At 55.3% G+C, this 50,594-nt stretch carries 46 protein-coding genes; 36 read left to right on the plus strand and 10 right to left on the minus strand.

What is annotated here, in order from left to right; genetic code table 11:
• Window positions 1-157: 157 nt before the first annotated feature.
• The 29 genes from serC to rffA all read left to right on the plus strand — a co-directional run bounded on the left by serC (window position 158) and on the right by rffA (window position 33,175).
• Complete coding sequence (gene serC / locus J7E36_RS24100) at window positions 158-1,243, plus strand: 3-phosphoserine/phosphohydroxythreonine transaminase (RefSeq protein WP_215008665.1); 1,086 nt, start codon at window positions 158-160, stop codon at window positions 1,241-1,243.
• Window positions 1,243-2,337, plus strand: coding sequence for a prephenate dehydratase (gene pheA / locus J7E36_RS24105; RefSeq protein ID WP_215008667.1), 1,095 nt, complete (start codon window positions 1,243-1,245; stop codon window positions 2,335-2,337). Before serC ends, pheA begins: the two co-directional genes overlap by 1 nt.
• Window positions 2,338-2,350: 13 nt before the next feature.
• Window positions 2,351-3,463, plus strand: a complete 1,113-nt coding sequence (hisC, locus tag J7E36_RS24110; RefSeq protein WP_215008669.1) for a histidinol-phosphate transaminase — start codon at window positions 2,351-2,353, stop codon at window positions 3,461-3,463.
• Between the two features lie 28 nt (window positions 3,464-3,491).
• Entirely contained in the window at window positions 3,492-5,699 is a 2,208-nt protein-coding gene (locus tag J7E36_RS24115) for a bifunctional prephenate dehydrogenase/3-phosphoshikimate 1-carboxyvinyltransferase (RefSeq protein ID WP_231286386.1), read from the plus strand.
• Window positions 5,696-6,385 (plus strand): (d)CMP kinase, encoded by a 690-nt coding sequence (cmk, locus tag J7E36_RS24120; RefSeq protein ID WP_215008673.1) that lies wholly within the window; start codon window positions 5,696-5,698, stop codon window positions 6,383-6,385. Before J7E36_RS24115 ends, cmk begins: the two co-directional genes overlap by 4 nt.
• 121 nt (window positions 6,386-6,506) lie before the next feature.
• Window positions 6,507-8,198, plus strand: coding sequence for a 30S ribosomal protein S1 (rpsA, locus tag J7E36_RS24125; protein ID WP_215008676.1), 1,692 nt, complete (start codon window positions 6,507-6,509; stop codon window positions 8,196-8,198).
• Window positions 8,199-8,468: 270 nt separating this feature from the next.
• Window positions 8,469-8,747, plus strand: coding sequence for a hypothetical protein (locus J7E36_RS24130; RefSeq protein WP_215008678.1), 279 nt, complete (start codon window positions 8,469-8,471; stop codon window positions 8,745-8,747).
• 143 nt (window positions 8,748-8,890) lie between these two features.
• Window positions 8,891-9,190, plus strand: a complete 300-nt coding sequence (ihfB, locus tag J7E36_RS24135) for an integration host factor subunit beta (protein ID WP_215008680.1) — start codon at window positions 8,891-8,893, stop codon at window positions 9,188-9,190.
• A gap of 26 nt (window positions 9,191-9,216) precedes the next feature.
• Entirely contained in the window at window positions 9,217-9,441 is a 225-nt protein-coding gene (locus tag J7E36_RS24140) for a lipopolysaccharide assembly protein LapA domain-containing protein (RefSeq protein ID WP_215008682.1), read from the plus strand.
• A gap of 185 nt (window positions 9,442-9,626) precedes the next feature.
• Window positions 9,627-10,670: an LPS O-antigen chain length determinant protein WzzB gene (locus J7E36_RS24145; RefSeq protein ID WP_215008684.1), complete on the plus strand. Its 1,044-nt coding sequence runs from the start codon at window positions 9,627-9,629 to the stop codon at window positions 10,668-10,670.
• 326 nt (window positions 10,671-10,996) lie between these two features.
• Window positions 10,997-12,310 carry a UDP-N-acetyl-D-glucosamine 6-dehydrogenase gene (gene wbpA / locus J7E36_RS24150; protein WP_215008686.1) on the plus strand — a complete coding sequence of 438 codons (1,314 nt, stop codon included), beginning with the start codon at window positions 10,997-10,999 and terminating at the stop codon, window positions 12,308-12,310.
• A gap of 43 nt (window positions 12,311-12,353) precedes the next feature.
• Entirely contained in the window at window positions 12,354-13,298 is a 945-nt protein-coding gene (gene wbpB / locus J7E36_RS24155) for a UDP-N-acetyl-2-amino-2-deoxy-D-glucuronate oxidase (protein ID WP_215008688.1), read from the plus strand.
• Between the two features lie 107 nt (window positions 13,299-13,405).
• Entirely contained in the window at window positions 13,406-13,993 is a 588-nt protein-coding gene (gene wbpD, locus J7E36_RS24160) for a UDP-2-acetamido-3-amino-2,3-dideoxy-D-glucuronate N-acetyltransferase (protein WP_215008690.1), read from the plus strand.
• The gene (locus J7E36_RS24165; RefSeq protein WP_215008692.1) at window positions 13,990-15,084 is read left to right on the plus strand and encodes a DegT/DnrJ/EryC1/StrS family aminotransferase; all 1,095 of its coding nucleotides are present in this window, start codon (window positions 13,990-13,992) and stop codon (window positions 15,082-15,084) included. Before wbpD ends, J7E36_RS24165 begins: the two co-directional genes overlap by 4 nt.
• A 45-nt stretch (window positions 15,085-15,129) precedes the next feature.
• Window positions 15,130-16,497 carry an oligosaccharide flippase family protein gene (locus tag J7E36_RS24170; RefSeq protein WP_215008694.1) on the plus strand — a complete coding sequence of 456 codons (1,368 nt, stop codon included), beginning with the start codon at window positions 15,130-15,132 and terminating at the stop codon, window positions 16,495-16,497.
• An 8-nt stretch (window positions 16,498-16,505) separates the two neighbouring features.
• Complete coding sequence (locus J7E36_RS24175; protein ID WP_215008696.1) at window positions 16,506-17,747, plus strand: hypothetical protein; 1,242 nt, start codon at window positions 16,506-16,508, stop codon at window positions 17,745-17,747.
• Window positions 17,744-18,634: a glycosyltransferase family 2 protein gene (locus tag J7E36_RS24180; protein WP_215008698.1), complete on the plus strand. Its 891-nt coding sequence runs from the start codon at window positions 17,744-17,746 to the stop codon at window positions 18,632-18,634. Before J7E36_RS24175 ends, J7E36_RS24180 begins: the two co-directional genes overlap by 4 nt.
• 7 nt (window positions 18,635-18,641) lie before the next feature.
• Window positions 18,642-19,790, plus strand: a complete 1,149-nt coding sequence (locus tag J7E36_RS24185) for an N-acetyl sugar amidotransferase (protein ID WP_215008746.1) — start codon at window positions 18,642-18,644, stop codon at window positions 19,788-19,790.
• On the plus strand, window positions 19,787-20,401 hold the full coding sequence (gene hisH, locus J7E36_RS24190) for an imidazole glycerol phosphate synthase subunit HisH (RefSeq protein WP_215008700.1): 615 nt from the start codon (window positions 19,787-19,789) through the stop codon (window positions 20,399-20,401). Before J7E36_RS24185 ends, hisH begins: the two co-directional genes overlap by 4 nt.
• A 1-nt stretch (window position 20,402) precedes the next feature.
• The gene (locus J7E36_RS24195) at window positions 20,403-21,185 is read left to right on the plus strand and encodes an AglZ/HisF2 family acetamidino modification protein (RefSeq protein ID WP_215008702.1); all 783 of its coding nucleotides are present in this window, start codon (window positions 20,403-20,405) and stop codon (window positions 21,183-21,185) included.
• A 31-nt stretch (window positions 21,186-21,216) separates the two neighbouring features.
• Window positions 21,217-22,251 (plus strand): polysaccharide biosynthesis protein, encoded by a 1,035-nt coding sequence (locus J7E36_RS24200; protein ID WP_215008704.1) that lies wholly within the window; start codon window positions 21,217-21,219, stop codon window positions 22,249-22,251.
• Between the two features lie 5 nt (window positions 22,252-22,256).
• Window positions 22,257-23,375 carry a UDP-2-acetamido-2,6-beta-L-arabino-hexul-4-ose reductase gene (gene wbjC / locus J7E36_RS24205; RefSeq protein WP_215008706.1) on the plus strand — a complete coding sequence of 373 codons (1,119 nt, stop codon included), beginning with the start codon at window positions 22,257-22,259 and terminating at the stop codon, window positions 23,373-23,375.
• Window positions 23,376-23,397: 22 nt separating this feature from the next.
• The gene (gene wecB, locus J7E36_RS24210; RefSeq protein WP_215008748.1) at window positions 23,398-24,528 is read left to right on the plus strand and encodes a non-hydrolyzing UDP-N-acetylglucosamine 2-epimerase; all 1,131 of its coding nucleotides are present in this window, start codon (window positions 23,398-23,400) and stop codon (window positions 24,526-24,528) included.
• 14 nt (window positions 24,529-24,542) lie between these two features.
• Window positions 24,543-25,796: a glycosyltransferase family 4 protein gene (locus J7E36_RS24215; protein WP_215008708.1), complete on the plus strand. Its 1,254-nt coding sequence runs from the start codon at window positions 24,543-24,545 to the stop codon at window positions 25,794-25,796.
• Window positions 25,796-26,761 carry a UDP-glucose 4-epimerase family protein gene (locus J7E36_RS24220; RefSeq protein ID WP_215008710.1) on the plus strand — a complete coding sequence of 322 codons (966 nt, stop codon included), beginning with the start codon at window positions 25,796-25,798 and terminating at the stop codon, window positions 26,759-26,761. The genes J7E36_RS24215 and J7E36_RS24220 overlap by 1 nt, the downstream gene beginning before the upstream one ends.
• A complete protein-coding gene (locus tag J7E36_RS24225; protein ID WP_215008712.1) occupies window positions 26,758-27,774 on the plus strand; it encodes an MraY family glycosyltransferase in 1,017 nt (338 codons plus the stop codon). Before J7E36_RS24220 ends, J7E36_RS24225 begins: the two co-directional genes overlap by 4 nt.
• Before the next feature lie 95 nt (window positions 27,775-27,869).
• Entirely contained in the window at window positions 27,870-29,879 is a 2,010-nt protein-coding gene (locus J7E36_RS24230; protein WP_215008714.1) for a polysaccharide biosynthesis protein, read from the plus strand.
• Between the two features lie 176 nt (window positions 29,880-30,055).
• Complete coding sequence (locus tag J7E36_RS24235; protein ID WP_231286384.1) at window positions 30,056-31,840, plus strand: hypothetical protein; 1,785 nt, start codon at window positions 30,056-30,058, stop codon at window positions 31,838-31,840.
• A gap of 195 nt (window positions 31,841-32,035) precedes the next feature.
• On the plus strand, window positions 32,036-33,175 hold the full coding sequence (gene rffA / locus J7E36_RS24240) for a dTDP-4-amino-4,6-dideoxygalactose transaminase (RefSeq protein WP_215008716.1): 1,140 nt from the start codon (window positions 32,036-32,038) through the stop codon (window positions 33,173-33,175).
• Window positions 33,176-33,291: 116 nt separating this feature from the next.
• On the opposite strand, the gene J7E36_RS24245 is transcribed toward rffA, so the two are convergent.
• Window positions 33,292-35,283 (minus strand): acyltransferase family protein, encoded by a 1,992-nt coding sequence (locus tag J7E36_RS24245; protein WP_215008718.1) that lies wholly within the window; start codon window positions 35,281-35,283, stop codon window positions 33,292-33,294.
• A 497-nt stretch (window positions 35,284-35,780) separates the two neighbouring features.
• Here J7E36_RS24245 and J7E36_RS24250 point away from each other — a divergent pair, with 497 nt between their 5' ends.
• Both J7E36_RS24250 and J7E36_RS24255 read left to right on the plus strand, forming a co-directional pair.
• A complete protein-coding gene (locus J7E36_RS24250; protein WP_215008752.1) occupies window positions 35,781-37,778 on the plus strand; it encodes a polysaccharide biosynthesis protein in 1,998 nt (665 codons plus the stop codon).
• A 114-nt stretch (window positions 37,779-37,892) separates the two neighbouring features.
• Window positions 37,893-38,222, plus strand: coding sequence for a ComEA family DNA-binding protein (locus J7E36_RS24255; protein ID WP_215008720.1), 330 nt, complete (start codon window positions 37,893-37,895; stop codon window positions 38,220-38,222).
• Window positions 38,223-38,283: 61 nt separating this feature from the next.
• Here J7E36_RS24255 and J7E36_RS24260 read toward each other — a convergent pair whose 3' ends face one another.
• From J7E36_RS24260 to J7E36_RS24285, 6 genes are read right to left on the minus strand one after another with little or no spacing between them, the layout of a single operon-like run.
• Window positions 38,284-38,658 carry an EamA family transporter gene (locus tag J7E36_RS24260; RefSeq protein ID WP_215008722.1) on the minus strand — a complete coding sequence of 125 codons (375 nt, stop codon included), beginning with the start codon at window positions 38,656-38,658 and terminating at the stop codon, window positions 38,284-38,286.
• Window positions 38,658-39,551, minus strand: coding sequence for a hypothetical protein (locus tag J7E36_RS24265; RefSeq protein WP_231286385.1), 894 nt, complete (start codon window positions 39,549-39,551; stop codon window positions 38,658-38,660). Before J7E36_RS24265 ends, J7E36_RS24260 begins: the two co-directional genes overlap by 1 nt.
• A 26-nt stretch (window positions 39,552-39,577) precedes the next feature.
• Complete coding sequence (locus J7E36_RS24270; protein ID WP_215008726.1) at window positions 39,578-40,243, minus strand: acetyltransferase; 666 nt, start codon at window positions 40,241-40,243, stop codon at window positions 39,578-39,580.
• On the minus strand, window positions 40,243-40,875 hold the full coding sequence (locus tag J7E36_RS24275; RefSeq protein WP_215008728.1) for a class I SAM-dependent methyltransferase: 633 nt from the start codon (window positions 40,873-40,875) through the stop codon (window positions 40,243-40,245). The genes J7E36_RS24270 and J7E36_RS24275 overlap by 1 nt, the downstream gene beginning before the upstream one ends.
• Window positions 40,856-41,785: a glycosyltransferase family 2 protein gene (locus tag J7E36_RS24280; protein WP_215008730.1), complete on the minus strand. Its 930-nt coding sequence runs from the start codon at window positions 41,783-41,785 to the stop codon at window positions 40,856-40,858. Before J7E36_RS24280 ends, J7E36_RS24275 begins: the two co-directional genes overlap by 20 nt.
• Window positions 41,782-42,477, minus strand: coding sequence for a WbqC family protein (locus J7E36_RS24285; protein WP_215008732.1), 696 nt, complete (start codon window positions 42,475-42,477; stop codon window positions 41,782-41,784). The genes J7E36_RS24280 and J7E36_RS24285 overlap by 4 nt, the downstream gene beginning before the upstream one ends.
• 391 nt (window positions 42,478-42,868) lie before the next feature.
• On the opposite strand from J7E36_RS24285, the gene J7E36_RS24290 reads away from it, so the two are divergent.
• Complete coding sequence (locus J7E36_RS24290) at window positions 42,869-43,720, plus strand: urea carboxylase-associated family protein (protein WP_215008734.1); 852 nt, start codon at window positions 42,869-42,871, stop codon at window positions 43,718-43,720.
• Between the two features lie 58 nt (window positions 43,721-43,778).
• Here the strand turns inward: J7E36_RS24290 and J7E36_RS24295 are convergent, their stop codons facing one another.
• Window positions 43,779-43,946 (minus strand): DUF2897 family protein, encoded by a 168-nt coding sequence (locus J7E36_RS24295; RefSeq protein WP_003183831.1) that lies wholly within the window; start codon window positions 43,944-43,946, stop codon window positions 43,779-43,781.
• A gap of 117 nt (window positions 43,947-44,063) precedes the next feature.
• Window positions 44,064-45,428 (minus strand): ethanolamine permease, encoded by a 1,365-nt coding sequence (eat, locus tag J7E36_RS24300; RefSeq protein WP_215008736.1) that lies wholly within the window; start codon window positions 45,426-45,428, stop codon window positions 44,064-44,066.
• Window positions 45,429-45,836: 408 nt separating this feature from the next.
• Between eat and kdpF the strand changes: the two genes are divergently transcribed.
• Genes kdpF through kdpC form a run of 4 tightly spaced genes read left to right on the plus strand, consistent with a single transcriptional unit; the run spans window position 45,837 to window position 50,291 of the window.
• Complete coding sequence (gene kdpF, locus J7E36_RS24305) at window positions 45,837-45,926, plus strand: K(+)-transporting ATPase subunit F (protein ID WP_033033323.1); 90 nt, start codon at window positions 45,837-45,839, stop codon at window positions 45,924-45,926.
• An 8-nt stretch (window positions 45,927-45,934) separates the two neighbouring features.
• Window positions 45,935-47,629: a potassium-transporting ATPase subunit KdpA gene (kdpA, locus tag J7E36_RS24310; protein WP_215008738.1), complete on the plus strand. Its 1,695-nt coding sequence runs from the start codon at window positions 45,935-45,937 to the stop codon at window positions 47,627-47,629.
• A gap of 10 nt (window positions 47,630-47,639) precedes the next feature.
• Complete coding sequence (gene kdpB / locus J7E36_RS24315; protein WP_215008740.1) at window positions 47,640-49,694, plus strand: potassium-transporting ATPase subunit KdpB; 2,055 nt, start codon at window positions 47,640-47,642, stop codon at window positions 49,692-49,694.
• Between the two features lie 51 nt (window positions 49,695-49,745).
• A complete protein-coding gene (kdpC, locus tag J7E36_RS24320) occupies window positions 49,746-50,291 on the plus strand; it encodes a potassium-transporting ATPase subunit KdpC (protein WP_215008742.1) in 546 nt (181 codons plus the stop codon).
• Between the two features lie 111 nt (window positions 50,292-50,402).
• On the opposite strand, the gene J7E36_RS24325 is transcribed toward kdpC, so the two are convergent.
• The coding region (locus J7E36_RS24325) for an RsmE family RNA methyltransferase (protein ID WP_215008744.1) at window positions 50,403-50,594 on the minus strand (192 nt) is incomplete at its 5' end.

Here is a 50,594-nt window from a genome sequence, read left to right on the forward strand (position 1 = left end):
TCAGGATCGTTCCCTCGCTCTGCGTGGGAATGCCGCTCGGGACGCTCCGCGTCCCATGACGCAGAGCGTCATTGGATGCATTCCCACGCAGAGCGTGGGAACGATCATGTGTCGAACACAAGATTTATGTGACCACCAGATCAGAGCGAGATTGGATGTGAGCAAGAGAGCCTATAACTTCTGTGCCGGCCCGGCGGCGCTTCCTGAAGCGGTCCTGAAGCGCGCCCAGGGTGAACTCCTCGACTGGCATGGCAAGGGCCTGTCCGTCATGGAAATGAGCCATCGCAGCGATGAGTTCGTGTCCATTGCCACCAAGGCCGAGCAGGACCTGCGTGATCTGCTGAACATCCCGTCCCACTACAAGGTGCTGTTCCTGCAGGGGGGCGCCAGCCAGCAATTCGCCCAGATCCCGCTGAACCTGCTGCCGGAAAACGGCAAGGCCGACTACATCGACACGGGTATCTGGTCGCAGAAAGCCATTGAAGAGGCTTCGCGCTATGGTCACGTCAACGTTGCCGCCACCGCCAAGCCCTACGACTATTTCGCCATTCCCGGCCAGAACGAGTGGAACCTGTCCAAGGACGCGGCCTACGTTCATTACGCGCCGAACGAAACCATCGGCGGCCTGGAATTCAACTGGATCCCGGAAACCGGCGACGTGCCCTTGGTTGCAGACATGTCCTCGGACATCCTCTCGCGTCCGGTGGACATCTCCCGTTTCGGCATGATCTACGCCGGCGCCCAGAAGAACATCGGCCCTAGCGGCATCCTGGTCAGCATCATCCGTGAAGACCTGCTGGGTCGCGCCCGTTCCCTGTGCCCGACCATGCTCAACTACAAGCTCGCGGCGGACAACGGCTCGATGTACAACACGCCACCGACCCTGGCCTGGTACCTGTCCGGCCTGGTGTTCGAGTGGCTGAAAGAGCAGGGCGGTGTCGAAGCCATCGGCAAGCTCAATGAAGTGAAGCAGCGCACGCTGTATGACTTCATCGATGCCAGCGGCTTGTACAGCAACCCGATCAACAAGACCGATCGCTCGTGGATGAACGTGCCTTTCCGCCTGGCCGACGACCGTCTCGACAAGCCATTCCTGGCGGGCGCCGATGAGCGCGGGCTGCTGAACCTCAAGGGGCACCGTTCGGTCGGTGGCATGCGCGCCTCCATCTACAACGCCGTCGACATCAATGCGGTCAACGCGCTGATTGCCTACATGGCAGAGTTCGAGAAGGAACAAGGCTGATGTCTGAGCAAGAACTCAAGGCGCTGCGCCTGCGCATCGATGCCCTGGACGAAAAAGTCCTGGAGCTGATCAGTGAGCGCGCGCGCTGCGCCCAGGAAGTCGCCCGGGTGAAGATGGCTTCCCTGGCCGAGGGTGAAGTGCCGGTGTTCTACCGTCCCGAGCGTGAGGCGCAAGTGCTCAAGCGAGTCATGGAGCGCAACAAAGGGCCGCTGAGCAACGAAGAAATGGCGCGCTTGTTCCGCGAAGTCATGTCGTCGTGCCTGGCACTGGAACAGCCGCTGAAAGTGGCGTACCTGGGTCCGGAAGGCACCTTCACTCAAGCCGCCGCGATGAAGCATTTCGGCCACGCGGTGATCAGCAAGCCCATGGCAGCCATCGACGAAGTCTTCCGCGAAGTGGCGGCCGGCGCGGTGAATTTTGGCGTGGTGCCGGTGGAGAACTCCACCGAAGGCGCGGTCAACCACACGCTGGACAGCTTCCTCGAACACGACATGGTGATCTGTGGCGAAGTCGAGCTGCGCATCCACCACCACCTGCTGGTGGGCGAGAACACCAAGACCGACAGCATCAGCCGGATCTATTCCCACGCCCAGTCCCTGGCCCAGTGCCGCAAGTGGCTGGACGCTCATTACCCGAACGTCGAGCGCGTGGCGGTATCGAGCAACGCCGAAGCGGCCAAGCGGGTCAAGGGTGAGTGGAACTCGGCGGCGATTGCTGGGGATATGGCGGCCGGCCTCTATGGGCTGACACGCCTGGCCGAAAAGATCGAGGATCGTCCGGACAACTCCACGCGATTCCTGATGATCGGCAGCCAGGAAGTACCGCCGACCGGTGACGACAAGACCTCGATCATCGTTTCCATGAGCAACAAGCCAGGCGCGCTCCATGAGCTGCTGGTGCCGTTCCATGACAACGGTATCGACCTGACCCGGATCGAGACCCGTCCGTCGCGCAGCGGTAAATGGACCTACGTGTTCTTCATCGATTTCGTCGGCCACCACCGCGATCCGCTGGTAAAAGGTGTGCTTGAGAAAATCAGTCAGGAAGCAGTGGCACTCAAGGTGCTGGGTTCCTACCCCAAGGCAGTTCTTTAAGGGCGGATAGCAAATGAGTGGCAACTTCCTCGCACTGGCACAGCCAGGCGTGCAACAACTCTCGCCTTACGTTCCCGGCAAGCCTGTGGACGAACTGGCCCGCGAGCTGGATCTGGACCCGGCCAGCATCGTCAAGCTGGCGAGCAACGAAAACCCGCTGGGAGCGAGCCCAAAGGCGCTGGCGGCGATCCGCGACGCGTCGGCCGAGCTGACCCGTTACCCTGATGGCAATGGCTTTGCACTGAAAAGCCTGCTGGCCGAGCGCTGTGGTGTCGAGCTGAACCAGGTCACCCTGGGCAACGGCTCCAACGACATTCTTGAGCTGGTGGCGCGCGCCTACCTGGCGCCGGGCCTCAACGCCGTGTTCAGCGAACATGCGTTTGCGGTCTACCCGATCGCGACCCAGGCCGTCGGTGCTGACGCCCATGTGGTACCGGCCAAGGATTGGGGGCACGATCTGCCGGCCATGCTGGCCGCCATCGACGCCAACACCCGGGTGGTCTTCATCGCCAACCCGAACAACCCGACCGGCACCTGGTTCGACGCCCAGGCCCTGGACGACTTCCTGCAGGACGTGCCCGAGCATGTGCTGGTGGTGCTGGACGAGGCCTACATCGAATACGCCGAAGGCAGTGACCTGCCCGATGGCCTGGACTTCCTGGCGGCCTACCCGAACCTGCTGGTCTCGCGCACCTTCTCCAAGGCCTATGGCCTGGCGTCGCTGCGGGTTGGCTACGGCCTGTCCACCGCTGTGGTGGCCGATGTCCTGAACCGCGTGCGCCAGCCGTTCAACGTCAACAGCTTCGCCTTGGCCGCTGCCTGCGCCGCGTTGCAGGACGAGGACTACCTGGCGCAGAGCCGTCGTCTCAACGAGGCCGGCATGCAGCAGTTGGAAGCCGGTTTTCGTGAACTGGGCCTGGGCTGGATTCCATCGAAAGGCAACTTCATCTGTGTCGATCTGGGTCGCGTCGCCGCGCCGGTGTTCCAGGGCATGTTGCGTGAAGGCGTGATCGTGCGTCCGGTGGCCAATTACGGCATGCCGAACCATTTGCGCATCACCATTGGCCTGCCTGCGGAGAACAGCCGTTTCCTTGAGGCGTTGGGCAAGGTTCTGGCTCGTGGTTGATGTCACTTCACTGCAACCTGCTGCCCCTATGATCGGTCGCCTGGTGGTGGTCGGCCTGGGGCTGATTGGCGGTTCGTTTGCCAAGGGCCTGCGGGAAAGCGGCCTGTGTCGCGAGGTGGTCGGCGTCGATCTGGACCCGCAGTCGCGCAAGCTCGCGGTTGAGCTGGGCGTGGTCGATCGTTGCGAAGATGACCTGGCGATCGCCTGTCAGGGCGCCGACGTGATTCAGTTGGCGGTGCCGATCCTGGCGATGGAAAAACTGCTGGCACGCTTGGCGACCATGGACTTGGGGCACACCATCCTCACGGATGTCGGCAGTGCCAAGGGCAATGTCGTGCGCGCGGCCACCCTGGCGTTCGGCGGGCTGCCGGCGCGCTTCGTGCCAGGCCATCCGATTGCCGGTTCCGAACAGAGCGGTGTAGAAGCGTCCAATGCCGAGTTGTTTCGCCGCCACAAAGTGATCCTGACGCCGCTGGAGCAGACCGACCCGGCCGCGCTGGCGGTGGTGGATCGCCTCTGGCGCGAACTCGGCGCCGACGTCGAGCACATGCAGGTCGAGCGTCATGATGAAGTATTGGCCGCTACCAGCCACTTGCCGCACCTGTTGGCGTTCGGTCTGGTGGATTCATTGGCCAAACGCAATGAAAATCTTGAGATCTTCCGTTACGCTGCCGGCGGTTTCCGCGATTTCACGAGAATCGCCGGTAGTGACCCGGTCATGTGGCACGACATCTTCCTCGCCAACCGCGAAGCTGTCCTGCGCACACTCGATACATTTCGCAGCGACCTCGACGCCTTGCGCGACGCGGTCGATGCAGGGGACGGGCACCAATTGCTGGGCGTTTTCACACGCGCCCGGGTGGCCCGCGAGCATTTCAGTAAAATCCTGGCCCGTCGGGCCTATGTGGACGCTATGAACTCCAACGATCTGATTTTCCTGGCACAACCTGGTGGCTCCCTGAGTGGGCGTATTCGTGTACCGGGTGATAAATCGATTTCCCACCGTTCGATCATGCTCGGCTCCCTGGCCGAAGGCGTGACCGAGGTGGAAGGCTTCCTCGAGGGCGAAGACGCCCTGGCGACGCTGCAAGCGTTTCGCGACATGGGTGTGGTCATCGAAGGCCCCCATCATGGTCGCGTGACCATCCATGGCGTTGGCCTGCATGGCTTGAAGCCGGCTCCGGGGCCGATCTACCTGGGCAACTCCGGCACGTCGATGCGTCTGTTGTCCGGCCTGCTGGCCGCGCAAGACTTCGACAGCACCCTGACCGGTGACGCCTCGCTGTCCAAGCGCCCGATGAACCGTGTCGCCGACCCGCTGCGGGAGATGGGCGCGGTCATCGAGACGGCTGCCGAAGGTCGCCCGCCGATGACCATTCGCGGTGGCAACAAGCTCAAGGGCCTGACCTACACCATGCCGATGGCCAGCGCCCAGGTGAAGTCCTGCCTGCTGCTGGCCGGTCTTTATGCCGAAGGCAAGACCACCGTCACCGAGCCGGCGCCGACCCGCGACCATACCGAGCGTATGCTGCGTGGCTTCGGCTATCCGGTCACCGTCAACGGCGCCACGGCGTCGGTCGAGTCCGGCAGCAAATTGACTGCAACCCACATCGAAGTGCCGGGCGATATCTCGTCGTCGGCGTTCTTCCTGGTGGCGGCGTCCATTGCCGAGGGTTCCGACCTGGTGCTCGAACACGTCGGCATCAACCCGACCCGCACCGGTGTGATCGACATCCTGCGCCTGATGGGCGCTGACATCACCCTGGAAAACCAGCGTGAAGTGGGCGGCGAGCCGGTGGCAGACCTGCGCGTAAGAGCAGCTAAACTCAAGGGTATCGAGATTCCGGAAGCGCTGGTGCCGCTGGCGATCGACGAATTCCCGGTGCTGTTCGTGGCGGCAGCCTGTGCAGAAGGCCGCACGGTGTTGACCGGCGCCGAAGAGCTGCGGGTCAAGGAATCGGACCGGATCCAGGTCATGGCCGATGGCCTGTTGGCCCTGGGCGTGAAGTGCCAGCCGACGCCGGACGGCATCATCATCGACGGCGGCCAGATCGGCGGCGGCGAAGTCCATGGTCACGGCGATCACCGTATCGCCATGGCCTTCAGCGTTGCGTCGTTGCGCGCCAGCGCGCCGATTCGCATCCATGATTGTGCCAACGTCGCCACGTCGTTCCCGAATTTCCTGGCGCTGTGCGCACAGGTCGGCATTCGAGTCGCACAAGAGGCACAATCGTGATCATCAAGGCACCGGTCATCACCATCGATGGCCCAAGCGGCTCGGGCAAGGGCACCGTCGCCGGGATCCTGGCCAGGCAGTTGGGCTGGAACCTGCTCGATTCGGGTGCCTTGTATCGCCTGTTGGCGTTCGCCGCCGCCAACCATGGCGTCGACCTGACCAACGAAGAGCTGCTCAAGGCATTGGCCGCGCACCTGGATGTCCAGTTCATCGCGGCGACCGACGGCCAATTGCAGCGCATCATTCTGGAAGGCGACGAAGTCAGCGATGTGATCCGCACTGAAAGCGTTGGCGCCGGGGCTTCCCAGGTTGCCGCGCTGCCGGCGGTGCGCGAGGCATTGTTGCAACGCCAGCGCGCCTTCCAGGAGCCTCCGGGATTGGTGGCCGACGGCCGTGACATGGGCACCGTGGTCTTTCCCGATGCGCCGTTGAAGATTTTCCTCACCGCCAGCGCGGAGGAGCGGGCTCGTCGCCGATATTTGCAGTTGAAGGGCAAAGGCGAGGATGTTAGTCTGTCGAGTCTGCTAGATGAGATCCGTGCACGCGATGAGCGTGATACCCAGCGCGCAGTGGCCCCGCTCAAGCCGGCGGCCGATGCAATTCAGCTGGATTCCACGGAGTTGTCCATCGATCAGGTGTTGCAACGCATCATGAGCGAGATCGCACTACGCGATATCGCCGGGTGACCAGGAAGCTCCGCAGGGGACCAGGCATAGTCCTGCGGTGCTTCTTATTATATGAAACTAACCCACACCGTCTGGGGTGTGGAGCTGGGCGTATACTTCGCCCCAATCATCAGGAATTAAAATGAGCGAAAGCTTTGCGGAACTCTTTGAAGAAAGCCTAAAAACCCTGAACCTTCAGGCTGGCTCCATCATCACCGGTGTTATCGTTGATATCGATTACCAGGCTCGCTGGGTAACCGTTCACGCTGGTCTGAAGTCTGAAGCACTCATCCCGCTTGAGCAGTTCTACAACGACGCTGGCGAACTGAACATCAACGTCGGTGACGAAGTTCACGTTGCGCTGGACTCGGTTGAAGATGGCTTTGGTGAAACCAAGCTGTCCCGTGAGAAAGCCAAGCGTGCTGAATGCTGGATCGTTCTGGAAGCGGCTTTCGCAGCTGAGGAAGTGGTCAAGGGCGTTATCAACGGTAAGGTTAAAGGCGGCTTCACTGTCGACGTTAACGGCATCCGTGCGTTCCTGCCAGGTTCCCTGGTTGACGTCCGTCCAGTGCGCGACACCACGCACCTGGAAGGCAAAGAGCTGGAATTCAAGGTCATCAAGCTGGACCAGAAGCGCAACAACGTTGTCGTTTCCCGTCGCAGTGTCCTGGAAGCCGAGAACTCCGCCGAGCGCGAAGCTCTGCTGGAATCGCTGCAGGAAGGCCAACAGGTCAAGGGTATCGTCAAGAACCTCACCGATTACGGCGCATTCGTCGATCTGGGTGGCGTCGATGGCCTGCTGCACATCACCGACATGGCCTGGAAGCGTATCAAGCATCCTTCGGAAATCGTCAACGTTGGCGACGAGATCGATGTCAAGGTTCTGAAGTACGATCGCGAGCGCAATCGTGTTTCCCTGGGCCTCAAGCAACTGGGTGAAGATCCATGGGTTGCTATCAAAGCCCGTTACCCTGAAAGCACCCGCGTCACCGCGCGTGTTACCAACCTCACCGACTACGGCTGCTTCGCTGAGCTGGAAGAAGGCGTTGAAGGCTTGGTACACGTTTCCGAAATGGACTGGACCAACAAGAACATCCACCCTTCGAAAGTCGTACAAGTCGGCGACGAAGTGGAAGTCATGGTGCTGGACATCGACGAAGAGCGTCGTCGTATCTCCCTCGGCATCAAGCAGTGCAAGTCCAACCCGTGGGAAGACTTCTCTGGCCAGTTCAACAAGGGCGATAAAATCTCCGGCACCATCAAGTCGATCACCGATTTCGGTATCTTCATTGGTCTGGACGGCGGCATCGACGGCCTGGTTCACCTGTCCGACATCTCCTGGAACGAAGTGGGCGAAGAAGCCGTACGCCGCTTCAAGAAGGGCGACGAGCTGGACACCGTTATCCTGTCGGTTGACCCAGAGCGCGAGCGTATCTCCCTGGGTATCAAGCAACTGGAAAGCGATCCGTTCTCCGAGTACGTTCAAGAGAACGACAAAGGCGCAATCGTTAAGGGCATCGTGAAAGAAGTTGACGCCAAAGGCGCCATCATCACCCTGGCCGACGATATCGAAGCGACTCTGAAAGCCTCCGAAATCAGCCGTGACCGCGTTGAAGACGCGCGCAACGTTCTGAAAGAAGGCGAAGAAGTAGAAGCCAAGATCATCAGCGTTGACCGCAAGAGCCGCGTAATCCAGCTCTCCATCAAGTCGAAAGACGACGCTGAAGAGAAAGAAGCAATCCAGAGCCTGCGCGACAAGCCAGCTACTGACATTGCTGCTGGTCCTACCACTCTGGGCGACCTGCTGCGTGCACAGATGGAAAAACAGAACTGAGTTCTGTCTGACCATGAAAAAGGGCGACTTCGGTCGCCCTTTTTTGTGGGTGCGATTCAGGGGGGGGGCAGAATGGCTGGGATCGCCGTTGTGCGCTCAAGGTGAAACCTTTACTGTGCGCTAACTGTTTTTTCCTTTTAACGGATCAATCACTTGTTCAGGTCGGGCTGCTGATGCCCTGGTCTCCCCAGGCCAATGTGGGAGCGAGCCTGCTCGCGATAGCGCCAGGTCATACACCACCCAGTCGGTGCTGCATATTTAAGGAGGCGAATGAACGGACTCATCCTGGTATTCGCGGTATTAGTATTGGCGGGTTGCACCACAAATGCCAAGACCCACGCTGTGCGCGGCATCAGTGGCATCGAGGTCGATTGTTCCGGCCTGGGCTCGGGCTGGGAAAAATGCCACAAGCGCGCTACCAAAGAGTGCAAAGGCGCAGGCTACAAAGTCATCACCCGTTCCGATGACGCCAAGGATGGAGATATCTACCCCTTCGGCTTCAACCCGGCCGGCTACCTGACCCGCACGATGCTGGTGATCTGTCGCTGAGCGTTCAAGTGCAAGGTCTGCTAGCAAATGGGCAAACACGAAAGTGCGCAGATATGTCAATACTCGGGCTGTTCAAATCCCTCCGGTCATGCTAAAACCTTTTCAAGCGATTTTCCTAGCTGCTTGAAAAAGAAGGGAAAAATATGACGAAGTCGGAGTTGATCGAACGAATTGTCACCCATCAAGGGCTGCTCTCATCCAAGGATGTGGAGTTGGCCATCAAGACCATGCTTGAACAAATGTCCCAATGTCTGGCCACGGGGGACCGTATCGAGATTCGTGGCTTCGGCAGCTTTTCCCTCCATTACCGTGCGCCGCGGGTTGGGCGTAATCCGAAGACGGGCCAGTCCGTCAGCCTTGACGGTAAATTCGTCCCTCATTTCAAACCAGGCAAAGAGCTCAGAGATCGCGTGAATGAAGAGGAGGAAGGGGATGGGCTTTGATATAGTGTCTGAGCGGAGGTGCATGAATGCGGAACTTTAAGCGCTTGGCGCTTGTCGTAGCTGCGCTGCTCGTGGCCGTGGCTATTGTGCTGTTCGTGCTCGAAAATACTCAGCCGGCTGCGTTGATGTTCCTTGGCTGGTCCGCCCCACTGCTTCCTGTTTCGGTTTACGTGCTCCTGGCGCTCCTCGCTGGTATGATGCTCGGACCGTTGCTCGCCTGGTCCATGGGGGCGCGTCGACGGTTGAAATAAGGGGTGCGTGAACCCAGTAGTCTTGGTAAGGATCACTGTCTACAATTTTTCTGACTTTGGGTGCGTTTTGTCTGTATTTAATTTAACTCAGTTTAGGGTTGTGCTCGCCAGGGCCTTAGCCGTCTTGCCTTTTAATGCGTTCAGTTTGTCTGTACGTACCTCAAAAAAAGGGAGCGGGGCTTGGTATGCAAAATAAACACATTGATATGCAGGGGTCCGAAGAGATCGACCTGAGTGAGCTTGCCCGAGGGATATGGGTCCAAAAATGGCTGATTCTGGTAATTACGCTTCTGGTCACCATAGGAGCAACGGCCTATGCCTTCCTGAGTAAGCCCATTTACGAAGCCAAACTTTTTATCATACCTCCCACCCAGAATGGCATTGCTGAGCTCAATTACGGTCGTGGGAAAAGCACAGAGCTTGACGCCTACTCGATCAAAGAGGTCTACGATGTGTTCGCTAGAAACCTCCAGGGTGAGTCTCTCCGTCAAACCTTCTTTAACAAGGTATACCTTCCCTCGCTGGATGAGTCTCAGCGAGCTGGCCCCCTTGATCGCTTATATGAGCGTTTCTCTCGAGAGTTGTTAATTCGGGGACCTGGCAGGGATACTCCAGACCGTTTCTCGGTCACTGTTCAAAGCGGCGACCCTGTGCAGGCTACTGAGTGGGCGAAAACGTATGTTCAGCGCGCCAGCGAGGCAGCCGAATCAGAGCTGATCAAGAACGTTACAACCGAAGCTTCGGTGAGGGCTCGTAACCTGGAGCAACGCATTGTTAGCGTGCGAGAAACTGCTCAGCGGATACGCGAGGACCGGATTCAGCAACTGCGCGAAGCTTTGCAAATTGCGAAGGCGATCGGCCTCACAACGCCTGTCGTGAACTCGACAGCCGGGGTTGATATCACGGTGGATACGGGTGATAAGTTGGATTACCAACGTGGTAGCAAAGCGCTTGCGGCCGAAGTTGAAGCGCTGGAGTCCAGACCTTCCGATGACGCGTTCATAGGGGATTTACGGACACTTCAGATGCGATATAACTTTTATCGTCAGTTGAATGTCGATGCTGACAGTATTTCAGTTTATCGTCAGGATGGTGTTGTTGAGGTTCCGGAGAGCCCCATCAAACCCAGGAAGGCTTTGATCCTGATTTTGGGTCTCGTTGGCGGTCTCATGCTTGGCGGCTTTTTAGCTCTGATTCGGTTCCTAATCAATCGAAAAGAGCGGCGCTGAGATAATTGCTGAATTTTGGAGCTTGGTCGGATCATGCAAACGTCTCGATACAGGTGGTTCCAACTACGGATGGTGACTGATATTCGTGGCACCCCATTTTGCGGTGCCAGCCCAGCTGGCGCCGTTGAGGACAGTTTGCTCCCCTAAGTGATCGGCTGATGCTGCATTGGCCGAGTCAGCGGAGAAAACCGATGTAGCATATTTTTCGTATGCATGATTGATCAATGGCAAACAAACAGCTCAACCATGAATGACGATTTCAAAGAAATCATGAGCGTTTGTCGATGATCCGTAAATTAAAGGCTTCGTGACTAAGGGATTCAGTGATGTCAGGCGTTAAACAATCGAGCGTAACCAGGTTCAAAACTAGAGAAGCGGTCATTGGTATCGTGGGTCTTGGTTATGTCGGTTTACCATTGATGCTGCGCTATAACGCGATCGGCTTCAGGGTGTTAGGCATTGATATTGATGTGTTCAAAGTTGATCGTCTTAACCAAGGGTTAAGCTATATTGAGCATATACCTAGCGAGCGAATTGCTGCTGCCAAATCGCAAGGGTTTGAGGCGACCACTGATTTTGCCCGGGTCTCAGAGTGCGATGCGTTGATTCTATGTGTACCAACGCCACTCAATAAATATCGCGAGCCGGATATGAGCTTCGTGATTAATACAACAGATGCCATAAAGCCTTATTTGCGCCACGGGCAGATTGTGTCTCTGGAGAGTACGACCTACCCTGGCACTACCGAAGAGGAGCTTCTGCCTCGCATACAGGAAGGCGGCCTCAAGGTAGGTACGGACATTTTTCTGGTCTATTCCCCTGAGCGTGAAGATCCAGGTAATCCGAATTTTGAAACCCGGACCATTCCAAAAATTATCGGCGGTGATACTCCTGCGTGCCTTGAAGTTGGGATCGCGTTATACGAGCAGGCCATTGATCGTGTAGTTCCGGTGAGCTCAGCCAAAGCTGCGGAGATGACCAAGCTGTTGGAGAACATTCACCGAGCTGTGAATATCGGCTTGGTGAATGAGATGAAAATCGTGGCCGATCGTATGGGCATCGATATTTTCGAAGTGGTTGACGCTGCCGCGACCAAACCCTTCGGTTTTACAGCGTACTACCCTGGTCCTGGGCTAGGCGGTCACTGTATCCCCATCGATCCATTTTATTTGACCTGGAAAGCTCGCGAGTACGGCCTCCATACTCGATTTATCGAACTGTCCGGCGAAGTAAACCAAGCCATGCCCGAGTACGTGCTCAGCAAACTGATGGATGGGCTCAACAACGCCGGCAAGGCCCTTAAGGGGAGTAAGGTCCTAGTGCTGGGCATTGCCTATAAAAAGAATGTGGATGATATGCGCGAGTCGCCATCGGTTGAGATCATGGAGCTGGTCGAGTCAAAGGGCGGAATAGTTGCTTATAGCGATCCGCACGTCCCGGTATTTCCCAAGATGCGGGAGCATCATTTCGAGCTTGGTAGTGAGCCTCTGACAGGTAGCAATATTGCTTCATTCGATGCTGTGATCTTGGCAACTGATCATGATAAGTTCGATTACTCGTTGATCAAGCAGCACGCAAAGTTGATTGTCGATAGCCGTGGTAAGTATCGCGAACCTGCGTCTCATATTATTAAGGCTTAATGTCCAATTGCTTGTTTCGCGTCTTAGTGAATACAGAGGTTAAATGAAGAATTTTGCACTGATCGGCGCCGCCGGTTACATCGCCCCTCGGCATATGCGTGCTATCAAAGACACGGGTAACACGTTGGTCTCTGCCTATGATATCAATGACTCGGTAGGCGTTATTGATAGCATTTCCCCAGGCAGTGAATTTTTTACCCAGTTTGAGCGTTTTCAAGAGCACGCCTTTCAACTCAAGCGTGATGCACGTACAGCGCTTGATTATGTTGCCGTTTGTTCACCCAATTATTTGCACCATGCTCACATCGCTGCTGGGTTACGTTTGGGTTGCGATGTGATTTGTGAAAAGCCTTTGGTGCCGACACCGCAGATTCTTGATGAAATCGCCCTGATTGAAAAAGAGACCGGTAAGCGGGTCTACAATATTCTTCAGTTGCGTCACCACCAGGCGATTCTTGACCTTAAAGCGAAAGTTGCTGAGCAACAACGCTCTACGAAATATGATGTTGAACTGACCTACATCACGTCCCGTGGTAAATGGTACATGGAGAGCTGGAAGGGCGATCCACGCAAGTCCTTTGGCTTGGCGACCAATATCGGTGTGCACTTCTACGACATGTTGCATTTCATTTTTGGAAAGTTGCAGCGAAATGTTGTGCACTTTACGTCCGAGCATAAAGCCGCAGGTTACTTGGAATACGAAAAAGCCCGGGTGCGTTGGTTTCTCTCGATTGATGCAAATGACCTTCCCGAGACTGTCAAGGGCAAGAAGAGCACCTATCGCTCCATTACGGTCGACGGCGAGGAAATGGAGTTTTCCGAAGGCTTCACTGATCTTCATACCGTTAGCTATTCAGAAATTCTCGCGGGTCGCGGCTACGGGATCGAGGACGCGCGTCACTGCGTAGAGACAGTGAACACTATACGATCAAGTGCCATTACACCTGCGCAAAACGACGAAGGTCACCCTTTCCTGCGTGGCCTGTAGGTACTAAGTTTCGTGTCCAGATGGTCTGCGCTTGGCGAGCCCTCTGATTACTTTCAGATTAGCCCTGTCTCCCAAGGACAGGGCTAAGTAATTTACAGGAGCGAAGTGTGAACTATTCGGTTCATAGCAGCGCCATCGTCGACGAAGGCGCAGTCATTGGTGAAAATTCACGGGTATGGCACTTCGTGCACGTATGTGCGGGTGCTCGGATCGGAAAGGGCGTTTCGTTAGGCCAAAACGTTTTTGTGGGCAACAAGGTCGTTATTGGTGATTATTGCAAAATTCAGAACAATGTCTCGGTATATGACAACGTTACTCTGGAGGAGGGGGTCTTTTGCGGGCCGAGCATGGTGTTCACCAATGTATACAATCCCCGCTCCTTGATTGAACGTAAAGATCAGTATCGTAATACGGTCGTCCGCAAAGGCGCTACCTTGGGCGCTAACAGTACTATCGTATGTGGCGTAACGATTGGCCAGTTTGCATTTATAGGCGCTGGTGCGGTAATCAATAGAGATGTACCTGATTTTGCACTGGTGGTTGGGGTGCCGGCTCGCCAAATTGGCTGGATGAGTGAGTTCGGTGAGCAGTTGGAGTTACCATTGGAGGGGCACCTTTCCGTGGTATGCCAGCACAGCGGCGCAATATATAAACTGGATGGTAAGGTTCTCAGTAAAACGGAAGCTGCGCAATGATTGAATTTATAGATCTGAAAAAACAGCAGCTTCGCATCAAGGACCAACTTGATGCCGCGCTTCAGCGCGTATTAGCACATGGTCAATACATCCTAGGGCCGGAAGTTACAGAGCTTGAACAAAAGCTGGCTTCGTTTGTTGGCGCCAAACATTGCATCACGTGCGCAAATGGTACGGATGCCTTGCAAATTGCTTTGATGGCATTAGGTGTTGGTACCGGAGATGAGGTCATCACGCCTGGTTTCAGTTATATAGCCACCGCTGAAGCCGCTGCTGTGTTGGGGGCCAAGGTAGTCTACGTCGATGTTGATGCGAAGACCTACAACATGGATCCGGGTTTGTTGGAAACAAAAATTACGCCCCGGACCAAGGCGATCATACCGGTGTCCTTGTATGGGCAGTGCGCAGACTTTGACGCTATTAACGCCATCGCTTCGAAGTATGGAGTCCCGGTCATTGAGGATGCCGCGCAGAGTTTTGGTGCAACCTACAAGGGTAAGCGCTCTTGCAGCTTAAGCACCATTGCCTGCACAAGTTTTTTCCCCAGTAAACCGTTGGGTTGCTACGGCGACGGCGGTGCGATGTTCACGGATGATGATCAGCTTGCGGTAACGTTGCGCCAGATCGCACGCCATGGGCAGGATCGCAGATATCACCATATCCGCATTGGAATGAATAGTCGGCTTGATACGCTCCAAGCGGCAGTGCTTTTGCAAAAGCTCGAGATATTCGAAGAAGAAGTGAAACTCAGGCAGAGCGTCGCGCAACAATATTCTTCGCTTCTGAATGAGGCTGGTCTGTTGACCACGCCTTACATTTCCGATACTTCCACCAGCGTTTTTGCACAATACACGATTAAAGTACCCGAGCGTTCGCAGGTTCAGGACAAACTTAAAGCACAGGGTGTGCCGACCGTTGTTCATTATCCTATTCCGTTAAATAAACAGCCTGCTGTTGCGGATGCTACGGTTGTACTTGCGGTGGGCGATGAAGTCGCAGAGCAAGTATTGAGTTTACCTATGCATCCCTACCTTGAGAGAAGCGATATTGAGTTGATCGTCATGGCCGTGATGGACGCTGTCGGTCGATGAGGGGCTTTTCGAAAATCTTGCCGATTTATCGTTTAGAGAGAGCATATGCATCTCAATAAAATATTTGATAAATATCGGGCTAATGATTTTTTCAAATCCGTCACCGTCCTGGTAGGAGGAACGGCTGCTGCCCAGCTTCTGCTGGTGCTTATATTGCCATTGCTGACGCGGCTATATTCTCCTCAAGATTTCAACATGTTATCTGTGTATTTGGGACTCTTGAGTATCTTTTCGGTAGTGGCAACACTTAGATTTGAATTGGCTATTTCCTTGCCAGAGGACGATCTAGAAGCCATGCATTTGTTAGGGCTGGGGATTGGGTTCTCTTTTTTGACAGCGCTAGTGGTTGGCGTGGGGCTGCTTATAACCTCAGAGTCCCTGGCTGCCTGGCTCGGACAACCCAGTTTGGCTGGCTGTTTTTTTGTGCTTCCTGTCGGAGTTTTTTTAGCGGGCGCTTACAGTGCCTTGCAGTTTTGGATGGGGCGTAGAAAACGATTTTCGGTGATTGCTAAGACTAAGGTCCAACAAGCTGTATCAGCGAGTGCGGTGCAATTGTCGTATGGCGGTCTGTTTGTTGGGCCATTAGGTTTGATTCTTGGTCAAACCATCAATAATGGGGCAGGTGCTGTTGGGCTACTAGTTAGATGTGTACGCAATGATAGGGAGTTACTAAAGGCGCTCTGTTTCAAACAGCTCGGGAAGACTTTTGCAAAGTACAATAGATTTCCTAAGTATTCTACCTTGGAAGCATTGGCAAACAACGCGTCGATTCAAGTGCCGGTTATTATCATTGCTGGTTTGGCGATTGGCCCTGAAGCGGGCTTTCTTCTATTGGCTATGCAGATCATGCAGGCCCCTATCAGTTTGATAGGCAGCGCGGTGTCGCAGGTTTATATTTCCAATGCGCCAGAAAAAATGCGTGACGGGAGACTTGGTGAGTTTACTGCTAATACTCTCTCCGGGATTATTAAAGTAGGGATTCTGCCGCTCATTATCGGAGGGGTGGCCGCGCCTTATGTGTTTTCCATCGTTTTTGGCGAGGCTTGGGATCGCACTGGTGAAATCATCGTGTATATGATCCCGTGGATTGTTATGCAATTATTGGTTTCGCCAATTTCAATGGTTCTTCACACCACCAACAACCAACCTATAGCCCTGATGCTTCAGGTGTTTGGCTTAATTTTACGCGTGGGTGTTGTATGCGGTGTGGCGGTGACTGGGGCTGGTTGTCTGACCGAGACATATGCCTTGACCGGTTTTATCTTTTATTTCATCTATTTTTTGATTGTTTTGAGGGTCGCAGGTATTAACCTGTCTGACGTGATTAAACGTAATCCCTATGTGCTATTGGTTGCAATGATTATCTACCTTGCCCAATGCCTCATGATGGTAAGCCACTGGTTTCTCCGGTAGAGGTCTTAATGTTTTTCTATACGTTAACAAATACCAGATTTTCGTTGTACCTAGTGGCCTTTGCGCTGTCGCTGGTATATATGGTGATGCCTTTTTTTGTTAATTATATATTTTTGCCCAGTGAATATTTTCTCAAATTGTCGCTGATGACTTTTTTCTCAGTGCTCAGCATGTTTGTTGGCTATTATTTGCCCTTGGTCGATTTTCGCTTCAGGGCCAGTGCACAACGATTGGTTGTGAATGCCAATACTGTGCATTTTTTTGTGTGGGTAATATTTCTCGTCTTCCTTTTTGTGACATTGTATACGGCACCTGCTATTCCTCTTGTCTCAGCAATGTTGGGTGCCAGTAGCGAAGAGTTGAGTGCGCAACGTGGAGCATTCTTGAAAGGGCGTGAAGGCGCTGAGGTTGCTCTTATATATATAAGCACAATTTTCATGAGTGCATTTTTGCCATATAGCTTGGCGCGCATGTTTCTGGATGGGCACCGTTTGCGATATTTGTGTTTGCTGGTGTTTTTTGGCTATTCATTGAGTTTTTTGCAAAAGGCCTTGTTTTTAAACGCGCTATTGCCCCTGCTGTATGTTGCTTCTCAAAGAAAGAAGATAAGCCTTCCGGTAGCATTATTCGTCTTTTCCGGAGGGGCGTTGATACTATATGTTGTTACTTTGCTCGCGATGGGCGGGTCGGAATCCAACCCGTCGGTGGGGGCGGGTGGGGGAGTATTGAGCGCTGATTTCTACAGTGCCAAATACCTTCCAGACAGTGCCGTAGACCATTTGATCTGGCGAGCCGTCTCGGTACCTATGTTTACCGCTTCGGATACGCTATTAGTACTCGATCAGCAATTTAATAACGAGCCTTTGTATGGGGCAACGAGTGGTTTCTTCGCCTCGCTGTTTTCTTTAGATAGGGTTTTTTTGGAAAAGTTGGTTTTTGAACATGAGTGGGGCTGGAATGAGACAGCGAATTCAAACGCTGTTTATTTCACCGAGGGGTTCGCCAATCTCGGATGGTTTGGAGTCTGGCTCTATTCATTTTTTGTTGGGCAGACATTTCGATGGTTCAGGAAATCCGAAGACCACGCCTTCAAGTCCTTATGGTTGATCTTTTTCCTGGGTTTGTTTACAAGTGGCCTTATTGGGACGCTGCTGAGCAATGGCTATATTTTGATGTTTGCAGCTTGTTTGTTTTTAAAGGTTAAGTCACCTAGAGAGATAAGCAATAATAAATGGGCGGGGGGGGTATGAATAATCCAGATGTAAGTGTTGTAATTGCTGTCAAAAATGAAGCGATTTATGTCAGGTCTGCTGTAACAAGTGTGCTCGAGCAGGAAGGCCTGAACTTTGAAGTGATTGTTGTAGATGATGGTTCAAGTGACAGTACATGGAGCATTTTGACGGAGCTCCAGTTGGCTTTTCCGCAACTTCGCCTATTCAAAAATCCCAAGGCAGGTAAATGTTCGGCTTTTAACTACGGTGTGGCAAACGCCGGAGGCCTGTTTGTATGCGTTTATGCCGGTGATGATATTATGCCGGCAGGGAGTTTGGCGGCGCGTTTTTACAAGGTCAAAGAGTCCGCAGTGGACGAACCTGTCGTCGGACTTTGTAAGTTGATTACAATGTCGGAGAATAAAAAATTTGACGGTCATTTGATTCCGAAGCGTCCCGGTAAGGGGGGGCTGACCGGCGTTTCCTATATGATGAGCAGGCCGGTAGTCTCCAAAATATTTCCTGTGCCAGAAAGCTTGCCTAATGAAGACACCTGGATGGAGTTGGCGGTTACGTTTTTTGACTGGAAAATTGTTCACTCTGACATCGTAGGGTGTCGTTGGCGTGTTCATAGCGGAAATAGCATCAATATGCTTGGGGATTATGAGTCCTATAATAAGAAACTCATTCCTCGCATGGCTGCTATCCGTATGTTTTACGATATGTACGGGAGCGAACTTCTACCTAATGCTAAGGAGAAGTTGTATCAAAAGGTTCTTTGTGAGGAGTATCGGGTTAAAGGTGATATCCTCGGGATTATGACGGCCAAGACGGGGTTTGTAAATCGGTTGAGGGCGCTTTCTACATCCAACAGTTTTTTCTACAGTCTACGTAAACGATTGTATGGCCTTCTTTCTGGCTGGTGAGAACGATATGAAGCTTAGCTCGGCTAGTTACAAGATTTGTAAGACCTGTATCATGGACAGTTCTGATCCTAACATCTCTTTTGATGTGCATGGGGTGTGCGAGTATTGCAATAATTTTAGTGGCCGTATTAAGCCAAGTTGGGACACCGGTTCGGTCGGTACGGCAGAGCTAATGAAAATTGCGGAAAAAATAAAGAAAGATGGCAAAGGGCGTGACTTCGATTGCATTATTGGTCTGAGCGGTGGGCTTGACAGTTCCTATTTGGCCTATATCGCCAAGGAAAAAATGGGGCTCCGTCCCTTGCTCTTTCATGTCGATGCTGGTTGGAACACTGATCAGGCGGTTGGCAATATCGAGAAGCTGGTAGACGGATTGGGATTGGAGTTGTATACCGATGTTATCAATTGGGAGGAAATGAAAAGCCTGCAAGTGGCTTTTTTGAAGTCTCAAATTCCGGACCAAGACATTCCTCAGGATACCGCTTTTTTTTCCGGGCTTTATAAGTTTGCCAAGGCCAACAAAATAAAGTATGTACTGACGGGCGCCAATTATTCCACTGAGTGTTGTCGTGAACCTGAGGAGTGGGGCGCTTACCCAGGTATCGATAAAACATTGATCAACGATATTCATGGTCAGTTCGGTACAAGAGCTTTGAAAACGTTTCCTCTTGTAGATGTGTTGGCTTATAAGATTTATTATCGCTACGTCTTAGGCATGGAGGTTGTACGCCCTCTGAATCTAGTGCCCTATGTAAAAAGCGAGGCCGAAGAAACGCTGGAGCGTCTGTTTGGGTGGAAGCGTTTTCAGCACAAACACCACGAATCCAGGTTCACGCGTTTCTACGAAGATTATTGGATGCCACGCAAGTTTGGCTATGAGAAACGCCGTGCTCATTTCTCCAGCCTCATCATGACTGGACAGATGACTCGCGAGGCCGCTCTGGAGCGTATCGCCAGGCCCGAGCTGGATGAGAATTTTCTGACATCCGAGTTTGAGTATGTTGCGCACAAGTTAGACTTGACTGTTCCTGAACTTCAGCGCATTTTCGACGGCGAAAATAAAACCTTCCATGATTACAAAAACAAGCGCTTCCTGATTGGAATAGGTGCTCGGGTTCTCAGTGCAATCGGATTGGAAAGACGGCTTTTCAGATGATTACCATCATTGACTATGGTCTGGGGAATATCCAGGCTTTCGTGAACGTTTATCGACGTTTGCACATCCCGGTTGCCGTCGCTCAGACGGCTGCGCAGCTGGATGGCGCGACCAAGTTGATCCTCCCCGGGGTCGGCGCGTTCGACAATGCTGTCCAGAGGCTTGATGCCTCGGGCATGCGTCCCGCCCTCGAAGAATCGGTTCTGGGACACAAGGTCCCGGTGCTGGGCGTTTGTGTTGGCATGCAAATATTGGCGAACCGCAGTGACGAGGGCTCCATGCCTGGTCTTGGCTGGGTGCCCGGATGCGTTCGGTCTTTCAAGTCCGTACCAGGCCTGACTGACGTACCTCTGCCGCACATGGGCTGGAACGATGTCACCCCGGCTGCAGACTCCGTGTTGTTCAAGGGCTTTGAGAACGACGCGCGCTTTTATTTTCTGCATTCGTTCTTTTTTGAATGCGAAGATGCCCGGCACAGCGAGGCTACATCCTCCTACGGCTTGGAGTTCAGCTGTGCCGTGCGCGCTGAAAATGTGTACGGGGCCCAGTTTCACCCTGAAAAAAGCCACCATTTCGGCGTGGGATTACTGAAAAACTTCGCGGAACTATGAGATGTTGAGACCCAGGATCATTCCTTGCTTGCTGATACAAGACGGCGGGCTGGTGAAGACAGTGAAGTTCAAGGACCCCAAGTACGTTGGGGACCCGATCAATGCGGTGAAGATTTTCAACGAGAAAGAAGCGGACGAGTTGATCGTGATCGACATCGACGCCACCGTGAACGCGGTCGAACCTAATTATGCTCAGATTGCCAAACTGGCGGCTGAGTGCCGCATGCCGTTGTGCTATGGCGGGGGCATTCGTACTGTGCAGCAAGCCAAGGACATTATTTCGCTGGGCGTCGAAAAGGTCGCCATCAGCTCGGCAGCTTTTGAAACCCCTGAGTTGATCAGCCAGATCGCGGAAGAAATCGGCAGCCAGAGCGTTGTCGTGGTCCTGGACCATAAGGCGCGCCTGTTGAGTAAGCAGCAGGAGGTCTGGACGCACAACGGCACGCGAAACACCAAGCGCAGCGTTCTTGAGGCGGCTCAAGAGTTCGAAAAGCTCGGAGCCGGGGAGATCGTGCTCAATTCCATCGAAAACGACGGCAGGATGAAAGGCTACAATGTGGAGCTTGCCGTTAAGCTCCGTGAAGCCGTGCGCATCCCCATTACCATCCTGGGCGGCGGTGGTTCACTCGAAGACATGCGTAGCGTCGTGGCAGCTTGTGGCGTGGTGGGTGTGGCTGCAGGCAGCTTCTTTGTGTTCAAGGGCGCATATCGGGCTGTGCTGATCAGCTACCCGAGCGCTCAGCAGAAAGACGACATAATTTATTCAGCTCTACGAGCCCGGTAATTCTCCGGGTTCGCGGCAAAGGTCAGATCATATGTTCAACGGCAAGAAACTTCTTATTACTGGCGGTACTGGTTCTTTCGGTAACGCAGTGCTCAAACGTTTCCTGGATACCGACATCGCTGAGATACGCATTTTCAGCCGCGATGAAAAAAAACAGGACGACATGCGCAAGCGTTACGGTAACGCCAAACTGAAGTTTTACATCGGTGATGTGCGTGATTACCAAAGCGTGCTGAATGCAACCCGCGGTGTTGACTATATTTTTCATGCCGCAGCCCTCAAGCAGGTTCCGTCCTGCGAATTCCATCCCATGGAAGCGGTGAAAACCAACGTGATCGGCACCGATAACGTGCTCGAGGCTGCTATTCAGAACGGTGTCCGACGGGTGGTTTGCCTGAGCACCGACAAGGCTGTCTATCCCATCAATGCCATGGGTATTTCGAAGGCGATGATGGAAAAGGTCATGGTCGCCAAGTCGCGTAACGTCGACGAGAGCAAGACGGTTATCTGCGGCACACGCTATGGAAATGTCATGGCTTCCCGAGGCTCAGTCATTCCCTTGTTCGTCGAGCAGATCCGTGAAGGGAAGTCGCTATCGATCACCGATCCGAATATGACCCGGTTCATGATGACCCTGTCCGATGCAGTGGACTTGGTGCTCTATGCCTTCGAACATGGCAACAACGGCGATCTTTTTGTCCAGAAAGCGCCTGCGGCTACCGTGGAAACCCTGGCGCTAGCGCTGACGGCCATGCTCGGACTGCCCGATCACCCCATTCAGATCATTGGCACGCGCCACGGCGAAAAGCTATATGAAGCATTGCTCAGCCGTGAAGAAATGGCCTGTGCAGAAGACATGGGTGCCTATTTCCGAGTCCCGCCGGATTTGCGCGACTTGAACTACAGCAAGTTTGTCGAGCAAGGCGAGGAGAAGATCTCCCACACCGAGGACTACAACTCGCATAACACCGAACGCCTGGACGTCGAAGGCATGCAAAAGTTGTTGTTGAAGCTGGAATTCATGCGGGCGATCCAGCGTGGCGAGCATGCCACTCCAGAGGAGTGAGGCTCATGAAAGTTCTTATTACCGGCGTCAACGGCTTTGTCGGCAAGAACGTTGTGGCGCACCTGCATGAGCGCCAGGACATTCAGGTAGTCGGATTTGGTCGTGAACACGCCTCTTCTGATCTGTTGTCGATGCTTGAGGATGTGGACTTTGTGTTTCACCTGGCCGGCGTCAATCGACCGCAGCGTGTCGAAGAGTTCAGCGAAGGTAATAGTGGCCTGACCTCAGCGCTGTGCGCAGCCATCAAGGCTACCGGTCGATCGATCCCTGTGATCTACACCTCGTCCATACAGGCCGAGGTGGATAATCCTTATGGAACGAGCAAACGGGACGCTGAACACGCATTGATCGAGCTTTCGGAACAGCAAGGCTCACCGGTTTATCTCTATCGTCTGCCCAACGTTTTTGGAAAATGGGCGCGACCTGACTACAACTCGGCGGTAGCGACCTTCTGCCATAACATCGTCCGTGACTTGCCGATCACTATCAATAACCCGGCGGCTCCATTGCAGTTGGTGTATATCGACGATGTGGTCAAAAGCTTCATCGAAGTCATGGATGGCAATGTCGCGAAGGGCCCCTATCTGGATGTCCAGCCGGTCTACGACACTACGGTCGGGGCGCTGGCAGATCAATTGCAAGCGTTCAAGCGCAGCCGGGAAACCATGGTGATCGAGCGGGTCGGAACCGGATTGGTCCGTGCGCTGTATTCGACGTATCTAAGCTACTTTCCTCCTGAAGTATTCACCTACGAATTGCCCAAGCATGGTGATGCTCGGGGCGTATTCGTCGAAATGCTCAAGACCCCGGATGCGGGACAGTTCTCTTACTTCACTGCCCATCCAGGTATTACGCGGGGAGGGCATTACCATCACAGCAAGACCGAAAAATTCCTGGTTATCAAAGGGCATGCCTGCTTCCGTTTCCGGCATATCGTCAGCGGTGAGTTCTACGAGCTCTACACGGACGGCGACACACCACAAGTGGTCGAAACGGTACCGGGTTGGACCCATGACATCACCAACACCGGCGAAACCGAAATGATCGTAATGCTGTGGGCCAACGAGATCTTTGATCGTGAACGGCCAGACACCTACACCATGGCTGTTGGCACCCGGGCCTGAAGGATTAGCAATGAATACCGCACTGAAAAAGCTGAAAATCGTCACCGTCGTAGGAACGCGTCCGGAAATCATCCGCTTGTCCCGGGTCATGGCTGCGTTGGATAAGTACTGTGAGCACGTATTGGTGCACACCGGGCAGAACTACGACTACGAACTGAACGAGATCTTTTTCCAGGACTTGGGCATTCGCAAGCCTGATCACTTCTTGAACGCTGCCGGAAGTACCGGTGCCGAAACCATCGGAAACGTGATCATCGCGGTAGATCGGGTGCTGGCGACCATTCAGCCGGAGGCATTGCTGGTACTGGGCGATACCAACAGCTGCATGGCCGTGATTCCGGCCAAGCGCCGCAAGATCCCTACTTTCCACATGGAGGCTGGGAACCGCTGTTTTGACATGCGCGTCCCCGAAGAAATCAATCGACGCATCGTCGATCATACGGCAGACATCAACCTGACCTACAGCGCCATCGCCCGTGATTATTTGCTGGGTGAAGGGTTGCCTGCTGATCGCGTGATCAAGACGGGCAGCCCGATGTTCGAAGTGCTCAACTACTATCGTGACAGCATTGTGGCGTCGGACATCCTGGAACGGCTTGGCCTGGAAGCGGGCAAGTTCTTCGTAGTCAGCGCACACCGGGAAGAGAACGTCGACTCGGACAAGAACTTCCTCAAGATGGTCGAGGTGCTTAACACCGTAGCCCGCACATTCGGACAGCCCGTTATTGTCTCTACCCATCCGCGTACTCAAAAACGTGTGGATGCGATGGGCATCGTGTTCCATGAAAACGTCCGACTGCTCAAACCCTTGGGTTTTATGGACTACAACAAACTGCAACTCGAATCCCGTGCCGTCCTATCTGACAGCGGTACCATCAACGAAGAGTCGTCCATCCTCAATTTCCCGGCCTTGAACCTGCGCGAAGCCCATGAGCGGCCTGAAGGGATGGAGGAGGCGGCAGTGATGATGGTCGGCCTGGAAGTCGAGCGCGTCCTGCAGGGGGTGAATATCCTCCAGTCACAACTATCCGGTACCGAGCGCAATCTGCGTCTGGTGGCGGACTACAGCATGCCCAACGTTTCCGAAAAGGTTGCCCGGATCGTGCACAGCTATACCGACTACGTGAACCGTGTCGTCTGGAAGCGGTATTGAGTCGAGTTGTGAATATGCCTGAGAGCAAACTGAATATTTTGGTGGTCACGCAGTATTTCTGGCCGGAAAACATGCGGATCAACGATCTGGTGCGGGACTTCACCGAAAAAGGACATTCGGTCACGGTGCTCACCGGCGTGCCCAACTATCCGGAAGGAAAGGTATTCGAAACCTACAAGTGCGCGCCGCACGAATTCGCCAACTATCATGGTGCGAGCATTGTCAGGGTGCCCATGATTCCGCGTGGAAAGCGCAGCATCCAGTTGATCCTCAACTACCTGAGCTTTTTTACCAGCGCTTCGACCGTCGGTACCTACGCGTTGCGGGGGCGAGCTTTCGATGCCGTCTTCGTCTACGCCGTGTCCCCCATCATGGCGGCGATCCCTGCGCTAGTCATCGGTCGCCTGAAAAAAGCCCCGGTATTCATCTGGGTCCTGGATCTGTGGCCGGAAACCCTGAGGGCGGTCGGCGTATTGAAAAAGCCGGCGTTGTTGGCCCTAGTGGGGCGGATGGTATCGTGGATCTACAACCGCGCGGACTATCTGCTGCTGCAATCCAATGGCTTCCTTGAAAACGTAAAGAGCTACTGTACGCGGTCCATGGATCCGCAGCGCCTGGTCTATTTCCCCAGTTGGGCTGAAGACGATTTCTCGACGGCAGCAGACACCTCTACTGCGATACTTGCACGCGACGAATCGGTATTTACCGTGGTGTTTGCCGGGAATCTGGGCGAGGCCCAGGATTTCCCTGCCGTGCTGGATGCGGCTGAGCAGCTGCGTGGAAAGGTGGCCGTGCGTTGGGCCATCGTGGGTGATGGCCGGATGAGTGAGTGGCTGGGCCAGCAGGTCAGAGCACGCGGTCTGGACAACGTATTGCTGCTGGGGAGGCACCCATTGGAAGCCATGCCTGCACTGTTCGCCAACGCCGATGCGCTGCTGGTCTCATTGAAAACCAACGATGTATTTGAAAAAACCATTCCGGGCAAAGTCCAGGCCTACCTGGCTTCAGGCAGGCCCCTGCTGGGCATGATCAATGGTGAAGCCGCACGCGTCATCAATGAGTCGGGGGCGGGTTTCACGTGCGCATCCGGAGACGCAGAGGGGTTGGCACGCATCACTCAGGCGCTGGCCGACATGGCGCCGCTTCAACTCAAGGTGATGGGCGAGAGTGGTCGCAACTATTACCTCCAGCAGTACTCCAAACAGCGTTTGCTGGCACGCTTGGAAGACATCTTCAGAAACGCCACGCTACGGAAGGTAGACCGCTGATGCAGCACAGTATTCTTATGACCGGTGCGAGCGGGTTTGTCGGTGGTGCATTGCTCCAGCGTCTGCAAGCGGAACCCGGGAAGTCGGTGACTGCGGTGGTTCGTGGCGACAGGCATTTATTGACGCCGGCAAACACGGTACGGGTCGAGGCATTTTCTCCGCAGACTCAGTGGCAGCCGCACCTGAGAAATGTGGATACGGTCATTCATTGCGCCGCGCGCGTGCATGTGATGAATGATACGGAAGCGGATCCGCTGGCCGCTTTTCGGCGGGTCAACGTGGAGGGCACGCTCAACTTTGCTCGGCAGGCGGCTGAAGCCGGCGTGCATCGCTTCATTTTCATTAGCTCCATCAAGGTCAATGGGGAAGGCACTGCACCTGGCCATCCTTTTCGTGCGGACGATCTGCCTGCGCCGGCCGATCCGTATGGCGTGTCCAAGCAAGAGGCTGAGGAAGGCCTGCGCCAGCTTGCGCAAGCCACAGGCATGGAAGTGGTCATCATCCGGCCTGTCCTGGTATACGGTCCGGGCGTGAAAGCGAATTTCCTGAACATGATGCGCTGGCTGGACAAAGGTGTGCCGTTGCCATTCGGCGCCATTGATAACCGGCGCAGCCTGGTGAGTATCGATAACCTGATCGACCTCATCGTCACGTGCATCGACCATCCGGCAGCGGCGAATCAGACCTTCCTGGTCAGTGATGGGGAAGACCTGTCGACAACGGCGTTGCTCAACCGGATGTCCCACGCGCTGGGTAAACGGGCCCGATTGATTCCGGTCCCTGGCCGGTTGCTCGAGCGCGGTGCCAGCCTGTTGGGCAAAAAAGCACTGTCCCAGCGCTTGTGTGGTTCGTTGCAGGTCGATATCGGGAAAACCCAGACACTGTTGAGTTGGGTCCCACCCGTGAGTGTCGATGACGCCTTGGCCCGGACCGCACGGCATTTCAGGATGAATCAAGCGAAATGATGTACTTTTGGTTATTTCTCTCTGTTGCGATGGCTTCGCTGCTCATGACGGCGGGCCTTCGTCGTTATGCGCTGGCGCGTAGCATCATCGATATCCCGAACGCACGCAGCTCACATAGCGTCCCGACACCAAGGGGAGGGGGCGTGGCGATCGTGGTCGCGTTCCTGGTGACACTGCCGTTGTTGGGCCAACTGGGTCTGGTGTCGCTCGATTATTTGGTGGCATTGGGTGGTGCTGGCGCATTGGTCGCCATCGTGGGGTTCATGGATGATCACGGCCACATTGCCGCGCGATGGCGGTTGCTCGGGCATTTCAGTGCAGCTGTCTGGGCTTTGGCGTGGCTTGAAGGGCTGGCGCCCCTGAACCTGTTTGGCGTGAGCTTCGACCTCTCTTGGGTAGGGCATGCTCTGGCTGCTTTTTACTTGGTGTGGCTCCTCAACCTGTATAACTTCATGGACGGCATTGACGGTATCGCCAGTGTGGAGGCGGTGTTGGTCTGCGTCGGAGCAAGTGTGCTCTACATTTTTTCGGGTTTCACCGACCTTATCTGGCCGCCGTTGATACTGGCTGCTGCGGTGCTAGGTTTTCTGTTCTGGAATTTTCCACCGGCGAAGATTTTCATGGGGGATGCGGGCAGTGGCTTCCTGGGTATCGCGCTTGGGATCATGTCGCTTCAAGCGGCCTGGGCCTCTCCGGCCTTGTTTTGGGCCTGGCTGATCCTGCTGGGGGTATTTATCGTCGATGCGACGGTCACGCTGATTCGTCGATTCATGCGCGGTGACAAGGTCTACGAGGCACATCGCAGCCACGCTTATCAGTTTGCCTCGCGTCGCTATGGTCGCCATCGTCCGGTGACGCTGGCGGTGGCTGCAATCAACGTGCTGTGGTTGTTCCCGGTGGCGTGGTGCGTTGTGGTGTTGAAGCTTGATGGGGTGGCAGGTCTTCTACTGGCTTACGTACCGCTGGTGTTATTGGCCTTCAAGTTCAAGGCAGGTCAGTTGGAGAGCGTCTGAGTACTCGAGTAAAAGGCCAGATGGGTGGTAATGGAAGGCCGTAGCTGTACAGCCTTCATTAGAATGGGTAGAAACGACAGGTGTTGGAAACATTCATGGATAGACTTCGTGTCGCATTGCTGGGGCTGCCACGTCGGCAGAAACGCCTGCTTCAGGTCATGACCGATGTGCTGCTGGTTTGGCTCGCCTTGTGGTTGGCATTCGTGGTGCGCCTTGGCTTCGACGAAATGGTCAACCCGTTCATCAATCACCCATGGCTTCTGATCAGCGCTTCGTTGATTGCCATCCCCTTATTCGTTCGATTCGGTATGTATCGGGCGGTTATGCGCTACTTGGGTAATGATGCCTTGATCGCAATCATCAAGGCCGTCAGCTTGAGCGCATTGATATTGGCACTCGTCGTCTATTGGGGCGCTTCTTACATGGCGCCGGTGCCACGTTCAGTCATTTTCAATTACTGGTGGCTTAGCCTGGTGATGATCGGCGGTCTGAGGCTGCTCATGCGTCAGTACTTCATGGGCGATTGGTTCATTCCCGCCCAACATGTACCTTTTGTAAACCGTAATACCGGTCTTACCAAAGTGGCGATCTACGGAGCCGGTGCTGCCGGTAATCAGTTGGTGGCGGCCTTGCGTATTGGTCGAGACATGCAACCAGTAGCTTTCATCGATGACGATGCCAGTATCGCGAATCGTATGATTTCCGGCTTGCAAGTATTCAAGCCGAAACACATCCAGAAGATGATAGAACTTACCGGGGCTCAGGAGGTGCTGTTAGCCGTTCCTTCGGCGAGCCGTGCGCGTCGACGTGAAATTCTGGGATATCTCGAAGGCTACCCCCTGCACGTACGCAGTGTTCCGGGCTTCATGGATCTGGCCAGTGGTCGCGTGAAGGTCGACGACATCCAGGAAGTGGATATTGCCGACTTGCTGGGACGGGATGCGGTACCTGCACAACCTGCCCTGCTGTCGCGCTGCATTCAGGGTAAGGTAGTACTGGTCACGGGAGCGGGTGGGTCGATTGGTTCTGAACTCTGCCGCCAGATTCTCACCCTGCAGCCGTCAACGTTGCTGCTGTTCGATCACAGTGAGTTCAACCTTTACAGTATTCTGACCGAACTGGAGGAAACCGTCGCCCGACAATCGATCCCGGTAAATGTATTGCCGATCCTGGGGTCCGTGCGCAACGCCGATAAATTGTTCGACACCATGACCTCGTGGAAGGTCGAAACGGTGTATCACGCCGCAGCCTATAAGCACGTGCCCCTGGTCGAGCACAACATCGCCGAAGGCATGCTCAACAATGTCATCGGAACGTTGAACACCGCGCAAGCGGCGCTGAAGGCTCAGGTTGAGAATTTCGTGCTCATTTCCACGGACAAGGCCGTGCGCCCGACCAACATCATGGGCAGTACCAAGCGTTTGGCGGAAATGGTCTTGCAGGCCCTGAGCCAGGAGCTCGCCCCGGTGCTGTTCGGGGATAGCGGGAATGTCGCACGAGTCAACAAAACCCGTTTCGTCATGGTGCGTTTCGGTAACGTGCTGGGATCGTCCGGCTCGGTTATCCCGCGCTTCCGGCAGCAGATCAAATCCGGCGGGCCCGTCACCGTTACGCATCCCAATATCACCCGTTATTTCATGACCATTCCAGAGGCCGCTCAGTTGGTGATCCAGGCGGGTTCGATGGGGCGAGGGGGGGATGTATTCGTATTGGACATGGGCGAGCCGGTGAAGATCGCTGAGTTGGCGGAGAAGATGGTCCTCCTGTCAGGCTTGAACGTGCGCTCTGAGAAAAACGTGTACGGCGATATCGCGATCGAATTTACCGGGCTGCGGCCGGGTGAAAAGCTCTATGAGGAACTGCTGATCGGGGACAATGTGGTCGCAACCCCGCACCCGATGATCATGAGTGCCCATGAAGACCATCTGCCCTGGGAGCAACTCAAAGTTAAATTGGACGAACTGATGGTTGCCGTTGCCAAGGATGAATATCCACGGGTTCGCATGCTGTTACGCGAAGTCGTCAGCGGTTATACCCCGGAGGGAGAAATTGTCGATTGGATATTCCAACAGCAGCGTCTGGTCCCCAAGCAAAAGGATCGTTGAGCGCTCGTGGAGAAGGGCCACAACAACCAGCAAATGGGCGGTTGACGTGATGACTTCGCCGATGGCAGCGGGTAACGCCCTAACCTGCCAGGATTTTCGATTTAATAAGCGAGCAGAACCCTGTGCTTCCAAGTGAAAAATCTATACGTCCGGTTGTTGCGGTATCGCGTCAAGTAATGATAACGCTTTCGTTGATGGCAACACTCCTGACGCTTGGCTGGCTCCTCACATACAGCGCCTATGGTATCGAGTTTACCGATGAAGGCTTTTATCTGGTGTGGATTTCCAATCCATTTATCTATGATGTTTCGCTTACGCAATTCGGCTTTATTTATCATCCCCTTTATTTACTGCTAGGCGGTGATATCACCGCGCTTCGACAGGCGAACATATTGATTACGTTCGGCTTGGCTTGGGGCGTGGCATACAACCTTTTGGCTTCGCTAGCCTCCGAGGCCAGAGAAGACCGCGTTGTCCTGCATACGGCTGCTCTCGGTTTGGCCGGTTGTGCTCTTGTTTTCTTCGAAACGTGGTTGCCCACGCCTAGCTACAACAGTCTTGCGCTACAAGCGTTGCTGCTAACCAGTATCGGTCTGCTTTTAGCTGGAAAGGACATGACTCGTAAGAGCGTCTATGGCGGGGTGGCCATTGGTGTCGGCGGCTGGTTAGCGTTCATGGCCAAGCCAAGCACGGCACTCGCATTGGCTATTGGTGTTTTCATTTATCTGTTGTTGTCGCGCAAGCTGTCTATTCGTCCGCTTTTGCTCATTGCCGGGAGTGCCATTGTGCCGCTCTTGGCAAGTGCATTCTTGATTGATGGCTCGCTGCCGCACTTTATAGAACGGATTGAGCTGGGCATTGAATTTGGTGGGTATTTGGGGGGCGGCCACACGCTGATGCAGATCCTGCACATTGACGACTTCCTGCTCAGTGAAAAAGCCAAGTGGGCCATCCTTGTCGTATTTGCGGCCTCCTTTATCGCCACATTGGGGGCGTGGAGTGAAAAGAAGCTTGGCCTGCTCCTTTGCCTGGCGATATCGCTCGGGTGGATTGCGCTGGTCGTGTTGTTGGTATCAGGTCGGACTTCCAAGGTTGCCGAACTTGGTAATTTTCAGGGCTTGCTGATTTTCGGAGTGGTATTTGCCGGTGCACTGGCCGGGCTGACAGTGGGGGGTATCAAGGGCCTGAAACGCGTGAGCGCATCACACTGGGGGTTTGCGCTGCTGTTTTTGGTGATGCCTCACATCTACGCTTTTGGAACCAACAAGAATTACTGGGTGGGTGGCGCCTCGGCCGGTATTTTTTGGCTGTTTGCCGGATTCATCCTGTTAGGGCCGATGGCTCGTGGGCGTGGCAACTGGCTGTTTGCGTTGCCGTTGTTGCTTGCCGCTCAGGCCGTTACCGCGACCCTTCTGCAAACAGCGCTCGAGCAACCCTATCGTCAGCCCCAAGCCCTGCGACTCAACACGTCTTCCTTGGACGTTGGCCCCCAGAAATCGACCGTGATTCTCTCGCAAGGGTATGCGCACTATATCGACAGCGCTATCAAGACCGCACGCGCGGCAGGTTTTGAGCCGTCTACTCCGATGATCGATTTATCGGGTCAGTCCCCTGCAATACTTTACGCAATCGGGGCTCAGAATATTGGCCAGGCCTGGACTATTGGCGGCTACCCCGGCAGTCTCGATCTTGCCCGGGCAGCATTGAACCGTACTTCTTGTGAGAAAATCGCGAGCGCCTGGCTGCTGCTGGAGCCCGAAGGCCCGCGCAGTATTTCGCTTGAACTCATGTCCGGCCTGGGCTCTGTTTTCCCTGAAAGATATGAGCAAGTAGGCAGCTGGCAGACCGCAGAGGGAGCAGGCAGTTTCGCCGTCAGCCGTACACAGGTGATTTATAAACCGTTGGCATCGCACGAAACATTGCTTGCTTGCCGGGCGCTGCGTGAGAAAAGTAGGCAGTAGGTTTGCCCAAGAAAGCAATTATTCTGCCTGGCGGCCCTGATTCGCTTCGTCACCCTGTGACTTAGGTGGCGAATAAGCGGCGGCAGGTGGTTTCGATAACTGATAATTGAAGCCCTGATCAAGCACCTGTCGATACGTGAGACCGCAGGTACCTATGCGGCGCCCGCGAGTGGCTGAGGCTGCTGGAGAAAAACAATGATTCAGAAGATCCAGTTCAACCGACCGTTCATGACTGGCAAAGAGCTGGGATACATTTCCGAAGCCAAGTCCGGCAACATGCTGGCTGGCGATGGTCCTTTTACCAAGCGCTGCCATGAATGGTTGGAGAGCGAAAGTGGCTGCGCCAGGGCACTGCTGACGCATTCGTGCACCGCTGCGCTGGAAATGGCCGCGCTGCTGCTGAACATCGGGCCGGGTGACGAGATCATCATGCCTTCTTACACCTTTGTGTCGACTGCCAACGCTTTCGTACTGCGAGGTGGCGTTCCGGTGTTCATCGACATTCGGGAAGATACCTTGAATCTCGACGAGCGCCTTATCGAGGCGGCGATCACCGCACGCACACGCGCTATTGTCCCGGTTCACTACGCAGGGGTGGCCTGCGAGATGGACACTATCATGGACATTGCCAAGCGGCACAACCTGAAGGTCGTGGAGGACGCCGCACAAGGGGTAATGGCCACTTACAAAGGGCGAGCGTTGGGCAGCATCGGTGATTTGGGTGCCTACAGCTTCCACGAGACCAAGAACGTGATTTCTGGTGAAGGGGGCGCCCTCCTGGTAAATGAGTCTTCACTGGCGTTGCGTGCCGAAATCATCCGAGAAAAAGGCACCGACCGTAGTCGTTTCTTTCGAGGGGAGGTGGATAAGTACACTTGGCAGGAGGTGGGTTCTTCATTCTTGCCAGGAGAACTGATTGCGGCTTTCCTATGGGCACAGCTCGAAGAGGCGGAGCGTATTACCAAGGAGCGCCTGGCGATCTGGCAGCACTATCACGGGCTTCTTGAGCCCCTTGAAGCCAACGGTTTATTACGCCGGCCCATCGTGCCTGATAGCTGCCAACACAATGCACATATGTACTACGTTCTGCTCGCGCCAGGAATCGATCGACAGAAAGTGCTCGGCGAACTCAAGCGACACGAAATCTTCTCAGTGTTTCATTACGTACCTCTTCACTCGTCACCTGGCGGGAAGCGATATGGGCGAACGGAGGGTACGCTTGAAGTCACCGACAGGCAGGCTGATCGATTGCTACGTTTGCCACTGTGGGTTGGCCTGAGTGCTGAGCAGCAACAGCGTATTGTCAATGTGTTAAGTGATGCTATCGCTGACTAGGGGATAGAAACCCCGCAAGATTTTTGGTTACCCATGGTAGCCGTCAGCGTTAGTGCCCTCGACCATATGCCGATTCAAGTACAGTGCCGTCGGCTTTGCAGCCGACGGCTTGTTTTTCATTTATTCAGAATCCCTGGTGCGTTAATCTCTGCCCATTGGATGAATAGTTTTGCGACTTGGCTGCTTGCGTACTCCGAGTAGTGGGCGTACTGGTCGCGAAAAATAGGCATGCCGTTCAACGTCAACGAGCAGTTGAACAGTCCACAAAACAGTTCGTTTTGATCAAAAAATTTGACGTCCGGATGAACTGCGGAAATCCTAGTTATAAGAGGGGCGAAGCCTTCGTCGATTTCCTTTTTTGCATCCAATCCCAGAGTGCAATCAGCTGCCTTCGTCTTGAGCGGCCTTGAGTAGCAGCCCTTCAACTCACGTTTTTTCACGATGTGAGGGATGAATACAATGACTTTTATACCATGTTTTTCAAGGTGGGTGATGCGCTCGTCAATACGTTTTATATAAGCATCATCGACAACTTTATTGAGGCCATCAATGATCGAATATTTGATCGTTCCACTGTTCTCAATAATGCCATTGATCAAAAGCTTCTGATGATACGCGCGGCTGCCGGAACAGGGGTTCGTGTCGGTTGTTGCATTGGGGTCAGTGATGTCGATCATGTCCGGCGGGCATGCACCGATGGACAAGATGCTGCTGTCCTTCGTCTCTGCGGCGGCGGCCAGTCCAGGAAACAGATGATTAGTGTAGCTGTTACCGAGGAGCAATATATCGGGTGCCCGATCCTTGTTGGTTATGCAGAACCACCACCCGTAGGTTGCAGCCTCTTTGAAAGGGTATCGATTGATGCATGTGTCGTTTTTTGCGTACTTCCAGATCGGCCCAACAAACTGACTGTTGAATTCTTCCGCGCTTTTAACCGATGCGCGCTGTGGCAGTCCTGCGTTGTAGAAGGTGGCGTACCCCATGACACCAACGACGACCATTACCAGCAACAGTGTCGGGGTTTTCAGCTTGCTATTGGATTTCCGAAGAGGCTTTTCACACAGCTGATAGGTAGCCCATGCGAGCAACATGGCGAGGATGACGGCTGCAATCCGAATTTCCAGGGCAGGGGTTTCACTTTCGATGATCCGCGCGAATGACAATAGGGGCCAGTGCCATAAGTACAGCGGGAAGCTGATCAATCCAATCCACACAAACGGGCGAAACGACAGTACTTGTTTGTTGAGCCATGCTTCAGGGCCGGCGGCAATGATGAGCGCTGTTCCGAGCGCAGGGATTAGTGCCCACCAGCCCGGGAATTCGGTCTTGCTGGTAATTGCATAGAATCCGTAAGACAGAGCAGCGATACCGAGTAGCGCGCTGATATTGCGAAGGGCTGGCCTTTGCAAGGGGTGGCTTGGACGGTACAGGCTGAAGTAAGCAAGGATGGAGCCGATCAGAAGCTCCCAAACCCGGGTGTGTGGCAGATAGAACACAGCTACTGAGTCACTGGCAACATGGGTGATGTTCCAGCCGAACGAAAGGCCGGCTGCAATCAAAGCCACCAGCAGAATATTTGCCCGTAATTTCCAGATGGCCCAGAGGATGACAGGCCAAAAAATATAAAACTGCTCTTCGATACCCAGTGACCAAAGATGCAGCAGCGGTTTGATCTCCGCGCTTGTATCAAAGTAGCCACTCTCATCCCATAGCAAGATGTTCGAAATAAAAACCGCACCACCGGCAAGGTGTTTACCTAGCTGTTGGAACTCGTCTGCGAACAGCGTAAACCAGCCGAAGGCAAAACAACTGAGGAGTACCAGAAGTAAGGCGGGAAATATTCTCTTTATTCGGCGAGCATAGAACTCTCTGAAGCTGAATACTTTATCATCCAGGCTGCCATAGATGATGGTCGATATGAGATAGCCTGAAATGACAAAAAATACATCCACGCCAATAAAGCCACCGGGTACCATTGAAGGGAGCGCGTGAAACAGAACAACTGAAAGTACAGCGATGGCGCGAAGTCCATCGATATCAGCGCGATATTTTGGGTGGCTGAGTCGATGTATAGGCAGCAGGGTTTCCTGCTGAGCTAGAGACGTCATTGTGGGTCATGCTCCATTTTATAATCGGGCCTTGCTGGCGCGCGCGTATCGTACTGGGTACAAGCCGGATACAGAAGCGTAGAAAGGAGCGTTCGATCATAAGTATTCAGCCAGCGCACCTCGGTCGGTGGGCGGAGATCACGGTTAGCGCCTCACTCAGCCATCATCAGCTTTGACGCCTTCCGAATGAAGATTTCTCGTCGTACTATGGCAGGTTGCTCAGCGCTGCCAGTAACATACGGGCGCATGCGCCTGAACCTCCTCATGCCGGCCCGTTCGGTTGCTCTAGGATCGGTTGATCCAGGGCAGCGAGGTGCACGTGCCTTAGCTTTTCGCCAATGCGGTTAACGCCATATTCACACGGACCAGCAGAGAGGGACTAATCTTGGATGCTGGTACGGACATGTTCTTAATGATTGTTTTATCAGTGATGCATGAAGCGCATGCCCCCAGTAGAAGCGGATTTGCGACAGGAGCAGACCACGGTGCGTAAAGAGATACTGGATACGCTGAGGATCACCTTGCTGGGATTGCCTAGGCGCCACAAGCGAGCACTTCAAGTGGCGACAGATATCCTGCTAGTCTGGTTTGCCCTATGGCTTGCGTTCGTTGTTCGGCTCGGTGTCGAGGGGTTGGCCAATCCGATAAAAACTCATCTGTGGCTTTTCGGCTCTGCCCCCCTGATCGCTATTCCGATTTTCATCCGCTTCGGTATGTATCGCGCCGTCATGCGTTATTTTGGCAATGATGCGCTGATCACAATCTGCAAAGCGGTCAGTCTCTCGGCTTTGCTGCTGGCTCTCGTAGTGTATTGGTACAGCAACCATAAGACCGTCGTACCGCGCTCTATCATTTTCAATTATTGGTGGCTCAGCCTGATCATGATTGGCGGCCTGCGCCTGATGATGCGGCAATACTTCCTGGGGGACTGGTTCTCTGCAGCGCAGCATGTACCCTTTACCAGCCGCGACGATGGCCTACCAAGGGTCGCCATCTATGGCGCCGGGGCCGCCGGTAACCAACTCGTGGCTGCCTTGCGCATGGGGCGCGCCATGCGACCGGTTGCATTCATCGATGATGACATCAGTATTGCGGACCGTGTGATTGCAGGATTGCAGGTCTACGAGCCGAAGCATATCCAGAAGATGATCGATACAACCGGTGCCCAGGAGATCCTGCTGGCTGTCCCGTCATTATCTCGGGGGCGTCGTCGGGAAATATTGACGTTGCTCGAAGGGTTTCCGCTGCATGTGCGCAGCGTTCCCGGTTTCATGGATCTGGCCAGCGGGAGGGTCAAGGTAGATGATATCCAGGAGGTGGATATTGCGGACCTCCTGGGACGTGACTCGGTCCCTGCGCAAGCTGATCTGCTTGAGCATTGTATCGCGGGCCGGACGGTGCTCGTTACCGGGGCGGGCGGCTCGATCGGCTCCGAACTGTGCCGGCAGATCCTGATGTTGAAGCCCACGACGCTGCTGCTTTTCGAGCATAGTGAATTCAATCTCTACAGCATTCTTTCCGAGCTGGAACCTCGGATCGCCCGGGAGTCCCTGTCAGTTCGCCTGTTGCCTATCCTCGGGTCGGTGCGGGATCAGGACAAGCTGCTGGACGTGATGAAGACGTGGAATGTCGACACGGTCTATCACGCCGCTGCCTATAAACATGTGCCTATGGTCGAGCACAATATCGCCGAAGGCGTCATCAACAATGTGATGGGTACGCTAAACACGGCGCAGGCAGCGTTGCAGGCGGGCGTGTCGAACTTTGTGCTGATTTCAACGGACAAGGCCGTGCGACCTACCAATGTGATGGGCAGCACCAAACGCCTTGCGGAGTTGACCTTGCAAGCTCTCAGTCGGGAGTTGGCGCCTGTGCTGTTCGGCGATCAGGCTAATGTCTCGCGCGTCAATAAAACCCGCTTCACCATGGTCAGGTTTGGCAATGTACTCGGCTCGTCCGGTTCGGTTATTCCCCTGTTCCATAGGCAGATCAAGTCTGGCGGTCCATTGACCGTCACCCATCCCAAGATCACACGCTATTTCATGACCATCCCCGAAGCAGCCCAGTTAGTGATCCAGGCCGGCTCCATGGGCTTGGGAGGGGATGTCTTCGTGCTGGACATGGGCGAGCCGGTGAAGATTGTCGAGCTGGCGGAAAAAATGATCCACTTGTCCGGCTTGAGCGTGCGTTCGGAAAAGAACCCTCATGGTGATATTTCAATCGAGTTCACGGGCTTGCGTCCGGGCGAAAAGCTTTACGAAGAGTTACTGATTGGCGACAACGTCGTTTCGACCCAGCACTCGATGATCATGAGTGCCAACGAGGATCATTTGCCTTGGGAGGTGCTGAAGCTCAAGCTAGGCGAGTTGCTGGTCGCCATTGAAAACGATGACTATGCGAGAGTCCGTCAATTGCTTCGGGATACTGTCAGTGGTTATGCCCCGGATGGGGAGATAGTCGACTGGATCTACCAGCAGCACCGCCTCGAACCCTGATTTCTACACACGCCGTAACGTACACATTTTTGACAGCCATTCATCATCGCCTAAGTTTCAGAGGCAGCTTGGGAAAAGCTGCTTCTCTCTTAACGATCTGATGGAGCGTCACGTATGCGTACTGGCTATTTCTACTCTCTGATTTTTGCCCTTCTGGCCTCTACAGCGGCGATCGCCGCGCCTGTGGCCAAGCCCGAAGCAACAGCTACACCGCACGTGGTAGAAGTGTCGGCCAACCCGCAAGGCGCCAAGGTGGACCTCAATAGCGCGGATGCCGCTACATTGCAGCGCGATTTGGCTGGAGTAGGCGAGGCAAAGGCCAAAGCCATTGTTGCATATCGCGACAGTAATGGAGCTTTCTCTTCGGTAGACGAACTTCTGGAGGTCAAGGGGATTGGCAAGGCGATCTTGGACAGGAATCGCGACAAGCTGGAACTAAACTGATGTAGCAATGAGGGGAGGCCGTTCGAGTTGATTGGCCTCTTCCTGTTCTGGATGGCGGGAATCACCCGCGGGCGGCCACGACAGTCCCAAGAACAATCAACGCCACGCCCATAGCTTTCTGAAGTGTCATGGGCTCGCTTAAAATCCATCCACTTAACAGCAAGACCACAACGAAATTGAGGCTCATGAATGGGTAAGCGTGACTAAGATCAAATTTCGTCATCGCTGCCATCCAAGCGAGGGAGGCTAGGAAGCCAGCTGCGAAACCCGAAAAAATACCCGGGTCTAATAGAAGTAATAACAGGAATTTTATTTTTTGGAGGGGGTCGGCAGGAAGTGGGCCTAATTTAGATATTCTAAGTTTTAGAATAAGCTGTCCGTAAACTGTAAAAGCGATGGTTGCAAGTATATAGATATAATTGAATGCGTTGGCCATTAACGCCTCTCCAGTACAGCCAAGCCGAAACCGGTTTTACCATAACTGTTACCGTTATAAAGCATGTATCTCTTACCTCTATGATCAAATACAAATGGGTATTCGATCATTTCCGAATCCCATCCATCTGGGGATACATCAATACCGCTTTCCTCCAGTGCCAATCGCCATTGTGTACCACCATCGGTGGTAGCGTAGCCGATGCGATAGGTGTCCCCGACACCGCTGCGGTATGAAAACCACATCTCCAGACCGCCCGAAGGATTCTCTGCAACGGTGGGACGTGAAAACGCCTGGGCTACACCCAGTTTGAAGGGGATCGCCAGGCCGTTACGGTGCCAATGGTTTCCGTCATGGGAGTGTGCCGAGTTGATGACGTGGATCATTTCACCGTTTTCGGAATCCCAGGAGAGAGTCGATCCATACCACATCTCATAGCCACCGCTTCCATTCTCAAGTACCCATGGGTAGGAAAGGCTGATGGGATCGATCTCGTTAGCGGCCATGAACGGAACTTCGCTATCGAGTGCCAGCGTGGCATCTCCGTTGACGATCAGCCTTCCGACGTCTCCTCTCCAATGCTGATTATCGGGTGATTGCCATCCCATGAAAAGCATGTAGTGCACGTCGCCGACGGTATAACAATTACCAATGCTCACACCGTCGGCGTAAAAACTGCCTTTGGGACCGTGTTCCAGGAACGGCTGGGGGTGCTCCTTGATGATCCTCCTTTGTTCAATGTCGATGTCCACGGCGCCAATGGAGGAGCGATTGTTACAATCCCTGCCGCTGAAAAAAACGCGAAAGACATCATCGTGTAGATGCACCGGCAACGGGTTGGCAGCATGAGATATCAACTTGGGATGGGGGGGCACACTCTTAGCGGCGTACAATTGGCCAAGTTTCTTCCACCGAGATCTCATATTTTTCTCAATTTACTGCTTGGCACTTTTGAACGTTCAGTTGCCGTCCCAATAAATACGCCCTCCTGCTCGGCGTCAGCCAACAGTAAGGTGCCGGCACCAATGACGCATCTGTCCGCCACCTTTATATGATCACGTAGTGTGGCATTGACCCCGATAAAGCACTGTTCGCCGATGTGAACGCCGCCAGAGATAACCACATGAGACGCTATAAATGTATGGTCGCTGATCGTAGAGTGATGGCCTACATGATTGCCGCTCCACAAGGTGATGTTATTTCCTATGGTGACAAAGGGTTGGATGGTGTTGTCTTCAAGAATGAAGCAATTGTCCCCGATCCTTCCCTCATTTAGTACGGTTGCATGACTGCTGACATAACTGGCAAGTGTATAGCCGAGCGCTTTTGCGACACTGTATTTTTCCTTGCGTACCGCATTCAACTTTGAGTAGCTCAGGGCTATGAACATTTCGTGATGTTCCCTAGAGTAGTGGTTTGCAATGCTCTCAAAAGCAATGACAGGTAGTCCACAGAAAACAGGGTTGGAGATATAGCTAGCGTCCACAGTAAAAGCCACGACTTCGTACGTGGAGTCGGTATTGAAGTAGAAGTAGGCTAGTTCTGCGATGTCGCCTGAGCCAAAAATGACGAGCTTTTTTTTCATCACATTTTCCTCACCAGCAGCGTGAACTCATACAGGCCGTAATCATGCAGGAGCGCAACGTGTCGAGAATAGCGTCGCTTGCATAAATCAAACAGTCGACAGGGATCCGCGTAGTATAAGTCATCCCGTTTCTTGTCTTCATCAGAATAAGAAGTCAGACAATTAAAGGCGAACCCCAGGCGGCTCGTACGCTCCAGTACATCCAGGGTGTTTTCGAGGTAAGCCAGCCATTCCGCGTCCGATCGACCCAGGCGAACATTGAAAATACCGCTGGCGACGCCGTAATCTGCTATCGCGTCGGGCTCGGAAGCCGCAATGAAGCGAGCGCCAGAAAACCCGATATAGCGCTTCGTCGCGGCATCGATCATGGCTGTCGAAACATCCGCGCCCAGATAAGAAAAATCGTGGTTGTTTGTATTCAGGTAATCGACCAGCGCGCCATAACCGCAACCCAGGTCATTAATAGAAAATGGCTGTGTGCCGTGAAAAATTTTGCACAGTTGATCGAAGCGTAGTGCTTGGCCTTGCTCGCTGTTCCAGTCCACACCGCTCGGCGTTTCGCCATGTTGCTTGAGCTTTTGTGAATAATAGCTTGCTACTTCGTCAAGCAGTTCAGTCTTGGCGCTGTGCATAAATCTGCCTCACAATGGTGTAGGGGCGTTGTTTGGTTTCGGAAAATATCTTGGAAAGATAAATACCCACTACTCCGATAAACGAGATGATCATGCCTCCTAACAGCCAGATGGAAGCCATGACTGATGTCCATCCGCTCAGGGGCGTTGCCAGAAACATCCAGTGCGCGATTAAATAAGCAATATACAGCAGTGCGATAAAAGAAATGGTGATGCCAATGTAGAATATGCCGACCAGCGGTGCATTGCTGAAGGAGGTTACCGAATTAACCAGTACCGACATTTTTCTTCTGAGTGTGTAGGTGGTTTGGCTGGTATTGTTCTTCTGGATGCTTTGCGGCTGCTGATCGAATCCAGTGATGTGCCAAAGTCCCGCAAGGAACACTTCCCGCTCTTTATGCTGCAGTAAGGCGTCTACGTAACGGCGTGTCATCAATCTGGCTGTGACGATGTTCTCAGGTAATGCCATCCCTGTGAGGGCCTGAAAGAAACGATAGAACCAACGACCGCTCCAGCGTTCGAACCAGCCTCCCTTGCGGGTCTCCTGAACGCCATAGACAACGTCGCAGCCCACTTGATGGAGTTGTTCGGAAAAGCTGAGCAGGCATTCCGGTTCTTCTTCAAGATCGCTGTCTATTAGAAATACCTGATCTCCTTTCGAGTGGGATAAGCCGGTCATCATGGCCTTATGGTGGCCAAAGTTTCGCGAAAGGTCTACCAGCACCACGCGATGATCTCGTTCGGTAAGCGAAACGGCAATATCCAGGCTATTGTCAGGGGAGCCGTCGTTCACGAGTACGATTTCGTAGGCGTCTCCTACATACTCCATGGCGGCGGCGCTCACTCGCGAATGAAACTCCTCGATATACGAGGCCGACTGATAAAGGGTCGCAACGATGGATAGTTTCATTGGGTAACATGCCTCATGTGGCGATGAGCATCTTTTCCGCAGTTGAAAAGGAGATCAAGAATGGTGACGGCATGGGTGAATTCTCCCCATAGTTGCGGGTACTCCGGATAGCCTGCATAGTCAAACCAAGTCAGTTGTATATTCATTGTTTCGAATATTTTTTCGTCTATGTAATTTTTTGCTGCTGGACCAGAGACATATTCAGTGCCCGCTGCCTGCGCGCATAAATCTGCAAGGCGTTCAGTTTGACCGTCGACCAGGTTGTAGTCCCACGAATGACTGATAGAAGTAGTGATTCCCAGGTAATCGCAAACTGCTTGGATGAATCGCTGATTTAGCACTGTAAGGTGGCTGTAGGACTCTTCCACGTAGAGGGGTTCGAGCCATTTTGCAATTTCATGGAAATGGGGCGCACGACTATAATTTTGAATCAATGCTCTCCAATGGGCTGCGGCCCATTCCGTACCATCGATTTCAGTGTCTCTGATTTTCTGATGGTACTTGCCTTTCACTAGAACAGGGACGGTCAGCCATTGTAGACCCTGTGGCGTTTTAATTTGATTCCGGTTTCGCCAGTCACGCCGCGTGTATTGCATGTCGTCATATAAAACGAACTCGTCGACTGAGGCGATGATGTCAAAATACCCTTTCCAAGGGATGTAGTTGGATTGAAGTATTGCGACTTTTTTCAAGTGTGCTTTCCTATGACGCTAAATCGATTTGAAAACTCTAATAAAAATACGGGTCTGTTTATCTTTGGCGTGTCAGGAAAGGGGAGGGGCAACTACTGCACAACGCCTATGCCATTGGCATATTAATCTGCGCGGGAGGAAGCGTCACCCTTTTCGTGGAGATTTATCCATCGGTGGGCGCAGAAGCGGTTGAGTGTTCGCCCAACCGGTTTCTCGACCTCTGGGTACGCTGTACCCTTTGTAGATCTTTTAACAATTAAGTTTGGGATTGAAGGGCTAAGCTGGTCGGAGGTAATTGGGTTCCCGTGCACGAACGGGCCTGATTTCGATCACGCGAGTATCCGCATTTGCAAAATGCTCATCCCGTCACTCCCACCGCGAGGCGTCTCCGATGTACAAAGACTACCCACCCGCCTACCAAGTCAGCAAAGGCTCAGCCCTGCAGATAGACAAGCCCTTCTACGACCGCATCCGCACCCAGCAGGACCAGCGCACCCTGATCGAACAGTTCGAAATCCCCATCCGCACCGGCCGCGCCTGGCACGTTCCAGCCGGTCACGTATTCCGCGTCACCACCCCGGTGGGCCCGCAGGTGGGCGACTTCAACGTCTGGAACGCTCACGACCCGCGGGAACGGCTGTGGGCGGCGCGCACGCGTCAGCTTCAGGGCGCGCATGTCAGCACCCATGATCGGTTGTGGTCTAACCTGCCGTTCCTGCGACCGCTGGTGACCATCACCGATGACAGCCTCGCCGGTTATGGCATCGACGAGCACGGCGGGCGGTTGCACGATCTGCTGGGGACGCGCTGCGATCCTTACGTGAACAAGATGCTGACGGGGGAGGATTTCCATCATCACTGCCACTCGAACCTGACGCGTGCGGTGCTGCCTCATGGCTTGACTGAGTTCGATGTCCACGATGTGCTGAATATCTTTCAGTGCACCGGGCTCAACCATGACGACATGTATTTCATGAAGGCCTGTCCGGCGCAGAAAGGCGATTATCTGGAGTTTTTTGCCGAGATTGATTTGCTGTGTGCGCTGTCCACTTGCCCTGGCGGTGATCTGTCGCTGGCGATGTGGGGGCCTGAGGCTCAGGATCCGCTGAGTGTCTGCCGTCCGTTGGGGGTCGAGATCTATCGCTTGGAGGATTCGTTGCTGGAGGGTTGGAGCCAGCCTGAGCGGGCGGCATACAAGGGGTTGCATGGCTTGCACATTGCCAAGGCGGATTGGGAAAAGTGATGCAGTAGACGCCGGCTTTCTGCGGCGCGGGAGCAAGCTCCCTCGCCGCAAAAGCAGCTCAGCGATCCTTCGCTTCCTTCGCATCCATCTCGGCATTGCGTTCGGCAACGCGCTTGCGCTGTTCATCCGTCAGTTCGACCTTGTTGGCGGTGTCACGCAGCATCATCAGACCACCAACGATCGAGCCGATTGCAACAATCAGAATCAACCAGGCATACCAGGGCATAGGGCTCTCCTTGAGGGCGCGGCCAGTGGGCGTCTGTTCGCCAATCTGCCGCGCTTACCACTTATGAGCGAAGGTTGTTCGCAGTGGTTCCATACTACGCCCGTTCGGCCTGGGTCCTCAAAGCCCGGTCAGCATCGCATCAGCCGGCGCATCGGCACGCAGTTGGGCGGTGAGCAGGAAATACAGGAATCCCACCGCCATGAATCCGAGGAAGATCGCCCCGATCAATGCGTTGAACCAGGCCATCGCCACCAGGCACACCACCGCGAGCACCAGGGCGATCCCCGGCACGATGGGGTAGCCCGGCGCGCGGAAAGTACGTTCCAGGTTGGGTTCGGTTTTGCGCAGTTTGAACAGGCTGAGCATGCTCATGATGTACATGACGATGGCGCCGAACACGGCCATGGTGATCATCGCCGCCGTCAGGGTCATGCCGCCGAGGTTGATCAGGCCGTCGCTGTAGATGGCGGCGATGCCGATCACGCCACCGGCGATGATGGCGCGGTGCGGTGTCTGAAAGCGTGACAGTTTGGCGAGGGAGGCGGGCAGGTAGCCGGCGCGGGCCAGGGCGAAGAATTGCCGCGAGTAGCCGAGGATGATGCCGTGGAAACTCGCCACCAGGCCGAACAGGCCGATCCACACCAGCATGTGCAACCACCCGGAGCTGTCGCCGACCACGGTTTTCATGGCTTGGGGCAGTGGATCATTGATGTTCGACAGGGTGCGCCAGTCGCCGACGCCGCCGGCGAAGAACATCACGCCCATGGCCAGCACCACCAGGGTCAGGATGCCGCTGATGTAGGCCTTGGGAATCGTGCGTTTCGGGTCCTTGGCTTCTTCGGCGGCCATGGCCGCGCCTTCAATTGCCAGGAAGAACCAGATGGCGAAAGGGATGGCAGCGAACATCCCGGCGATGGCCGGTGCGCCGAACACGTCGGAGCCGGCCCAGCCGTTCAAGGCGAAATGGCTGAAGCTGAAGGCCGGGGCGACGACGCCCATGAACACCAGCAATTCGGCCACCGCCAGAACACAGACAATCAGCTCGAACGTCGCGGCCAGTTTGACCCCGAGGATATTCAGGCCCATGAACACGATATAGGCACCGACCGCTGCGTGTTTCGGGTCCAGGGCCGGAAACTGCACATTCAGGTAGGCCCCGATGGCCAAGGCGATGGCGGGCGGCGCGAAGACGAACTCAATCAGCGTTGCCAATCCGGCGATCAGTCCGCCTTTCTCGCCGAAGGCGCGACGGCTGTAGGCAAACGGCCCACCGGCATGGGGGATGGCGGTGGTCAGTTCGGTGAAACTGAAGATGAAACAGGTGTACATGGCCGCGACCATGAATGACGTCACCAGAAAGCCCAGCGTCCCGGCAACGCCCCAGCCGTAGCTCCAGCCGAAATATTCGCCGGAGATCACCAGCCCGACGGCAATGCCCCATAAGTGCAGGGTGCCTAGTGTGGGTTTGAGTTGGGTGTTCATGGGTGGTTGCCCTCGATCCGTAGCAAAAGCGCTGGCGAGGGACAGTGCAGTGGGCGTGCCAGTGTGGCTGGGGCGGTCGTAATGGGTGAAATCCTGTCGTATCGGGGATGTTCGCTACCGGATGGCTTAATTTTGTGCTCCAGTTCAGAGCGTCTGCGCCTGGGCTGGCCCCATCGCGAGCAGGCTCGCTCCCACAGAGGAGCTTTTGAGCGAATCCGGACTGTGTGGTCACAACAGGTCCAGATGTGGGAGCGAGCCTGCTCGCGATGGGGCCAGCCCAGCCACCCAGAAAACCTGTTTTTTACACTTTCTTTATCCCCTAACCCCTCTCTCGATCTCGTTCCTTTACACCCTTCCTGCCGACAATCACTCCACACACGGCACGACGCCGTATCACGGAGAAATCCCATGAATGTCCTGGACGGGGTGTCGCTGCTGCTCGCAGTGGCGCTGTTCATTTATCTGCTGGTTGCGCTGTTGCGCGCGGATCGGAACTAGGAGCGGCTATGCACGGTTATGACTACGGGCTGATCCTGGCCTTTTTCGCCTTGGTGCTGATTCCCGCACCGTTGCTGGGGCGTTTTTACTACCGGGTGATGGAAGGCCAGCGCACTTGGCTTTCACCCGTGCTTGGGCCGGTGGAGCGGGGTTGTTATCGGCTGGCGGGGGTTGATCCCCAGGCTGAGCAGAGTTGGCAGAAGTACACCCTGGCCTTGCTCGCGTTCAACCTGGCGGGGTTTGCGCTGTTGTTCGCGATTCTCCTGCTGCAAGGGCATCTGCCGCTCAATACCGAGCAACTGCCCGACATGGAGTGGCCGCAAGCCTTCAACACGGCCGTGAGTTTCATGACCAACACCAACTGGCAGTCCTACAGCGGCGAAGCGTCGCTAAGTTACCTGAGTCAGATGATCGGCCTGACGGTGCAGAACTTCGTCAGCGCTGCCACTGGCCTGGCTGTGCTGGTAGCCCTATGCCGGGGGATCGGGCGCAAGAGCGCCGCGACGCTGGGCAATTTCTGGGTCGACATGACCCGCGCCACCCTCTATGGACTGTTGCCGCTGTGCCTGTTATTGGCGCTGTTCCTGGTGTGGCAGGGCGTGCCGCAGACCTTCGCCCACTATGTGCACGGCATGACCTTGCAGGGCGCCGATCAGGTCATCCCTTTGGGCCCGGCGGCCAGCCAGATTGCGATCAAGCAATTGGGCACCAACGGCGGCGGGTTCTTCGGCGTCAACTCGGCGCACCCGTTCGAGAACCCGACGGCCTGGAGCAATTTGTTCGAACTCGCTTCGATCATCCTGATTCCCGCCGCCCTGGTGTTCACCTTCGGCCATTACGTCAAGGACCTGCGCCAGAGCCGGGCGATCATCGCCTGCATGCTCGTGCTGTTCCTGATCGGCGGCGCCACCTCGATGTGGGCCGAATACCAGCCCAACCCGGCGCTGAACAACGCCGCCGTCGAACAGACTGCGCCACTGGAAGGCAAGGAAGCGCGCTTCGGCACCACCGCCACGGTGTTGTGGTCGGTGACCACCACCGCAGCCTCCAATGGCTCGGTCAACGCCATGCACGACAGCCTCAACCCCCTCAGCGGCATGGTGGCGCTGGTGAACATGATGGTCGGCGAAGTGATCTTCGGCGGCGTTGGCGCCGGCCTCTACGGCATGTTGCTGAACGTGTTGATTGCGGTGTTCCTGGCCGGGCTGATGATTGGTCGCACGCCGGAATACCTGGGCAAGAAGCTCGGCGCCCGGGAAGTGCAGTTGTTGGTGATGACGCTGCTGGTGATGCCGGTGAGTGTGCTGGTGCTCGCTGCCATCGCCGCGAGCCTGCCCGGGCCGGCCGCGGCGGTGAGCAACCCAGGCGCCCACGGTTTCAGCCAGTTGCTGTACGCCTACACCTCGGCGGGGGCGAACAACGGCTCGGCCTTTGGCGGTTTCGGCGCCAATACACCCTTTCACAACCTGATGCTCGGCCTGGGCATGTTGATCGGCCGTTTCGGCTACATCCTGCCAGTGCTGGCATTGGCCGGCAGCCTGGCGTTGAAGAAAACCGCGCCGATCGGGCAGAACAGCTTTCCCACCCATGGCCCGCTGTTCGTCACCCTGTTGACCGTGACCATCCTGCTGGTGGGCGGCCTGACCTTCTTGCCGACCCTGGCCCTGGGGCCGATTGCCGAACACTTGAGCATGGGCTTCTGAGGAACTGATGATGAATATGCCAATGAGCAAAGCCGTCGTCGCCAAGGCGCCGGAGCAACCCAAGACAAACGTTTCGTCGCTGTGGCGCCTGGCCTTGTTGCAGGCGTTCGTCAAGCTCGACCCGCGCCAGTTGCACCGTGCCCCGGTGATGCTGGTGGTGGAACTGACGGCGATCCTCACCACGGTGTTGTGCTTCGTACCCGACAGCGCGGTGCCGACGTTCGTGGCCGCGCAGATCGCGCTGTGGCTGTGGTTCACCGTGCTGTTTGCCAACTTCGCCGAAGCCCTGGCTGAAGGGCGTGGAAAAGCCCGGGCCGACAGCCTCAAGGCCGGCAGCGAAGGCTTGAGTGCACGCCGCCGCACCGCCAGCGGATTCGAAGTGATCCCCGCTACCCGGTTGCGCAAGGGCGATGTGGTACGCGTCGTGGCCGGGGAGATGATCCCCGGCGACGGTGAAGTGATCGAAGGCATTGCGGCGGTCAACGAAGCGGCGATCACCGGTGAGTCGGCACCGGTCATTCGCGAATCCGGCGGCGATCGTTCGGCGGTCACCGGCAACACGCGGCTGGTCTCGGACTGGCTGCTGGTGCGCATCACCAGCAACCCCGGCGAATCCACTTTGGACCGCATGATCGCCTTGGTGGAAGGCGCCAAGCGCCAGAAGACGCCGAACGAAGTGGCGCTGGATATCCTGCTGATCGGCCTGACGCTGATCTTCTTGCTGGTGGTGGTGACCCTGCAACCCTTCGCTCATTTCGCCAACGGCAGCCTGCCGCTGGTGTTTCTGGTGGCGCTGCTGGTGACCTTGATTCCCACCACCATCGGCGGGTTGCTGTCGGCCATCGGCATCGCCGGGATGGATCGGCTGGTGCGCCTGAATGTGATCGCCAAGTCCGGCCGCGCGGTGGAGGCGGCGGGGGATGTGCACGTGCTGATGCTGGACAAGACCGGCACCATCACCTTTGGCAATCGTCGTTGCGCAGCGGTCCATGCCGCCCCCGGTGTAGGCGCCAACGAGCTGGCCGAGGGCGCGCTGTTCGCGTCGTTGGCCGACGATACGGCCGAGGGCAAGTCCATTGTCGAGTACTTGCGCGGTTTGCACCCGCTGCCCGAGCCCGGCGTCGACACGCTGACTGCGGTGCCGTTCAGCGCCGAGACCCGCTTGTCCGGTGTCGACTATCAGGGCCGCATCTACCGCAAGGGCGCCGTTGATTCGTTACTGGCTTTTATCGGCCTGTCACGCGGTGAGTTGCCGCCCGCGCTGGCCCGGGAAGTCGATCAGATCGCCCAGAGTGGCGGCACGCCGTTGCTGGTGTGCGTCGACAGCAGGCTGCTGGGCGCGATTCATCTCAAGGATGTGGTCAAGCCGGGCATCCGTGAGCGCTTTGCCGAGCTGCGCAAGCTGGGAATCCGCACGGTGATGGTGACCGGCGACAACCCGCTGACCGCCGCTGCGATTGCCGCCGAAGCGGGCGTCGACGACGTGCTGGCCGAGGCCACGCCGGAGAAGAAGCTGGCGCGTATCCGTCATGAGCAGAATGACGGTCGGTTGGTGGCGATGTGCGGCGACGGTGCCAACGATGCTCCAGCCCTGGCCCAGGCCGATGTCGGCATGGCGATGAACGACGGCACGCAAGCCGCGCGGGAGGCCGCCAACATGGTCGATCTCGACAGTGACCCGACCAAACTGCTGGATGTGGTGCAGATCGGCAAGGAGTTGCTGATCACCCGTGGCGCCCTGACGACGTTTTCCATTGCCAACGACATCGCCAAGTACTTCGCAATCCTGCCAGCGCTGTTCGCCTCGATTTATCCACAGCTCGGCGTGCTGAACGTGATGCACCTGAGCAGTCCGCAGAGCGCCATCCTGTCGGCCATCGTCTTCAACGCCTTGATCATCGTGGTGCTGATCCCGCTGGCCCTGCGCGGCGTGCGGGTGCAAGCGGCGAGCGCGGCGGCGTTGCTGCGACGCAACCTGCTGATCTATGGCCTGGGCGGAATTTTGGTGCCCTTTGTGGGGATCAAGGTGATTGATATGGCGTTGACAGCGCTGAGGTGGGTTTGAGGTGGTGGCTGCGGTTCGCCACAGATGTGTTTTCCAACTGAGGATTTTGGGATGTTCAAGTCAATTCGCCCGGCCCTGAGCCTGTTACTCCTGATGACCCTGCTCACCGGCGTCGCCTACCCCCTGCTGGTGACGGGCATCGCGCAAGTCGCCTTTCCTGCCCAGGCCAACGGCAGCCTGGTGGTCGATGCCGACGGCAAGGTCCGCGGCTCACTGCTGATTGCCCAGGACTTCACTGGCGATGCCTGGTTTCATCCACGACCATCGGCCGGCGCTTTTGCCACGGTCGCCAGCGGTGCGAGCAACCTTTCCCCGAGCAATCCAGCCTTGGCTGCTCGGGTGATCGCTGATGCAGACCGACTGCAAGTCCCCGGCCAGGGCCCGGTCCCGCTGGCGCTGCTGACCACCTCCGGCAGCGGCCTGGACCCGCACTTGCCACCGGCCGCGATTGCCTATCAACTGGCGCGTGTCGCCGCAGCGCGCAACCTGCCGGCCTTGACGTTGCAGCAACTGCTTGATGCCCACACCGAGCAACCCCTGGTGGGGCCGCCGGTGGTGAACGTGCTGGCGCTGAACCTGGCGTTGCAAAAGCTGTAACCCCTGTGGGAGCGAGCCTGCTCGCGATGGCGGTGTATCAGTCACACACTTGCACACTGACCCACCGCCATCGCGAGCAGGCTCGCTCCCACAGGGTTTTTTCATGGTGGTTTAGAAATCCCCCCACAACTGCTGTGCTACCGCCAGCGCCACCACGGGCGCGGTTTCGGTGCGCAGCACCCGGGGGCCGAGGCGGGCGGCGTGGTAGCCGGCGGTCCTGGCCTGTTCGACTTCCGCGTCGGACAAACCACCCTCGGGTCCGATCAGGAAAGCCAGGGACGCTGGCCGGGCATGGCTGACCAA

This window comes from Pseudomonas fluorescens (assembly GCF_018614775.1).
Lineage (GTDB): Bacteria > Pseudomonadota > Gammaproteobacteria > Pseudomonadales > Pseudomonadaceae > Aquipseudomonas > Aquipseudomonas fluorescens_BY.

Excerpts from the sequence above, each read along its gene's own strand:
- pheA (WP_215008667.1), top strand. The coding sequence starts at position 1,243 with ATGTCTGAGCAAGAACTCAAGGCGCTGCGCCTGCGCATCGATGCCCTG.
- hisC (WP_215008669.1), top strand. The coding sequence starts at position 2,351 with ATGAGTGGCAACTTCCTCGCACTGGCACAGCCAGGCGTGCAACAACTC.
- J7E36_RS24115 (WP_231286386.1), top strand. The coding sequence starts at position 3,492 with ATGATCGGTCGCCTGGTGGTGGTCGGCCTGGGGCTGATTGGCGGTTCG.
- rpsA (WP_215008676.1), top strand. The coding sequence starts at position 6,507 with ATGAGCGAAAGCTTTGCGGAACTCTTTGAAGAAAGCCTAAAAACCCTG.
- J7E36_RS24130 (WP_215008678.1), top strand. The coding sequence starts at position 8,469 with ATGAACGGACTCATCCTGGTATTCGCGGTATTAGTATTGGCGGGTTGC.
- ihfB (WP_215008680.1), top strand. The coding sequence starts at position 8,891 with ATGACGAAGTCGGAGTTGATCGAACGAATTGTCACCCATCAAGGGCTG.
- J7E36_RS24140 (WP_215008682.1), top strand. The coding sequence starts at position 9,217 with ATGCGGAACTTTAAGCGCTTGGCGCTTGTCGTAGCTGCGCTGCTCGTG.
- J7E36_RS24145 (WP_215008684.1), top strand. The coding sequence starts at position 9,627 with ATGCAAAATAAACACATTGATATGCAGGGGTCCGAAGAGATCGACCTG.
- wbpA (WP_215008686.1), top strand. The coding sequence starts at position 10,997 with ATGTCAGGCGTTAAACAATCGAGCGTAACCAGGTTCAAAACTAGAGAA.
- wbpB (WP_215008688.1), top strand. The coding sequence starts at position 12,354 with ATGAAGAATTTTGCACTGATCGGCGCCGCCGGTTACATCGCCCCTCGG.
- J7E36_RS24165 (WP_215008692.1), top strand. The coding sequence starts at position 13,990 with ATGATTGAATTTATAGATCTGAAAAAACAGCAGCTTCGCATCAAGGAC.
- J7E36_RS24170 (WP_215008694.1), top strand. The coding sequence starts at position 15,130 with ATGCATCTCAATAAAATATTTGATAAATATCGGGCTAATGATTTTTTC.
- J7E36_RS24175 (WP_215008696.1), top strand. The coding sequence starts at position 16,506 with ATGTTTTTCTATACGTTAACAAATACCAGATTTTCGTTGTACCTAGTG.
- J7E36_RS24180 (WP_215008698.1), top strand. The coding sequence starts at position 17,744 with ATGAATAATCCAGATGTAAGTGTTGTAATTGCTGTCAAAAATGAAGCG.
- J7E36_RS24185 (WP_215008746.1), top strand. The coding sequence starts at position 18,642 with ATGAAGCTTAGCTCGGCTAGTTACAAGATTTGTAAGACCTGTATCATG.
- hisH (WP_215008700.1), top strand. The coding sequence starts at position 19,787 with ATGATTACCATCATTGACTATGGTCTGGGGAATATCCAGGCTTTCGTG.
- J7E36_RS24195 (WP_215008702.1), top strand. The coding sequence starts at position 20,403 with ATGTTGAGACCCAGGATCATTCCTTGCTTGCTGATACAAGACGGCGGG.
- J7E36_RS24200 (WP_215008704.1), top strand. The coding sequence starts at position 21,217 with ATGTTCAACGGCAAGAAACTTCTTATTACTGGCGGTACTGGTTCTTTC.
- wbjC (WP_215008706.1), top strand. The coding sequence starts at position 22,257 with ATGAAAGTTCTTATTACCGGCGTCAACGGCTTTGTCGGCAAGAACGTT.
- J7E36_RS24215 (WP_215008708.1), top strand. The coding sequence starts at position 24,543 with ATGCCTGAGAGCAAACTGAATATTTTGGTGGTCACGCAGTATTTCTGG.
- J7E36_RS24220 (WP_215008710.1), top strand. The coding sequence starts at position 25,796 with ATGCAGCACAGTATTCTTATGACCGGTGCGAGCGGGTTTGTCGGTGGT.
- J7E36_RS24225 (WP_215008712.1), top strand. The coding sequence starts at position 26,758 with ATGATGTACTTTTGGTTATTTCTCTCTGTTGCGATGGCTTCGCTGCTC.
- J7E36_RS24230 (WP_215008714.1), top strand. The coding sequence starts at position 27,870 with ATGGATAGACTTCGTGTCGCATTGCTGGGGCTGCCACGTCGGCAGAAA.
- J7E36_RS24235 (WP_231286384.1), top strand. The coding sequence starts at position 30,056 with ATGATAACGCTTTCGTTGATGGCAACACTCCTGACGCTTGGCTGGCTC.
- rffA (WP_215008716.1), top strand. The coding sequence starts at position 32,036 with ATGATTCAGAAGATCCAGTTCAACCGACCGTTCATGACTGGCAAAGAG.
- J7E36_RS24245 (WP_215008718.1), bottom strand. The coding sequence starts at position 35,283 with ATGACGTCTCTAGCTCAGCAGGAAACCCTGCTGCCTATACATCGACTC.
- J7E36_RS24255 (WP_215008720.1), top strand. The coding sequence starts at position 37,893 with ATGCGTACTGGCTATTTCTACTCTCTGATTTTTGCCCTTCTGGCCTCT.
- J7E36_RS24260 (WP_215008722.1), bottom strand. The coding sequence starts at position 38,658 with ATGGCCAACGCATTCAATTATATCTATATACTTGCAACCATCGCTTTT.
- J7E36_RS24270 (WP_215008726.1), bottom strand. The coding sequence starts at position 40,243 with ATGAAAAAAAAGCTCGTCATTTTTGGCTCAGGCGACATCGCAGAACTA.
- J7E36_RS24275 (WP_215008728.1), bottom strand. The coding sequence starts at position 40,875 with ATGCACAGCGCCAAGACTGAACTGCTTGACGAAGTAGCAAGCTATTAT.
- J7E36_RS24280 (WP_215008730.1), bottom strand. The coding sequence starts at position 41,785 with ATGAAACTATCCATCGTTGCGACCCTTTATCAGTCGGCCTCGTATATC.
- J7E36_RS24290 (WP_215008734.1), top strand. The coding sequence starts at position 42,869 with ATGTACAAAGACTACCCACCCGCCTACCAAGTCAGCAAAGGCTCAGCC.
- J7E36_RS24295 (WP_003183831.1), bottom strand. The coding sequence starts at position 43,946 with ATGCCCTGGTATGCCTGGTTGATTCTGATTGTTGCAATCGGCTCGATC.
- eat (WP_215008736.1), bottom strand. The coding sequence starts at position 45,428 with ATGAACACCCAACTCAAACCCACACTAGGCACCCTGCACTTATGGGGC.
- kdpF (WP_033033323.1), top strand. The coding sequence starts at position 45,837 with ATGAATGTCCTGGACGGGGTGTCGCTGCTGCTCGCAGTGGCGCTGTTC.
- kdpA (WP_215008738.1), top strand. The coding sequence starts at position 45,935 with ATGCACGGTTATGACTACGGGCTGATCCTGGCCTTTTTCGCCTTGGTG.
- kdpB (WP_215008740.1), top strand. The coding sequence starts at position 47,640 with ATGAATATGCCAATGAGCAAAGCCGTCGTCGCCAAGGCGCCGGAGCAA.
- kdpC (WP_215008742.1), top strand. The coding sequence starts at position 49,746 with ATGTTCAAGTCAATTCGCCCGGCCCTGAGCCTGTTACTCCTGATGACC.